Source organism: Streptomyces sp. NPDC102259, from assembly GCF_044766465.1.
Taxonomy (GTDB): domain Bacteria; phylum Actinomycetota; class Actinomycetes; order Streptomycetales; family Streptomycetaceae; genus Streptomyces.
The window spans coordinates 57,413-115,083 of the sequence record NZ_JBIWMA010000025.1 but is presented as its reverse complement, the minus strand read 5'-3'; the positions used below and the strand labels follow the sequence as shown (position 1 = coordinate 115,083).

General features: G+C 71.5%; 41 protein-coding genes and 1 other RNA gene (2 of these 42 running past the window's edge). 22 read left to right on the top strand and 20 right to left on the bottom strand.

Translation table 11 applies throughout. From position 1 onward, the window contains the following. Nucleotides 1-1,368, top strand: the end of a protein-coding gene (secA, locus tag ACIRPU_RS36955; RefSeq protein WP_403875257.1) for a preprotein translocase subunit SecA. The gene continues 1,479 nt to the left of window position 1, outside the view; only the last 1,368 of its 2,847 coding nucleotides appear in the window; its start codon lies off the left edge, out of view; the stop codon is at nucleotides 1,366-1,368. 253 nt (nucleotides 1,369-1,621) lie between these two features. Here the strand turns inward: secA and ACIRPU_RS36950 are convergent, their stop codons facing one another. Further along, on the bottom strand, nucleotides 1,622-2,323 hold the full coding sequence (locus ACIRPU_RS36950) for an Rv3235 family protein (protein WP_403875256.1): 702 nt from the start codon (nucleotides 2,321-2,323) through the stop codon (nucleotides 1,622-1,624). A 334-nt stretch (nucleotides 2,324-2,657) separates the two neighbouring features. On the opposite strand from ACIRPU_RS36950, the gene ACIRPU_RS36945 reads away from it, so the two are divergent. Together ACIRPU_RS36945 and ACIRPU_RS36940 are read left to right on the top strand one after the other, a co-directional pair. After that, nucleotides 2,658-3,173, top strand: a complete 516-nt coding sequence (locus ACIRPU_RS36945) for a DUF6912 family protein (protein ID WP_403875254.1) — start codon at nucleotides 2,658-2,660, stop codon at nucleotides 3,171-3,173. Nucleotides 3,174-3,370: 197 nt separating this feature from the next. Continuing rightward, nucleotides 3,371-4,042 (top strand): HAD family hydrolase, encoded by a 672-nt coding sequence (locus ACIRPU_RS36940; protein WP_403875252.1) that lies wholly within the window; start codon nucleotides 3,371-3,373, stop codon nucleotides 4,040-4,042. A gap of 147 nt (nucleotides 4,043-4,189) precedes the next feature. Here the strand turns inward: ACIRPU_RS36940 and ACIRPU_RS36935 are convergent, their stop codons facing one another. After that, nucleotides 4,190-4,756 carry a DJ-1/PfpI family protein gene (locus ACIRPU_RS36935; RefSeq protein ID WP_403875250.1) on the bottom strand — a complete coding sequence of 189 codons (567 nt, stop codon included), beginning with the start codon at nucleotides 4,754-4,756 and terminating at the stop codon, nucleotides 4,190-4,192. An 838-nt stretch (nucleotides 4,757-5,594) separates the two neighbouring features. On the opposite strand from ACIRPU_RS36935, the gene ACIRPU_RS36930 reads away from it, so the two are divergent. Continuing rightward, nucleotides 5,595-10,544 carry an NAD-glutamate dehydrogenase gene (locus ACIRPU_RS36930; RefSeq protein ID WP_403875248.1) on the top strand — a complete coding sequence of 1,650 codons (4,950 nt, stop codon included), beginning with the start codon at nucleotides 5,595-5,597 and terminating at the stop codon, nucleotides 10,542-10,544. Between the two features lie 71 nt (nucleotides 10,545-10,615). On the opposite strand, the gene ACIRPU_RS36925 is transcribed toward ACIRPU_RS36930, so the two are convergent. Both ACIRPU_RS36925 and ACIRPU_RS36920 read right to left on the bottom strand, forming a co-directional pair. Continuing rightward, nucleotides 10,616-11,467, bottom strand: coding sequence for an ABC transporter ATP-binding protein (locus ACIRPU_RS36925; protein ID WP_403875246.1), 852 nt, complete (start codon nucleotides 11,465-11,467; stop codon nucleotides 10,616-10,618). Continuing rightward, nucleotides 11,460-12,377 carry an ABC transporter permease gene (locus tag ACIRPU_RS36920; RefSeq protein WP_351764278.1) on the bottom strand — a complete coding sequence of 306 codons (918 nt, stop codon included), beginning with the start codon at nucleotides 12,375-12,377 and terminating at the stop codon, nucleotides 11,460-11,462. Before ACIRPU_RS36920 ends, ACIRPU_RS36925 begins: the two co-directional genes overlap by 8 nt. A 172-nt stretch (nucleotides 12,378-12,549) precedes the next feature. On the opposite strand from ACIRPU_RS36920, the gene ACIRPU_RS36915 reads away from it, so the two are divergent. After that, on the top strand, nucleotides 12,550-13,197 hold the full coding sequence (locus ACIRPU_RS36915) for a TetR/AcrR family transcriptional regulator (protein ID WP_384121748.1): 648 nt from the start codon (nucleotides 12,550-12,552) through the stop codon (nucleotides 13,195-13,197). Between the two features lie 34 nt (nucleotides 13,198-13,231). Further along, the gene (locus ACIRPU_RS36910; protein WP_385567736.1) at nucleotides 13,232-13,876 is read left to right on the top strand and encodes a LuxR C-terminal-related transcriptional regulator; all 645 of its coding nucleotides are present in this window, start codon (nucleotides 13,232-13,234) and stop codon (nucleotides 13,874-13,876) included. 72 nt (nucleotides 13,877-13,948) lie between these two features. Here ACIRPU_RS36910 and ACIRPU_RS36905 read toward each other — a convergent pair whose 3' ends face one another. After that, nucleotides 13,949-14,446 (bottom strand): MarR family winged helix-turn-helix transcriptional regulator, encoded by a 498-nt coding sequence (locus ACIRPU_RS36905; RefSeq protein ID WP_384121752.1) that lies wholly within the window; start codon nucleotides 14,444-14,446, stop codon nucleotides 13,949-13,951. A 142-nt stretch (nucleotides 14,447-14,588) separates the two neighbouring features. On the opposite strand from ACIRPU_RS36905, the gene ACIRPU_RS36900 reads away from it, so the two are divergent. Further along, nucleotides 14,589-15,002, top strand: a complete 414-nt coding sequence (locus tag ACIRPU_RS36900) for an organic hydroperoxide resistance protein (protein ID WP_351764282.1) — start codon at nucleotides 14,589-14,591, stop codon at nucleotides 15,000-15,002. Between the two features lie 55 nt (nucleotides 15,003-15,057). On the opposite strand, the gene ACIRPU_RS36895 is transcribed toward ACIRPU_RS36900, so the two are convergent. The 9 genes from ACIRPU_RS36895 to ACIRPU_RS36855 all read right to left on the bottom strand — a co-directional run bounded on the left by ACIRPU_RS36895 (nucleotide 15,058) and on the right by ACIRPU_RS36855 (nucleotide 32,740). After that, nucleotides 15,058-16,617, bottom strand: coding sequence for a hypothetical protein (locus ACIRPU_RS36895; RefSeq protein WP_403875242.1), 1,560 nt, complete (start codon nucleotides 16,615-16,617; stop codon nucleotides 15,058-15,060). 222 nt (nucleotides 16,618-16,839) lie between these two features. Continuing rightward, nucleotides 16,840-18,099, bottom strand: coding sequence for a hypothetical protein (locus tag ACIRPU_RS36890; protein WP_403875284.1), 1,260 nt, complete (start codon nucleotides 18,097-18,099; stop codon nucleotides 16,840-16,842). A 26-nt stretch (nucleotides 18,100-18,125) separates the two neighbouring features. After that, the gene (locus tag ACIRPU_RS36885; protein ID WP_403875240.1) at nucleotides 18,126-20,345 is read right to left on the bottom strand and encodes a CDP-glycerol glycerophosphotransferase family protein; all 2,220 of its coding nucleotides are present in this window, start codon (nucleotides 20,343-20,345) and stop codon (nucleotides 18,126-18,128) included. 8 nt (nucleotides 20,346-20,353) lie between these two features. Continuing rightward, nucleotides 20,354-22,558, bottom strand: a complete 2,205-nt coding sequence (locus ACIRPU_RS36880) for a CDP-glycerol glycerophosphotransferase family protein (protein ID WP_403875238.1) — start codon at nucleotides 22,556-22,558, stop codon at nucleotides 20,354-20,356. Nucleotides 22,559-22,757: 199 nt separating this feature from the next. Then, a complete protein-coding gene (locus ACIRPU_RS36875) occupies nucleotides 22,758-25,034 on the bottom strand; it encodes a CDP-glycerol glycerophosphotransferase family protein (RefSeq protein WP_403875236.1) in 2,277 nt (758 codons plus the stop codon). A 163-nt stretch (nucleotides 25,035-25,197) separates the two neighbouring features. Beyond that, nucleotides 25,198-26,049 (bottom strand): carbohydrate ABC transporter permease, encoded by an 852-nt coding sequence (locus ACIRPU_RS36870; protein WP_355701685.1) that lies wholly within the window; start codon nucleotides 26,047-26,049, stop codon nucleotides 25,198-25,200. Then, on the bottom strand, nucleotides 26,046-27,326 hold the full coding sequence (locus ACIRPU_RS36865; RefSeq protein WP_403875234.1) for a carbohydrate ABC transporter permease: 1,281 nt from the start codon (nucleotides 27,324-27,326) through the stop codon (nucleotides 26,046-26,048). Before ACIRPU_RS36865 ends, ACIRPU_RS36870 begins: the two co-directional genes overlap by 4 nt. A 70-nt stretch (nucleotides 27,327-27,396) precedes the next feature. Then, nucleotides 27,397-28,779 carry an ABC transporter substrate-binding protein gene (locus ACIRPU_RS36860; protein WP_403875232.1) on the bottom strand — a complete coding sequence of 461 codons (1,383 nt, stop codon included), beginning with the start codon at nucleotides 28,777-28,779 and terminating at the stop codon, nucleotides 27,397-27,399. A 286-nt stretch (nucleotides 28,780-29,065) separates the two neighbouring features. After that, nucleotides 29,066-32,740, bottom strand: a complete 3,675-nt coding sequence (locus ACIRPU_RS36855; RefSeq protein ID WP_403875282.1) for an FHA domain-containing protein — start codon at nucleotides 32,738-32,740, stop codon at nucleotides 29,066-29,068. Nucleotides 32,741-33,076: 336 nt separating this feature from the next. On the opposite strand from ACIRPU_RS36855, the gene ACIRPU_RS36850 reads away from it, so the two are divergent. The 4 genes from ACIRPU_RS36850 to ACIRPU_RS36835 all read left to right on the top strand — a co-directional run bounded on the left by ACIRPU_RS36850 (nucleotide 33,077) and on the right by ACIRPU_RS36835 (nucleotide 38,666). Continuing rightward, nucleotides 33,077-34,780 (top strand): protein kinase, encoded by a 1,704-nt coding sequence (locus tag ACIRPU_RS36850; protein ID WP_403875230.1) that lies wholly within the window; start codon nucleotides 33,077-33,079, stop codon nucleotides 34,778-34,780. A 174-nt stretch (nucleotides 34,781-34,954) separates the two neighbouring features. Further along, nucleotides 34,955-36,202 (top strand): serine/threonine-protein kinase, encoded by a 1,248-nt coding sequence (locus tag ACIRPU_RS36845; protein WP_403875228.1) that lies wholly within the window; start codon nucleotides 34,955-34,957, stop codon nucleotides 36,200-36,202. Nucleotides 36,203-36,446: 244 nt separating this feature from the next. Beyond that, nucleotides 36,447-37,553, top strand: coding sequence for a peptide chain release factor 2 (prfB, locus tag ACIRPU_RS36840; RefSeq protein WP_355701679.1), 1,107 nt, complete (start codon nucleotides 36,447-36,449; stop codon nucleotides 37,551-37,553). Between the two features lie 270 nt (nucleotides 37,554-37,823). Next, nucleotides 37,824-38,666, top strand: a complete 843-nt coding sequence (locus ACIRPU_RS36835; RefSeq protein WP_403875226.1) for a hypothetical protein — start codon at nucleotides 37,824-37,826, stop codon at nucleotides 38,664-38,666. Between the two features lie 86 nt (nucleotides 38,667-38,752). On the opposite strand, the gene ACIRPU_RS36830 is transcribed toward ACIRPU_RS36835, so the two are convergent. Next, the gene (locus tag ACIRPU_RS36830; RefSeq protein WP_020132389.1) at nucleotides 38,753-38,947 is read right to left on the bottom strand and encodes a hypothetical protein; all 195 of its coding nucleotides are present in this window, start codon (nucleotides 38,945-38,947) and stop codon (nucleotides 38,753-38,755) included. 236 nt (nucleotides 38,948-39,183) lie between these two features. On the opposite strand from ACIRPU_RS36830, the gene ftsE reads away from it, so the two are divergent. From ftsE to ACIRPU_RS36800, 6 genes are all read left to right on the top strand, one after another. Beyond that, nucleotides 39,184-39,873 (top strand): cell division ATP-binding protein FtsE, encoded by a 690-nt coding sequence (ftsE, locus tag ACIRPU_RS36825; RefSeq protein ID WP_020132390.1) that lies wholly within the window; start codon nucleotides 39,184-39,186, stop codon nucleotides 39,871-39,873. A gap of 60 nt (nucleotides 39,874-39,933) precedes the next feature. Next, nucleotides 39,934-40,851 (top strand): permease-like cell division protein FtsX, encoded by a 918-nt coding sequence (ftsX, locus tag ACIRPU_RS36820; protein ID WP_355701677.1) that lies wholly within the window; start codon nucleotides 39,934-39,936, stop codon nucleotides 40,849-40,851. Between the two features lie 67 nt (nucleotides 40,852-40,918). Continuing rightward, the gene (locus ACIRPU_RS36815; RefSeq protein ID WP_403875223.1) at nucleotides 40,919-42,091 is read left to right on the top strand and encodes a S41 family peptidase; all 1,173 of its coding nucleotides are present in this window, start codon (nucleotides 40,919-40,921) and stop codon (nucleotides 42,089-42,091) included. A 60-nt stretch (nucleotides 42,092-42,151) separates the two neighbouring features. Continuing rightward, nucleotides 42,152-42,700, top strand: coding sequence for an SsrA-binding protein SmpB (smpB, locus tag ACIRPU_RS36810; protein WP_403875221.1), 549 nt, complete (start codon nucleotides 42,152-42,154; stop codon nucleotides 42,698-42,700). Between the two features lie 118 nt (nucleotides 42,701-42,818). Continuing rightward, nucleotides 42,819-43,204, top strand: a transfer-messenger RNA (tmRNA) gene (gene ssrA, locus ACIRPU_RS36805). 86 nt (nucleotides 43,205-43,290) lie between these two features. Next, on the top strand, nucleotides 43,291-43,653 hold the full coding sequence (locus ACIRPU_RS36800) for a hypothetical protein (protein ID WP_403875219.1): 363 nt from the start codon (nucleotides 43,291-43,293) through the stop codon (nucleotides 43,651-43,653). Here the strand turns inward: ACIRPU_RS36800 and ACIRPU_RS36795 are convergent. The 5 genes from ACIRPU_RS36795 to ACIRPU_RS36775 all read right to left on the bottom strand — a co-directional run bounded on the left by ACIRPU_RS36795 (nucleotide 43,640) and on the right by ACIRPU_RS36775 (nucleotide 50,038). Then, nucleotides 43,640-44,656: a LacI family DNA-binding transcriptional regulator gene (locus ACIRPU_RS36795; protein WP_403875217.1), complete on the bottom strand. Its 1,017-nt coding sequence runs from the start codon at nucleotides 44,654-44,656 to the stop codon at nucleotides 43,640-43,642. The genes ACIRPU_RS36800 and ACIRPU_RS36795 overlap by 14 nt on opposite strands. Then, the gene (gene yicI, locus ACIRPU_RS36790; RefSeq protein ID WP_403875215.1) at nucleotides 44,656-46,926 is read right to left on the bottom strand and encodes an alpha-xylosidase; all 2,271 of its coding nucleotides are present in this window, start codon (nucleotides 46,924-46,926) and stop codon (nucleotides 44,656-44,658) included. Before yicI ends, ACIRPU_RS36795 begins: the two co-directional genes overlap by 1 nt. Nucleotides 46,927-46,956: 30 nt before the next feature. Then, on the bottom strand, nucleotides 46,957-47,721 hold the full coding sequence (locus tag ACIRPU_RS36785) for a carbohydrate ABC transporter permease (RefSeq protein ID WP_403875280.1): 765 nt from the start codon (nucleotides 47,719-47,721) through the stop codon (nucleotides 46,957-46,959). 62 nt (nucleotides 47,722-47,783) lie between these two features. Continuing rightward, complete coding sequence (locus tag ACIRPU_RS36780; protein WP_403875213.1) at nucleotides 47,784-48,749, bottom strand: carbohydrate ABC transporter permease; 966 nt, start codon at nucleotides 48,747-48,749, stop codon at nucleotides 47,784-47,786. Continuing rightward, nucleotides 48,746-50,038 (bottom strand): ABC transporter substrate-binding protein, encoded by a 1,293-nt coding sequence (locus ACIRPU_RS36775; protein ID WP_403875211.1) that lies wholly within the window; start codon nucleotides 50,036-50,038, stop codon nucleotides 48,746-48,748. The genes ACIRPU_RS36780 and ACIRPU_RS36775 overlap by 4 nt, the downstream gene beginning before the upstream one ends. A 762-nt stretch (nucleotides 50,039-50,800) precedes the next feature. Here ACIRPU_RS36775 and ACIRPU_RS36770 point away from each other — a divergent pair. From ACIRPU_RS36770 to ACIRPU_RS36750, 5 genes are all read left to right on the top strand, one after another. Next, nucleotides 50,801-51,583, top strand: coding sequence for a hypothetical protein (locus tag ACIRPU_RS36770; protein ID WP_403875209.1), 783 nt, complete (start codon nucleotides 50,801-50,803; stop codon nucleotides 51,581-51,583). A gap of 638 nt (nucleotides 51,584-52,221) precedes the next feature. Then, on the top strand, nucleotides 52,222-54,300 hold the full coding sequence (locus ACIRPU_RS36765; RefSeq protein ID WP_403875278.1) for a bifunctional polysaccharide deacetylase/glycosyltransferase family 2 protein: 2,079 nt from the start codon (nucleotides 52,222-52,224) through the stop codon (nucleotides 54,298-54,300). Beyond that, on the top strand, nucleotides 54,300-55,634 hold the full coding sequence (locus tag ACIRPU_RS36760) for an acyltransferase (RefSeq protein WP_403875207.1): 1,335 nt from the start codon (nucleotides 54,300-54,302) through the stop codon (nucleotides 55,632-55,634). The genes ACIRPU_RS36765 and ACIRPU_RS36760 overlap by 1 nt, the downstream gene beginning before the upstream one ends. 489 nt (nucleotides 55,635-56,123) lie before the next feature. Continuing rightward, entirely contained in the window at nucleotides 56,124-57,398 is a 1,275-nt protein-coding gene (locus tag ACIRPU_RS36755) for a metallophosphoesterase family protein (RefSeq protein WP_403875205.1), read from the top strand. Nucleotides 57,399-57,649: 251 nt separating this feature from the next. After that, nucleotides 57,650-57,671: the start of a nitrate/nitrite transporter gene (locus tag ACIRPU_RS36750; protein WP_403875203.1), read on the top strand. 1,373 nt of this gene lie beyond the right edge of the window; only the first 22 of its 1,395 coding nucleotides appear in the window; it begins with the start codon at nucleotides 57,650-57,652; its stop codon lies off the right edge, out of view.

Genomic DNA, 57,671 nt, shown 5'->3' with positions numbered 1-57,671 from the left:
GCCCAGGCCGGCCGCAAGGGTGCCGTGACGGTCGCGACCAACATGGCCGGCCGTGGTACCGACATCAAGCTCGGCGGCAACCCCGACGACCTCGCGGAGGCGGAGCTGCGCCAGCGCGGCCTCGACCCCGAGGAGCACATCGAGGAGTGGGCCGCCGCGCTGCCCGCCGCCCTGGAGAAGGCCGAGCAGGCGGTCAAGGCCGAGTTCAACGAGGTCAAGGAGCTGGGCGGCCTCTACGTGCTGGGTACCGAGCGGCACGAGTCGCGTCGTATCGACAACCAGCTGCGCGGTCGTTCCGGCCGTCAGGGCGACCCGGGCGAGTCCCGTTTCTACCTGTCGCTGGGCGACGACCTGATGCGGCTGTTCAAGGCGCAGATGGTCGAGCGCGTGATGTCGATGGCGAACGTGCCGGACGACGTGCCGATCGAGAACAAGATGGTCACGCGCGCGATCGCGTCCGCGCAGTCGCAGGTGGAGCAGCAGAACTTCGAGACGCGTAAGAACGTCCTGAAGTACGACGAGGTGCTCAACCGTCAGCGTGAGGTCATCTACGGTGAGCGGCGCCGCGTTCTGGAGGGCGAGGACCTCCAGGAGCAGATCCACCACTTCATGGACGACACGATCGACGCGTACGTCGGCGCGGAGACCGCCGAGGGCTTCCCGGAGGACTGGGACCTGGACCGGCTGTGGGGCGCCTTCAAGCAGCTCTACCCGGTGAAGGTCACCGTCGAGGAGCTGGAGGAGGCGGCCGGTGACCGGGCGGGTCTGACCGCCGAGTTCATCTCCGAGTCCATCAAGGACGACATCCGTGAGCAGTACGAGTCGCGGGAGTCGCAGCTCGGTTCCGAGATCATGCGTGAGCTGGAGCGGCGGGTCGTGCTGTCGGTCCTGGACCGCAAGTGGCGCGAGCACCTCTACGAGATGGACTACCTCCAGGAGGGCATCGGTCTGCGCGCGATGGCGCAGAAGGACCCGCTGGTCGAGTACCAGCGCGAGGGCTTCGACATGTTCTCCGCGATGATGGACGGCATCAAGGAGGAGTCCGTCGGCTACCTGTTCAACCTGGAGGTCCAGGTCGAGCAGCAGGTCGAGGAGGTCCCGGTGGAGGACGCCGCGCCGGTCGACATGGAGAAGCAGGACGTGGTGCCGGCGCAGGCGGGTTCGCGTCCGGAGATCCGGGCGAAGGGGCTGGACGCTCCGCAGCGTCGTCAGCTGCACTTCTCGGCTCCGACGGTGGACGGCGAGGGCGGCACGATCGAGGGCGACTTCGACAATGACGAGGACGAGCCGGTGCGCTCCGAGGCCGATGGCCTCACGCGCGCGGAGCGCCGTAAGCAGGCGAAGGCCGGGCGGCGCCGTAAGAAGTAGGGCGCGTCTGCCTGCGGCGCCGTCTGCCGGGCGCGACGCGTGATGCGTGGCGTGCGACGTGTGATGCGTGGTGCGACGTGTGGTGCGTGGCTGTGGCGTATGCGACGTGGGTCGTGACGGCGCTGTGGGCTTCGTAGCGGCTGAGGGCCGGGTCACCTTCGGGTGGCCCGGCCCTTTGCTGTTCGGCGCTTTCAGGGCGGCTCAGTCGTCCTGGGGTTCAGGGCGGCTCAGTCGTCCTGGGGTTCAGGGCGGCTCAGTCGTCCTGGGGGTGGGGCCTGCGGGTGCCGTCGAGTTCCACCGCTGTGCAGCGCCAGCGGTGGTCGGTGCCGAGTTCCAGGCGGAAGGCCATGGCCCGTAGGCGGTCGCCGGCGCCGATGCGGGCGAAGGCCTCGATGGCGCCGGGGCGGGGGACGTAGTAGCCGATGTCCCGGACGACGGGAAGGGCGCCGTGGGTGGTGCGCAGGGGGCCGCGTTCGGCGAGGTGGGCCAGGTCGTCGTAGGCGTGGCCGAGGGTGTGCCGGAGCATGAAGTGCACGGGGCGTCGGCCGGTCAGGACCGCGAGGAGGCGGTCGGCGAAGAGGTCTGTGGGGCGCGGCTGGGAGATGGGGCGGCGGAGGGTCTGGGCGGGGACGGACGGGGAGCCGGTGGGGGCGTCGGTGCCCGTTCCCCTACCGGTGCCCCTACCGGTGCCCCTGCTGGTGCTGGTGCTGGTGCTGGGTCGCGGTGTCGGGTGGCGGGTGAGGGACTGGGGGGTGGTGGGGCGGCCGTCGGCGGGGCGGGTGCGGGTGGGGGAGCCGGTGCCGGGGGGACCGGGTGGGCGGCCGCCGGCGGGTGCCGTGCGGGGGGCGCCGCCGTTCGGGGTGCGGGGTGGGGCGGCTGCGGGGCGGCGGGTGTCGCGGCGGCCGGGAGGGCGGGTGCCGGGATGGTGCTGCGTCCGCGTCATGACCTTGTTCATGGGTGTCCCCGTTCGGTGGGCTCGGCTATACCGGTCGGTAACTTGCCGTTGCGGATCTTGTACGGGGTCGCGGTCCGTGACGGCAAGGACGCGGGACGTCCGTGGCGGGGGCCGGAAAAGTTCACCTATCAGGGGCGGTGAGGGGTGGTGGGAGACCGGCGTTGCGGGGGTGGGCCGGGTGAAGCGGGTGGTCTGGGGTTGACGCCGGTGAGGGTGCGGACAGGGGCCCGAAAGGGGACGGCCGCACGTATCCTGAAGGCCCTCGGGGAGACGCGGAACCGTCCCTCCCCGGGGCGCCGAGTCCGAGCCTGCGACCACGAAAGAGCGGCCAGCCATGCGCGTCTACGTCCCCCTGACCCTCCCCGGCCTCGCCGAGGCGCACAAGACGGGTGAGCTGGGGTCCGGGCCGCTCGTCGCGTACGCCGTCACGCCCGCGTTGCGCGAGTGGTATCTCTCCGACGACATCGAGGAGCTGGAGTACGCGGCGCTCAGCAGGGCCGCGCTCGCCTCGCTGCGGTTGCTCGCGGCGGATCAGGGCGCCCCGCGGCGCCGGGTCGTGGTCGCCGTCGACGTGCCCGACCGCGCGGCCGCCGCGGACCCCGACCGGGGGCTCGATCCGGCGGCGCTGGGTGAGGTACGGGTGACGGGTGCCGTGCCGCTGGCCAAGGCGGCCGCGGTGCACGTCGACGCCCGGGAGGCGGAGGCGGACGTGACCGCCGCGGCGGAGGCGCTCGCGGCGGCGGACGGCGGGGACGACGACGCGCAGTTCGTCGTGGACGGGGCCGAGGACCATGAGCTGTTGTGGTTCGCCAGGCAGGAGATCCCGAGCCTGGTGGGGTCGGGAGACTGAGTTCGCCCGGACGGCTGCCGGTCGGCTGCCGGTTGCTGTGCCGGCTGCTTGCCGTCGGCTGTCGGCTGTCTGGTGCGGGCCGCTGACTGTCGGTCTGCCTGGGCCGGTGCGTTCGGTGCGTTCGGTGCGCTCGGTGCGTTCGGTCGTCGCTTCGGGCGGTCACTTGATTGTCGGTGGTGGCGGGTACGTTTGCAGGTATGGGGAAGCAGGAAGCGGCGCACATCGTCTGGGACTGGAACGGGACGCTGTTCCACGACAACGACGCGATCATCGGGGCGACGAACGCGGCATTCGTCGAGCTGGGGCTGGAGCCGATCACACTGGAGCAGTACCGGGCGCTGTACTGCGTTCCGGTGCCGAAGTTCTACGAGCGGCTGATGGGAAGGCTGCCCACCGATGCCGAGTGGGAGGTCATGGACGACGTCTTCCACCGGTACTACGCCGAGCACCGGGTGCGGTGCGCGCTCACCGAGGGTGCGGTGGAACTGCTCGCGGGGTGGCGGTCGGCGGGGCACAGCCAGTCCCTGCTGAGCATGTATGTGCACGACGAACTCGTGCCGCTGGTCCGGGGGTTCGGGATCGAGCCACACTTCGTACGGGTCGACGGGCGGACCGGTCCCTCCGGGGGCAGCAAGGCCGAGCACATGGTGCGGCACCTCCAGGCGCTGACCGGGGTGCAGGCGGAGCGCACGGTGGTGATCGGGGATGCCGCCGATGACGCGGTGGCCGCGTTGCATGTGGGCGCGCGGGCCGTCCTGTACACCGGCGGGTCACACAGTCGGGCCAGCCTGGAGGGGGTGGGGGTGCCAGTGGTGGACACGCTGGGGGAGGCGGTGGAGGTCGCGGGGCGGTTGGCCGCGGCTGCGTAATCGGCTGCGTAGTCGGCTGTGGCTGGGTAGGGGTTTCGGGGGGTTGTGGCGGCAGCTGCCTTGAGCGTCGGGTGGGTGCGGCGTCCTGAGGGCGCCGCACCTGTGGGGGCTTGGATGGATGGGCCGGGGCGGGCGGGGTGGGTCAGGTCACGTCGCTGGCGCCTTGGTGCGTAGCACCTTCAGGAACTCGCGCATCCAGGCCGGGTGGTCCGGCCAGGCGCGAGCGGAGACCAGGGTGCCGTCGACCACCGCCTCGGCGTCCTGGAAGGTGGCGCCCGCCGACTGCATGTCGAGCTCCAGGGCCGGGTACGCCGTGACGCGTCGGCCGTGGAGGGCGTCGGCGGCCGCGGTGAGCAGGGGGCCGTGGCAGATCTGGGCGACCGGTTTGTCGGCGTCGAAGAACGACTTGAGGATCTTGCGGAGCTCGGGGTCGTTGCGGAGGTACTCGGGGGCCCGGCCGCCGGGGATGACGATGGCGGCGTACTGGCCGGGGTCGACCTCGGAGAAGGCGAGGTCGGCGGGCCAGGTGTAGCCGGGCTTCTCGGTGTAGGTGTCGAAGCCGGGTTCGAAGTCGTGGACGACGAACTGGAGCTTTTTGCGGGTGGGGGCGGCGATGTGGACCTCGTAGCCTTCCTCGCGTAGGCGTTGGTAGGGGTAGAGGACTTCCAGGGATTCCGCTGCGTCGCCGGTGACGATGAGGATTTTCGCGGTCATGGTGGGCGGCTCCTCTCGGGCGGGTGTTGCCATGGGCAACGTGCCTCTTGGGGGGTGGGCTTGCCAAGAGGGCGCTTTCAGCGTCCCGCGGGGTGGGGTCGGCGTCGACTTTTCTCGCCCCCGCCGCCCCTACCCGTCCCATCCCAGGGGCTCCGCCCCTTCCACCCCACCAGGGGCTCCGCCCCTGCACCCCGGCGGGGACCAGGGGCTCCGCCCCTGCACCCGGCGGGGACTGCGTCCCCTGCACCCCGCCAGGGACTGGCCCCTGTACCCACCAGGGGCCGCGCCCCTGTACCCCACCAGGGGCTCCGCCCCTGTACCCCGGCGGGGACTGCGTCCCCTGCACCCCGCCAGGGGCGCAGCCCCTCCCCTCCCCCTTCGCACGTCACCCCCCGGTTTGGCTCTGTGCAGAACGGCAAAGTTGTGGGCTCTGTTTTGTACACATACGGCTCATGACGGGAGGCCCGGGAGGGGCGATAGCCTGGTGGCGTGATCAGCGCGATAGTTCGCGGGGGCGTTGTTGCCCCTGCCCTGCGCCCGGTGTGTGCGGACCATCTCCGCAGCCGGGCGGCGGACGCTGGTCGGCGCGGGCGGGACGGGGCCGAATGGGCCCCCAGGACGCCGAGCACTCCCCGGATGCACCTGGCGCGGAGAGCAGCGTCACACCCGGGAGTGGTGTCGAGAATGGCCGATAACCCCCCGCTCATCTCACCTTGCGGCATAGCGTCGGAACGGACCGGAGAACCCGGGCCGTGGCGTCGAGCCGCAGGGGAAGAGACCGTACTTCACGTACTTCCTTCTACGTCACGCAACGGCGCGCGACAGGAGCCAGAGGACAATGCAGACCAAGCTGGACGAAGCCAAGGCCGAGCTGCTCGAGAGGGCGGCGCGGGTCGCTGAGAACAGCCCGGTCGGGGGGCATCTACCGACTGGGACGACGGGCGAGGGCGGCGGTACTCCGGGGACCCCGGACCACGACTCCCTCCTCGCGTTCCTGCAGCGCTACTACCTGCACACCGCCCCGGAGGACCTGAGCGGCCGTGACCCGGTCGATGTCTTCGGAGCCGCGCTCTCGCACTACCGGCTGGCCGAGAACCGGCCGCAGGGGACGGCCAATGTAAGGGTTCACACCCCTACCGTCGAGGAGAACGGGTGGACGTGCAGCCACTCGGTCGTCGAGGTCGTGACCGACGACATGCCGTTCCTCGTCGACTCCGTCACCAATGAGCTGACCCGGCAGGGTCGGGGGATCCACCTCGTCATCCACCCGCAGGTCGTCGTGCGGCGCGATGTGGCCGGCAAGCTCATCGAGGTGCTCAACGCCCCGCCCGTCGCGGGGGACCTGCCGCACGACGGGCATGTCGAGTCGTGGATCCACGTCGAGATCGACCGTGAGAGCGACCGTGCCGATCTGAAGCAGATCACCGCCGACCTGGTGCGCGTCCTGTCCGACGTCCGGGAGGCCGTCGAGGACTGGGAGAAGATGCGGGACACCGCGATGCGGGTCGCCGATCAGCTCCAGGAGGAGCCCGTCCCCGGTGATCTGGCGCGGCCCGAGGTCGACGAGGCCCGTGAGCTGCTGCGCTGGCTGGCCGCCGACCACTTCACGTTCCTCGGCTACCGGGAGTACCAGCTGCGCGGGGACGACTCCCTCGCCGCCGTCCCCGGGACCGGGCTCGGCATTCTGCGTTCCGACCCGCATCACGCCGACACCGACAGTCACCCCGTCAGTCCCTCCTTCGAGCGGCTGCCCGCCGATGCCCGTGCCAAGGCGCGTGAGCACAAGCTGCTGGTGCTGACCAAGGCGAACAGCCGGGCCACCGTGCACCGGCCCTCCTACCTCGACTACGTCGGTGTGAAGAAGTTCGACAAGGACGGGAACGTCGTCGGGGAGCGTCGGTTCCTCGGGCTGTTCTCCTCCGCCGCCTACACCGAGTCCGTGGTGCGGGTGCCGGTCGTGCGGCGCAAGGTCGAGGCGGTGCTGAAGGGCGCCGGGTTCTCGCCCAACAGCCACGACGGGCGCGACCTGCTCCAGATCATGGAGACCTACCCGCGCGACGAGCTCTTCCAGACGCCGGTGGACGAACTCCGGTCCATCGTCACGTCCGTGCTCTATCTCCAGGAGCGGCGCCGGCTGCGGCTGTACCTGCGGCAGGACGAGTACGGGCGTTACTACTCGGCGATCGTCTACCTGCCCCGCGACCGCTACACCACGGGTGTGCGGCTGCGGATCATCGACATCCTCAAGGAGGAGCTGGGCGGGACGAACGTCGACTTCACCGCCTGGAACACCGAGTCGATCCTGTCCCGGCTGCACTTCGTCGTGCGTGTCCCGCAGGGCACCGAGCTGCCGGAGCTGTCCGACGCAGACAAGGAGCGCATCGAGGCGCGGCTCGTCGAGGCGGCCCGTTCCTGGGCCGACGCGTTCCAGGAGGCGCTCAACGCCGAACTCGGCGAGGAGCGGGCCGCGGAGCTGCTGCGGCGCTACAGCGGCGCCTTCGCCGAGGGGTACAAGGCCGACCACAGTCCGCGTTCCGCCGTCGCCGACCTCTGCCATCTGGAGCGGCTCACGGAGGAGCGGAACTTCTCGCTCAGCCTGTACGAGCCGGTGGGCGCCGGGCCCGGCGAGCGCCGTTTCAAGATCTACCGCAAGGGTGACGCGATCTCCCTGTCGGCCGTGCTGCCGGTCCTGAACCGGCTCGGCGTCGAGGTGATCGACGAGCGGCCGTACGAGCTGCGCTGCTCGGACCGCAGCAACGCCTGGATCTACGACTTCGGTCTGCGTATCCCCAAGTCGCTGGCGGGTCCCGGTGGGGACCTCGGTGACGACGGGCGTGAGCGGTTCCAGGAGGCGTTCTCGGCGACCTGGACGGGCAAGGCGGAGAACGACGGGTTCAACGCGCTGGTGCTGGGCGCGGGGCTGCACTGGCGGCAGGCGATGGTGCTGCGCGCGTACGCCAAGTACCTGCGGCAGGCCGGGTCCACCTTCAGCCAGGACTACATGGAGGACACCCTCCGGACCAACGTCCACACCACCCGGCTGCTCGTGTCGTTGTTCGAGGCGCGGATGTCGCCCGACCGGCAGCGTGCCGGGCACGAGATCGTCGACGCGCTGCTCGAGGAGCTGGACGCCGCCCTCGACGAGGTGGCCTCGCTCGACGAGGACCGGATCCTGCGGTCCTTCCTCACGGTCATCAAGGCGACCCTGCGGACGAACTTCTTCCAGGAGCGCGCGGGCGGCGAGCCGCACGACTACGTGTCCATGAAGTTCGACCCGCAGGCGATCCCGGATCTGCCGGCGCCCCGGCCGGCGTTCGAGATCTGGGTGTACTCGCCGCAGGTGGAGGGCGTGCACCTGCGGTTCGGGAAGGTCGCGCGCGGTGGTCTGCGCTGGTCCGACCGGCGGGAGGACTTCCGTACCGAGGTGCTCGGGCTGGTGAAGGCGCAGATGGTGAAGAACACCGTCATCGTGCCGGTCGGCGCCAAGGGCGGCTTCGTCGCCAAGCAGCTGCCCGACCCGGGCGTGGACCGTGACGCGTGGCTGGCCGAGGGCATCTCCAGCTACAAGACGTTCATCTCGGCGCTGCTCGACATCACCGACAACCTGGTCGGCGGGGAGGTCGTGCCGCCGGCCGACGTCGTGCGGCACGACGAGGACGACACCTACCTGGTGGTCGCCGCCGACAAGGGCACGGCGACGTTCTCCGACATCGCCAACGAGGTCGCGCAGTCGTACAACTTCTGGCTCGGCGACGCCTTCGCGTCCGGCGGCTCGGCGGGCTACGACCACAAGGGCATGGGCATCACGGCCCGCGGTGCCTGGGAGTCCGTGAAGCGGCACTTCCGGGAGCTGGGCGTGGACACGCAGTCCGAGGACTTCACGGTCGTCGGCGTCGGTGACATGTCCGGTGACGTGTTCGGCAACGGCATGCTGCTCAGCGAGCACATCCGGCTGGTCGCCGCCTTCGACCACCGGCACATCTTCATCGACCCGAAGCCGGACGCGGCGACCTCCTACGCCGAGCGCCGTCGGCTGTTCGAGCTGCCCCGCTCCAGCTGGGCCGACTACAATGGTGACCTGATCTCCGCCGGCGGCGGCGTCTTCCCGCGGACGGCGAAGGCGATCCCGGTCAACGCCCACATCCGCGAGGCGCTGGGCATCGAGGCGGCCGTCACCAAGCTGACCCCGGCCGACCTGATGAAGGCGATCCTGCGGGCGCAGGTGGACCTGCTGTGGAACGGCGGCATCGGCACGTACGTGAAGTCCGGTGCGGAGTCGAACGCCGACGTCGGCGACAAGGCCAACGACCCGATCCGGGTGGACGGCGCCGATCTGCGCGTCAGGGTCGTCGGCGAGGGCGGCAACCTGGGCCTGACCCAGCTCGGCCGGATCGAGTTCGCGCTGCACGGCGGCAAGATCAACACGGATGCCATCGACAACAGCGCGGGCGTGGATACCTCCGACCACGAGGTGAACATCAAGATCCTGCTCAACGGTCTGGTCGGCGAGGGCGACATGACCGTCAAGCAGCGCAACAAGGTGCTCGCGGAGATGACCGACGAGGTCGGCACTCTGGTCCTGCGCAACAACTACGCGCAGAACACGGCGATCGCCAACGCCCTCGCCCAGTCCAAGGACATGCTCCACGCCCAGCAGCGCTTCATGCGCCACCTGGTCAGGGAGAAGCACCTGGACCGGGCCCTGGAGTTCCTGCCCACCGACCGGCAGATCCGTGAGCGTCTCGGCGCCGGCCAGGGCCTCACCAGCCCGGAGACGGCCGTCCTGATGGCCTACACCAAGATCACGGTGTCGGACGAGCTGCTGCACACCTCGCTGCCCGACGACCCGTACCTGCGCGGTCTGCTGCACGCGTACTTCCCGACGGCGTTGCGCGAGCGGTTCCCCGAGGGCATCGACAGTCACCCGCTGCGCCGCGAGATCACCACGACCGTCCTGGTCAACGACACGGTCAACACGGGCGGTACGACGTATCTGCACCGGCTGCGGGAGGAGACCGGCGCCTCGCTGGAGGAGATCGTGCGGGCCCAGACCGCGGCCCGGGCGATCTTCCGCTCGGCGCCGGTGTGGGACGCGGTGGAGGATCTCGACAACCGGGTCGAGGCCGACGTCCAGACCCGTATCCGGCTGCACTCGCGACGACTCGTCGAGCGCGGTACGCGCTGGCTGCTGAACAACCGGCCGCAGCCGCTGCAGCTCGCCGAGACCGTCGACTTCTTCGCCGAGCGCGTCGAGCAGGTGTGGTCGCAGCTGACGAAGCTGCTGCGGGGCGCGGACCTGGAGTGGTGGCAGCGGATCCACGACGAGCTGACCGACGCCGGCGTCCCGGACGAGCTGGCCACCCGGGTGGCCGGGTTCTCCTCCGCCTTCCCGGCGCTGGACATCGTCTCGGTGGCCGACCGCATGGGGCGGGACCCGCTGGACGTCGCCGACGTCTACTACGACCTCGCCGACCGTCTGCGCATCACCCAGCTCATGGACCGCATCATCGAGCTGCCGCGTGCCGATCGGTGGCAGTCCATGGCGCGCGCCTCCATCCGTGAGGACCTGTACGCGGCCCACGCGGCGCTGACGGCGGACGTGCTGGCCGTCGGCAACGGCACCTCGACGCCCGAGCAGCGCTTCAAGGCGTGGGAGGAGAAGAACGCGGCGATCCTGGGCCGGGCGCGTACCACGCTGGAGGAGATCCAGAGCTCGGAGACCTTCGACCTGGCCAATCTGTCGGTGGCCATGCGGACGATGCGCACGATGTTGCGGGCGCACTCGTAAGCACACGGGAAACAGGGGTGCCCCCCGGGCCGTCGAGGCTCGGGGGGCACCCCTGTCTGTCCGTTGTTCCGTCAGGCGGGCTTCGGCTTGGGCTTCTTCTTCTTGTCCCCGGTGAACGCCTCGTACGCCTCGAGGACCTCCTCCGTCGGGCCGTCCATGCGCAGTTCGCCGCGCTCCAGCCACAGCACCCGGTCGCAGGTGTCGCGGATCGCGGCGTTGCTGTGGCTGACCAGGAAGACCGTGCCGGCGTGCGCGCGCATCTCCTGGATGCGCTCCGCCGACCGCGCCTGGAACCGCGCGTCGCCGGTCGACAGTGCCTCGTCGATGAGCAGGACGTCGTGGTCCTTGGCGGCGGCGATGGAGAAGCGCAGCCGGGAGCCCATGCCGGAGGAGTAGGTGCGCATCGGCAGGGAGATGAAGTCGCCCTTCTCGTTGATGCCGGAGAAGTCGACGATCTCCTGGTAGCGCTCCTTGATCTGCTCGCGCGTCATACCCATGGCGAGTCCGCCGAGGTAGACGTTGCGTTCGCCCGTCAGATCGCCCATCAGGGCCGCGTTGACGCCGAGGAGGGAGGGCTGGCCGTCGGTGTAGATCTTGCCGTTCTCCACCGGCTGGAGGCCCGCGATCCCCTTGAGCAGGGTCGACTTGCCGGAACCGTTGGTGCCGATGAGGCCGATCGCCTCGCCCTTGTACGCGACGAAGGTGACGTTCTTGACGGCGTGCACCACGCGCATGCCGGCGGCCTTCTGGGCCTGCCCGGGGCGGATGATGCGGTTGAGGGCGGCCGTCGCGCTGCCCCGGCCGCTGCCGGTGCCGTTGATCCGGTAGACGATGTCGACGCCGTCGGCGATGACGGTGGGGGCCCGCTCGTCGATGGGCTCGGTGGGCGCGGTGGGCGCGGTGCGCGTTGCGTTCTCAGCCACGGCCGTACGTCTCCTCAGCCTTCCAGAAGTAGATGAAGCCGCCGACGCCGGCGAGCAGCGCCCAGCCGGTCGCGACCAGCCACACGTGGGGCGGCAGCTGGCTCGCGTGGAAGCTGTCGATCAGCGCGAAGCGCATCAGGTCGATGTAGACGGCGGCGGGGTTGGCCCGCAGCAGGTCGGCGACCCAGGCCGGCATGCCCTGGTGCTTCTCGAGCAGGTTGTCGATGCTCCACATCACGCCCGAGATGTACATCCAGGTGCGCAGGATGAACGGCATCAGCTGGGAGATGTCCGGGGTGTTCGCGCCGAGCCGGGCCAGGATCATCGAGACGCCGGCGTTGAAGACGAACTGGAGCGTCAGGGCCGGGATGACGAGGACCCAGGACAGGGCCGGCGGCACGCCCACGGCGAACAGGATGATCAGCAGGGCGGCCATCGAGAACAGCAGCTGCTGGAGCTGCTGGAGACAGAACGAGATCGGCAGGGCGGCCCGGGGGAAGTGCAGGGCCCGCACCAGACCGATGCTGCCGCCGATGGCCCGGGTGCCCGCCATGATCGAGCTCTGTGTGAACGTCCAGACGAACACGCCCGTGACCAGGAACGGGATGAAGTCCGCCACGCCCTTCTTGGTCTCCAGCAGGACACCGAAGATGAAGTAGTAGACCGCCGCGTTCAGCAGCGGGGTCATCACCTGCCAGACCTGGCCCAGCTTCGCCTGGCTGTACTGGGCGGTGAGCTTGGCGGTGGCGAACGCGGTGATGAAGTGGCGGCGCGCCCAGAGCTGGCGGATGTACTCGGGCAGGGACGGGCGGGCGCCGCTGACCGTGAGGCCGTGACGGGCGGCCAGAGCCGCGAGGTCGCCGTGGGGGGCGGCCTGTGTCTGGGGCGGTGTGTGGAGGACCTGACTCACATCCGCTGCTTTCGCTCGGGGGAAGGGGTGCGGGCGGCGGTGTTTCCGTGGCCGCTCGCCGTTTCCTTACGCTTTTCTTTACATATTCTTACGTCGGAACGGGACCGTATCGTCGCAACGTGAGAGTAGGCCGATTCATCGTCGGAACGCAACCGTTTCGTCGTAACGCCCTATGCTGGTCCGCATGACGACGAACGCGACGAACGCCGATGGACCCCAGGTGCGCCCGCGCCGCCGGGCCCCCGCGGGCGCGGCCGTGCTCCGCGAGGATGTGACGGAGGCCATCCGGGCCGCCGTGTTCGAGGAGCTCGCGACCGTCGGCTACGCGCGGATGTCCATCGAGGGCATCGCCCGGCGCGCCGGGGTGGGCAAGACCGCGGTGTACCGGCGCTGGCGCTCCAAGCTGCACCTGGTCCTCGACATCGTCTCGGTGATAGCCGTGCAGGGGCTGCCGGCCCCGGAGACGGGCAGCCTGGAGGGCGACCTGCGCATGCTCTACGAGGTGAGCTCCCGGGCCCTGCGGCATCCGGTGGCCTCGCAGATCATTCCCGACCTCCAGGCCGAGGCGGCCCGCAACCCGGAGATCGCCGAGGCTCTGCAGAAGGCGCTGAAGCAGGGGCAGGAGGAGGTCGCCCTGAAGATCGTGGCGGCGGCGGTGCGGCGCGGCGAGGTCCGCGAGGGGCTGAACGAGGAGCTGGCGCTCGATCTGATCTCGGGTCCGCTTTACTGGCGTTCGGTGGTGATCCGCAGTCCGAAGCTGCCCAAGGGCTACCTGGGCGCGCTGGCTCGTGCGACCACCGAGGCGATCAAGGCGCTGTAAGCGGCGCGGACGCCGTGACGGGAGTCGAGGTGGCATGAGAGTCGTGATGGCCGAGGACAACGCCCTGCTCAGGGAGGGTCTGGTCCTGCTGCTGACATCGGCCGGGCACGAGGTGGTGGCCGTCGTCGGCTCCGGCCCCGAGGTCCTTCCGGCGCTCCTGCGGCACCGTCCGGACGTGGCGGTGCTCGACGTACGGATGCCGCCGGGCTTCCGCGACGAGGGACTGCGGGCCGCGCTGGAGGCCCGCGAGAAGATTCCCGGCCTGCCGGTGCTGGTGCTCTCCCAGTACGTCGAGGAGTCCTACGCGGCCGAGCTGCTGGGCGGGGGCGCGAGCGGGGTCGGCTATCTGCTGAAGGACCGCGTGGGCCGGGTGGACGAGTTCCTCGACGCGCTGGAACGGGTCGCCTCCGGCGGTACGGCGCTCGACCCCGAGGTCGTCACGGAGCTGATGTCCCGCCGCCGCGACTCGCCGCTGGACTCGCTCACACCGCGTGAGCGCGAGGTGCTGAAGCTCATGGCCGAGGGCCGCGACAACACGACCATCGCCGGCGCCCTCGTCATCACCGAACGGTCCGTCAGCAAACACATCGGCAACGTGTTCCTGAAACTGAGCCTCCCCCCGAGCGACAGCGGCCACCGACGCGTCCTGGCCGTACTGGCGTATCTGAACAACGCCTGACCCGGCCGGATCCCGGCACGCGCCTCAAACCGCCGCCAACCGTTGCGCCGGGGCGCCGTGCGGCCCGGGTCGTCATCCGTGTTCCGGTTCCTGCTCCAGGGCCGCCGTGTCGAGGGCCGAGGTGAGTTGGTCGAGTTGGTCGCGCAGGTCGCGGATCTCGTCGAGGTCGAACCCGGTCGCCGAGACGATCCGGCGCGGCACCCGCAGCGCCCGCTCGCGCAGGGCGACGCCCTCCTCGGTGAGCCGGATCTCCACCGAGCGCTCGTCGCGGGAGCTGCGCTCCCTGCGCACCAGGCCGGCCGACTCCAGTCGCTTGAGCAGCGGGGAGAGCGTGCCGGAGTCGAGGCGGAGGTGCTCGCCGAGCTTCTTGACGGGCAGTTCGCCGTGCTCCCACAGGACCAGCAGCACCAGGTACTGGGGGTAGGTGAGCCCGAGTTCCTTGAGGATCACGCGGTAGACGCCGTTGAAGGCGCGCGAGGCGGCGTGCAGGGAGAAGCAGATCTGGCTGTCCAGGCGGAGCCAGTTCTCCTCGGCGTTCTCCTGCGCTGCGGGTGGGGGCGTCGGGGTCATGCCTCCAGGGTAGCTCCAGCGAGCCATTTAGTTGTGCACAACTCAATTGTGTGCTCTACTTATCTCCGTGAGGCGGTCCGGACGCGAACGGCGCGAGGGCCGGCCACCCCCCGACACGACTTCCGAGAGGGATGGTTCATCCATGGACGCGCTCTACACCGCAGTCGCCACCGCCACCCACGGCCGCGACGGTCGCGCCGTCTCCTCCGACGGCAAGATCGACCTCCAGCTGGCCCCGCCGGTGGAGCTGGGCGGCAACGGTCAGGGCACCAACCCCGAGCAGCTCTTCGCCGCCGGTTACGCGGCCTGCTTCGGCAGCGCCCTCGGTCTCGTCGGCCGCCAGGCGAAGGTCGACGTCACCGACGCCGCCGTGACCGCCGAGGTCGGCATAGGCAAGCAGGGCGAGGGCTTCGGCCTCAAGGTGACGCTGCGCGTCGAGCTGCCCGAGGGTCTGGACGAGGCGACCGGCCGCAAGCTGGTCGAGACCGCCCACCAGGTCTGCCCCTACTCCAACGCCACCCGCGGCAACATCGAGGTCGACCTCGTCATCGAGTAGTCGCCGGCCGCCTCCGGGCGGTTCAGCGGTTCCTCAACGGTTCCTCAGTGGTTGTTCAGTGGTTTCCGACCCGCGCCAGCACCTCCCCCGTCCGCCGGCTCCACGCCACCACCACGGCCTCCTCGGGCACCGGGTGCCAGCGCGTCAGGAGCAGCCAGCGGATGCGGTAGCGGTGGGCGATCCCCACCCGCTCGGCGCGGGTCGACCCGCGGGAGAGGTAGGCCCGCACGTCGTCGAGCCGCCGTAGCCGCTCCCGTTCGTCCAGGGCCGCGTCCGGCCAGGCCGGCGCGGCCAGGTTCGGCCCGTACCCGGCGATGGCGTGCACCGCGTAGTACCCGTCGGTGACCACCACCTCGCCGGGTCCGATGTGCCGTGCGGCCCAGTCGTACGAGGGCCAGCGCGGCGGCGCTTCGAAGCCGACCGGGTCCAGCGCGCGCGGCACGACCGCCCCCGCCTGCACGGTGAGGAAGCCGAGGCAGGCGGCACCCGCCGCGACCGCGCCCAGCACCCGCCGCCCCGCCCGCCAGGGTCGGGGCGCCGTCAGTTCCACGGCCAGCGCGAACTGGAGCGGCACCAGGGTGAGCCCCAGGATCCGCCCGTAGGTGTAGTGGCCGCTGACGAAGCCGTACGCCACCACCAGGCACTCCAGGGCGAACATCAGCACCAGCGGGTCGCGCGCCGAGCGGCGGCCCCGCGCCCACAGCGCGGGCAGTCCCACCAGCGCCAGCCAGAAGTGGCCCACCAGCCCGTCGTACAGCCGCCGGTGCATCGCGTCCACGCTGCCGTCCCCGGCCAGCTCGAACACGTCGAAGTACGGCCAGAGGGCGGCCACGAGCAGCGCCACCGCCGCCACCACCGCCCACCGGGCGGCCACCGCGGCCCGCCACCCCCGCTGCCATCCCACGACGAAGGCCACGCCCCCGGCCCCCGCCGCGACCGCCGTGATCGGATGCACCAGCAGGATCACCCCGTACAGCACGCCCAGCGCCACGTACCCGGTGTAGCCGCGCAGCCCGCTCGGACCCACGTACCGCACCCGGCGCTGGTCCCGCGCGCGAGTGCCCGCCAGGGCCCACGCCCAGAAGGTTAGCCCGATGGCGAAGGTGGACGGGTAGCCGAGGTTGCCGGTCATCGACATCAGGCCCAGGTAGCCGCTCCACCAGGCCCGCTCGGTGCCCCACAGCAGCGTCATCGCCGCCAGTGCGAGCACCGGCGCCCACGGCCTCGGCGTCAGCACGCGCGTGAAGCGGCCGATGCCGCTGAGCAGCACCAGCAGGTTCACCGGGCCGGCGACCCGCAGCACCGCCCAGCCCGTCAGCCCGGTCACCCGGGCGAACGCGCCCTCCGCCACCGTGTACGGCGAGAAGTACGGGCTGCCCGCACCCGGCAGATCGCCCATCGGGTGCCGCGGATCGAGCAGGCGGTCCTTCAGGCGTTCGACGACCGCCGCGTGCTGGCCGGCGTCGCAGCACTGCGGGACCCGCCAGTACGCCAGCGACATCACCAGCCAGAACAGGAAGCCGAGGGCCTGGTACGGGGTCGGCCGCCACCCCCGCCCGCCGCGCAGCGCCGTCGCACCGAGCGTGGGCCGCCGGGTCAGGACACCGGCGCTCAACGGACCGCACCGGACCGGACCGCACCGGACCGGACCGCACCGGACCGGACGGTGCCGGGCCGGACCGGGCCGCATCCGGCCGTACCGGACCGGGCCGCGCCGGGGAGGGAGTCGAACGGGGAACCGGGCCGGGAACGCGACAGCGCACCGCACCGGGGTCCGAGCTGGGCAAAGAGGGGCATTGGCCGTATCTTCCCGTCCGGTCAACGGCCTTGCCGAAAGTCACCTCAAGGAGTGAGCCCGATCGGACCCTTCCTGGGCCGGCAGGGCCACCCGCCCCCGCAGCACGGGCTCGAGCAGCAGCGGCACCCCGAGCGCCGGCAGCAGCCACGCCAGCACGATCAGCCGGTCGCCCCAGATGGTGATGTCCGGGTGTCCGGCCTGGGTGAGGACCCCGGTGCAGGCGGCGCCGAGCACGAAGACGCCGAACGCCCGCCGCGGCCCCCGCGCCACACCCCGGGCCCCGGCCGCCAGCGCGGCCACGAACAGCGGTTCCCACAGCTGCCGGCGCAGCCACTCCACCCAGAAGTTTCCCTGGAGGCTCAGGAACTCCGGCCACACGCGCGTGCGGTCGGGCCGGTCGAAGTGGCGGGTCAGCAGATCCTGGAGGCTCTCCGACTCGGACGGATAGTGCAGCAGCCTCGCCAGTACCAGCGTCCCCAGCACCCCGAAACCACCCGCGACGGCCACCATGACCACCCCGGGCCCCGGCGGCCGGCCGCGCCGCGCACGCCGGACGGCGATCAGCGCGCCCGCCCCCGCCAGACACAGCCCGAGGAACAGCGCCTGCGAGTGCTTGACGGTGAACAGGGCGGCCAGCGAACCGCCGACCAGCCACGCCCCCGCCCGCACCGCACCGTCCAGGGCCAGCGCGCACCCCCACACCGCCGCCAGCGTCAGCGCCAGCAGCAGACCCTCGGTCATCGGGCGCATGGCGGTCGTACCGCACGGCAGCACGTAGTACAGGGCCTGCCCGGTCAGACAGACAGAGGCCGGCGCGCGCTGCGTGCGCAGGATCAGGAACACCAGCACACCGCCCGCCGCCGCCACGGCGACACCCGCCAGCCACACGCCCCAGGTCACGCCGAACAGCGTGATGAACGGCAGCAGGAACACCGGGTAGCCGGGGCGCGCCTCGAAGATCCGCATGAAGCGCTCCGGCATGAACGGCACGGTGTGCCCGCCGGTCTGCCCCGCCCTCAGCCGCGCGTCGACCTCGCGCCACTCCCGCTTCCGGCACTCGGCGGCGACCCGGCGGCCGGGGTCGGGGGCGTCGAAGCGGAGCACGTCCACGCTCTGCCGGCGGGCCGCGTTCGAGGCCTCACCCTCGCAGGCGTAGGCGATGGTCACGGCCGCCGCCTCGCGCTTGTCCTCCCCGCGCAGGCTCAGCGCGTACGACAGGTAGTTCTTGCTGTCCGGGGTGTCCCGGCCGGTCACGTTCGCGAGCTGGAGCAGCGCGAACACGGCGACCAGGACCAGCACCCGGGTGCGCGGTCGCGGGGCAGTCCTCACGTCGACGCGAGCAGATCGCGGGCCCCGGCCGGGCCGGGCACCTTCGCGAGGGCGGCCCTCTCGGGGAACTCCTCGCCCAGCAGCAGCCGCCGGACGACGCGCTCGGCGGCCCGCCCGTCGTCGTAGGCGCAGTACCGCTCCCGGAAGCCCGCCCGCAGCCGCGCCGACTCCTCGTCGCGCCAGCTGCCGGAGGTCAGCAGCCACGCCAGTTCCCGGTGGGTGCGCGAGACATGGCCGGGCGCGTCGGCGGTGACGTCGAAGTAGGCGCCCCGGCTGGCCGTGTACGCGGGCCAGTCGTCGGCGTGGACGACGATCGGCCGGTCCAGGTTGGCGTAGTCGAACATCAGGGCCGAGTAGTCGGTGACCAGGACGTCGGAGGCGAGCATGACGTCCTCGACGCGCGGCTCGTCCGTCGCGTCCACCAGCACTTTGCGCCGGTGCAGGTCGGCCAGGCCCATCCCGCGCGCCGGACCGGTCGCCAGCGACGGGTGCAGCCGTACGACGAGGGTGTGCCCCGCGCCGAGGTCGGCGGCGAACCGGGCCAGGTCGAGCCGTTCGACGTGCCCGCCGCGCACGTACTCGCGGCGGGTCGGCGCGTACAGCACGACCGTGTGGCCGGCCGGGATCCCGAGCCGCGCGCGGACCGCGAGACCCGCCTCGGCACCGGCGTTCACCAGCACGTCGTTGCGTGGGCTGCCGGTCCGCACCGACGTGAAGTGGCAGGGGTACGCCCGTTCCCACACCAGTTCGGAGTGCTGGTTGGCGACCAGGCTGTAGTCCCAGCGGTCGGCGCGGCGCAGCATCTGCGGCACGTCCACGCCGTGCCGGGCGCCGGGCCGCTGGAGCAGGTCGGCCGCCATGTACTTCAGCGGGGTGCCCTGGTGGGTGTGGATGTGGACGCTGCCGGGCCGTTTGGCCAGGGAGCCGGGCCAGTTGACGTTGTTGACGAAGAAGGCGGCCCGCGCGGCGACCCGGCGGTAGGCGGGGGAGTCGAGCAGTACGTGCTCCACGCCCGCCGGGAGCCGCTCGGCGCACTCCTCGTCGCGCACCACCCACACCCCGCGCAGCTGGGGTGCGATCTCCCGCGCCTTCTCGTACACGGCTCCCGGATCGCCGAGCACGCCCCGGTGCGAGAACGCCGAGTACAGGACGAGGTGCGGATCCAGCGGGCGGCGTCCGCGCACGGCGCCCGGACCCCGGCGCAGCCGCCCGCCCGCCGCCCGGCCCGCCTGCCCGCCGCGCCGGACGAGCTCCCGGCCCGCCTGCCCGGCCTTCCGTTTGATCCGGTAGGCCGCGTAACCGCCCTCCAGGACCCGGAGTTCGGCGGGCACCGGCTCACCGGCCGGCTTGTGGCGGGCGAACAGCTCGGCCGTACGGCGGAAGAACTCGCCCTTGTCCGACGGCGGCAGCCGGTCCGGCTTGGCGAGGATGTCGAGACAGTGCTCGCCCATCTTGCGGTGCAGGTAAGGTCGCCAACTCGCCAGTCCGGGGCGGGAGTCGACGAAGGCGAAGACCCGCTCGTACTGGTCGTGGACGTCGAAGTGCTTACGGCTGGTGGTGGACAGGATGTTGCCCTGCCGCCGCTGGCGGTAGTTCAGGCAGATCCGGTCCAGTGCGGCGATCCGCTCCGCGCTGAGCATGACCGGGAACGTCCAGGGGGTGTCCTCGTAGTAGCCGGGTGGGAAGGAGAAGTCGTTCGTCCCGACGAACTCCCGCCGGTAGACCTTGTTCCACACGACCATCAACAGGTCGAGGATCTCCGGGCGTTCGGCGGCCGTGAAGGCGCCGTCGCCGGCCTCCGCGAGGACGTGGGCGAGGGCGTTCCTGCGGGTGCCGCCCCACCAGTGGGTGCGCGCGTAGTCGAAGACCAGCACGTCGGGGTCGCCGGCCTCGTCGAGCCGGTCGGCCATCGCGCGCAGCGCGCCCGGGGTGAGGGTGTCGTCGCTGTCGAGGAAGAACAGGTAGTCGCCGCCCGCGAGCGGCATACCGGCGTTGCGGGCGCGGCCGAGGCCGACGTTCTCCGGCAGGTGCAGGACCCGGACGCGGTCGTCGCGGTCCGCGTACTCGTCGAGGATCGCGCCGCAGCCGTCGGGCGAGCGGTCGTCGACGGCGATCACCTCGATGTCCCGGTACGACTGCTCCAGGACCGAGTCGAGACACTCGCGCAGGAAGCCCTGCACCTTGAAACAGGGGACGATGATGCTGAAGCGGGGCACTGCGGAGGTCAGCTCCTTACGAGGGGGGAGGCGGCGGGGGCCGGGACGCGCTCGGCGAGCGGCCGCACGGGCTGGATCGCCTCGGGGGGCTCGCCGAGCAGCACCCGGCGCACCACGCGCTCGGCGGCCCGGCCGTCGTCGAACTGGCAGAAACGGGACCGGAATCCGGCCCGGCGGGCAGCGGATCCGGCGTCCGCGTACGAGCCGTCGCGGAACACCCGCGCCAGCTCCTGCGGCGTGCGGGCGACCGGTCCCGGCGGGTCCGCCATCAGGTCGAAGTAGACGCCCCGGGTCTCCCGGTAGACGTCCCAGTCGTCGGCGTACACGACGATCGGGCGGTCCAGGTTGGCGTAGTCGAACATGATCGACGAGTAGTCGGTGACCAGCGCGTCGGCGGCCAGGCAGACCTCCTCGGAGGAGCGGTGCCCGGTGACGTCGATGATCCGGCCGGTGCCGCGCCGGCCGCCCCCGTCGTAGAAGTAGTGCGCCCGCAGCAGCACGACGACGTCCTCGCCGGCCGCCTCGCAGAAGGCCTCCAGGTCCAGGCCCGGCTCGAAACCGGTGTGGTAGTCGCGGTGGGTGGGCGCGTACAGGACGGCCGTGCTGCCCTCCGGCACGCCCAGCTCCCGCCGGACCCGGGCCACGTCGGCCGCGGTCGCCGTGTAGAAGACGTCGTTGCGCGGATAGCCGTACTCCAGTTGCTCGTACGAGCCGGGGAAGGCGCGCTCCCACATCTGGGTGGAGTGGGTGTTGGAGGAGAGGTTGTAGTCCCAGCGGTCCACGCGGCCCAGCAGCTTGGTGAAGGAGCCGGTCGCGGCGGCGACGACCGGGTACGTCGACTGGTCGACGCCCATCTTCTTGAGCGGGGTGCCGTGCTGGGTCTGCACATGCACACTGCCCTCGCGTTTGACGACGCCCTCCGCGAAGTTGGCGTTGTTGACCAGGTACTTGGCGCGGGCCAGGACCTGCCAGTAGCGGCGGCTGCCGATCACGGCGTGGTCCACGCCCTCCGGCATCGCGTGCGTCTGGTCGGCCTCGACGAGGAACATCGAACGGATGTGCGGGGCGAGTTCGGCGGCCTTGGCGTGGATCGCGGCCGGGCTGCACGCGTAGCCGCGCCCCCAGTAGGCGCAGTACACCGCCAGGTCGGGGTCGATGGGGCGACGCAGCTCACGCCGGTAGAGCAGGCGGGTGCGCAGCCCCTGGGGGCGCGGGAGGCGCTCGACGGCGCCCGCGGCCTTCCGGTTGGCGCCGCGCAGCGCGCGGAACGCCGTGTAGGCACCGGCCGCCAGCAGCCGGTGCTGCACCCCCAGGCTGCCGCCCGGCCCGCGGTATCCGGCCGGGCGGTGGCGCCGGTACAGCCGGCCCGCGCGGCGGAAGAAGGCCCGCCTGCGGCGCCCGGTCAGCCGGGCCGGATGCGCGGCCGTCTTCAGGACGGCCGCGAAGAGCTGCTCGAAGAGCGCAGCCGACCGGTCCCCGGACAGCCCTGCTTCGGCCGCCCGGGTCAGCACCGCGTCGGTCCGGTCCAGGAGCTCCGGGTGGTGTGCGCCCGGCAGGTTCAGCCGGTTGCCCTGTCGCCGCAGCAGATGCCGTACGACGACCGCGCGCAGCACCGCGATCCGCTGGGCGTGCACGGTGACCAGACCGCCGAAGCCGACGTCCGTGAAGTGCCCGTCGGGGAAGACGAGCCGGTGCTCGGCGACGAAGGAGCGCCGGTAGGCCGTGCCCCAGGCGGGCAGCCGCACACCGGTGACGTGCGGGGCCTCGGCGGGGGAGAAGGCGCCCTTCGGCGTCCTCGCCAGCAGCGGGGCGGCCGGGTTGGTCGGCTCGCCGTCCCACCAGGGGGTGCGCTCGTGCTCGGTGTACAGGACGTCGACGTCGCCGGTCTCGGTCAGCCGGGCGTCGAGCGCCGCGAGGGCGCCCGGGGCGAGGACGTCGTCACCGTCGAGGAACAGCAGATACGCGCCGGTCGCCGCCCGGATCCCGGTGTTGCGCGCCCCGCTCAGCCCGGCGGACGGCGGCGAGTGCACCGGGGCCACCCGGGAGTCCCGCCGCGCGTGTTCGGCGGCGAGGACCGCGGCCGGGGCGCCGGGCGCGTCGCTGACCGGGATCAGCTCGAAGTCGCCGAAGGACTGGGCAAGGACGGAGTCCAGCGCCAGGGACAACCGGCCCGCGACCCCATGGGACGGGACGATGATGCTGAAGCGGGGCATTCTGCTCTTTCTCTGTCGGTCCGGGCGGTTGGTCCGCGGCGGTCGGTCTGCGGCGGTCGGTCTGCGGGGGGTTCGTCCGGGGCGGTGTTCTTCAGGCGGTACGGCCGGGCCGCCCGGCCGGCCGCCAGGTGGACGGCCGGGTCGGCGTGGGCCGCGACGAGCCGAAGGGCATGGCAACTCCCGGAAGGGCGAACGGGGTTCAGCGTCGGTCGGTGACGGGGAGGGCCGGGCCGGCGGGTGGCGGCACATGGTCGAGCGCCGGGCGCCCCGCGGGCATCGCCGCCGAGGCGGCGGCCGACGGCACCGGACGGCGCTCGGCGAGCGGCACCACCGGAGGCAGCAGCGTCTCGCCCAGCACGACCCGCCGTACGACGCGCTCGGCGGCGCGGCCGTCGTCGTGCGGGCAGAACCGCTCGCGGAACGCGGCCCGCAGCTGGGCCGAGCGGGAGCCGCGCCAGTGGCCGGTCGTGAAGATGTCGATCAGTTCGTCCTCGCTGCGCGCGACCGCGCCCGGCGGGCAGGCGCGCAGGTCGAAGTAGGTGCCGCGGGCCGCCTCGTAGGCTTCCCAGTCGTCGGCGTGGATCACGATCGGGCGGTCCAGGCCGGCGTAGTCGAACATCAGGGACGAGTAGTCGGTGACCAGGGCGTCCGAGGCCAGGCAGAGGGACTCCACGCTCGGATGGTCGGTGACGTCGATGACGCCGGGCACCGGCCGGCCGATCGGCGCCTCCTGCCAGTAGTGGGCGCGGGCCAGGATCACGAAGCGGGGCCCCAGGCGGCGCAGGACCCTCTCCAGGTCGACGTGGGAGCGCTGGACGCGGCGGTAGTCGCGGTGCGTGGGCGCGTAGAGCAGGGCGACCGTGTCGCGGGGGATGCCGAGGGACTCGCGCAGCCGGGCCACGTCCGCCGACGTCGCCCGCTGGAAGACGTCGTTGCGGGGGTAGCCGTACTCGAGGGTCTCGTAGCGCCCGGGGTAGACGCGCTCCCAGGTGAGGGTGGTGTGGCGGTTGGCCGACAGGACGTAGTCCCAGGTGTCGACGCCCCTCAGCAGTTCGGCGAAGTCCATGTCGCGGGCGGCCGCCGGGCGCTCCTGGAGGTCGAGGCCCATGTGCTTGAGAGGCGTGCCGTGCTGGGTCTGCACGAAGACCTGACCGGGTCGCTTGACCAGCCGCCGGTCGAAGTTGACGTTGTTCACCAGGTACTTGGAGCGGGCCAGCGCCGTCCAGTAGGCGGCCGTACCGGGGCGCACGTGGCGGGGGCCCGGCGGGACGGCCGACCGGTGCTCGGGGCGGGCGATCCACGCCGTGCGCACCTGCGGCGCGAACGTACGGAACGCGGCCTCCAGCGCGCCCGGGTTGCAGCTGTGCCCGCGGCCCCAGTACGCGGCGAACACGGCCCGGTCGGCGCGCAGCGGCAGCCGCAACTGGACGCGGTAGTGGGCCTGGAGGACGGCCGCCCGCAGCGCGCGGGCGAGTTTCGAGGCCGCCTTGTGCGTGCGCCGGCGCACGGTCATGGACGCCTGGAGCAGCCGGTAGGTGCGGTGCACGCCGAAGTGGACCAGCGTGTGGCGCAGCCGGGAGCGCAGCGGGACCGGGACGCCCGGGGTGCGGTAACGGCGGTAGTGGGCGCGGGCCCTGCGCAGGAACTCGGCGCGCGAACCGCGCGGGAGCCGGTCGCGCTTGGTGAAGACCGTCGTGAGGTGGTCGACCATGCGGCGGAACAACACCGGCCGCCAGTCGGCGAGTTCGGGTCGCTGCTCGACGAACGCGAAGACCCGGTCGTACTGCTCGAAGACGTCGAAGTGGCCCCGGCTGACGGTGGACAGGATGTTGCCCCGGCGGCGCTGCCGGTAGTGCACACAGACCCGGTCCAGCGTCGCGAGGGACTCCGCCGCCATCAGCGCCGGGTACGTCCACGGGGTGTCCTCGTAGTAGCCGGGCGGGAACGTCAGGCCCACGCCCTCGACGAACTCCCGCCGGTAGGCCTTGTTCCAGGCCACCATCAGCACCCTGAGCAGCCCCGGACGGTCCTGGAGCCGGAAGGGCGCAGGGCCCTCCTCGGTGAGTTGCTCCGCGAACTGGTTGCGTACGGTCTCGCCCGACCAGTAGGTGCTCGCGTAGTCGTAGACCAGGACGTCCGGCTCGCCCGTCTCCCTCACCCGGTCGGCGATGGCGCGCAGCGCGTCCGGGGTGAGGGTGTCGTCGGAGTCCAGGAACAGCAGGTAGTCGCCCGTCGCCCGCTCCAGACCCGCGTTGCGGGCCCGCCCCAGGCCTACGTTCTCCGGGAGGTGCACGGCGCGCACCCGCGCGTCGCGGCCCGCGAACTCGTCGATGATCTCGCCACAGGCGTCCGGCGAACGGTCGTCGACGACGATGAGTTCGAGATCGGCGAACGACTGGGACAGCACCGATTCGAGGCACTCGTGCAGGTACGCCTGAACCTTGTACGCGGGGACGATGACACTGAACCTGGGCAAGGGACATCCATGGGTCGGCGCGGGCGGAAGACAGGGCCTTGCCCGGGAACGGCCGATGGAGTGAATTGGTTACGGGTTCGTACGGCATACGGGGGATTGCGGGTGAACGGGAAGGGGCGGGCCGGTGACCCGGCCCGCCCCTGGTCCACCGGCCTCCGACCGGCTACTTGACCGCGCCTGCCATCACGCCGGACACGAACTGCCGCTGGAACGCGAAGAACACGGCCAGCGGGATCACCATCGAGATGAACGCGCCGGGCGCGAGCACGTCGATGTTGTTGCCGAACTGCCGTACCTGCGTTTGGAGCGCGACCGTGATCGGCTGGCTGTCGGCGTTGGTGAACACCAGCGCGACGAGCATGTCGTTCCACACCCACAGGAACTGGAAGATGCCCAGGGACGCGATGGCGGGGCCGCCCAGGGGCATCACGACCCGTGCGAACAGGCGCAGTTCACCCGCTCCGTCCAGGCGGGCCGCCTCCAGCAGCTCGCGGGGGATCTCCGCGAAGAAGTTCCGCAGCAGGAACACCGCGAAGGGCAGCCCGAACCCGACGTGGAACAGGATCACGCCCATGATGTTCCCGAACAGGCCGATCTTGCCGAACAGTTCGGCGATCGGGATGAGCGCCACCTGCACCGGCACGACCAACAGCCCCACGACGCCCAGGAACCACCAGTCCCGGCCCGGGAACTCCATCCACGCGAACGCGTAGCCCGCGAGCGAGCCGATGACGACGACCAGGACCGTCGCCGGCACCGTGATCAGCACGGTGTTGACGAGGGAGCTGGTGATGTCGCCGTTCTCCAGTAGCTTCCGGTAGCTGTCGAAGGTGAGTTGGGAGGGCTCGCTGAACACGTTCCACCAGCCGCTGGCGCTCATGTCCTCGGGGGCGCGGAGCGAGGAGATGAGCAGACCGATGGTCGGCACCAGCCAGAACAGGCCGACGACGATCAGGAAGGCGCGGACCAGGCCGCCGTTGAGTTTCTCCATGACCCATTCGAGCCGCTTGGTCATCGCCGCACCTCCCGCCTGAGTCGACGCACGTTGAACCACATCACCGGGATCACCAGCAGCAGCAGGAACACCGCGATGGCGCTGGCGATGCCGGGCTGGTCCTCGGAGAAGCCCTTGCGGTACAGCTCCAGGGCGAGCACGTTCGCGTCGTCCTGCGAGGAGCCGGGGGCGATGATGAAGACCAGGTCGAAGACCTTCAGCACGTTGATCATCAGGGTGACGGCGACCACCGCGAGGACCGGCGCCAGGAGCGGGACGGTGACTCTGCGGAACACCTGCCACTCGTTGGCGCCGTCCACCCGGGCCGCTTCGAGCAGTTCCCGCGGAATCCCCGCGAGGCCGGCCGCGATCAGCACCATCGCGAAGCCCGCCCACATCCAGATGTACGAGCCGATGATCGCCGGTGTGACCAGCGACGGGCCGAGCCAGTCCAGACCGTTGTACGCCTCCTTGAAGTTGCTCGCGGGCAGCCGGAGCAGGGCGCCGTCCGCCTCGGCCGCGAGCGTGAAGGTGCCGTCGGCGGCCGCCTTCGTCGAGGCCACCACCTTGCCGTCCTTCACCGCCTCGATCCTCATTCCGGCGTAGCCCAGCTCGGACGGATCGGGCGCGCCGAGCGTGCCGACGCCCTTGCCGCGGGTGAAGTCCTGCCAGGCGGTCCCCGTGACCTTCCCCTGTTCGGGTCGCGCGGCCACCGCCTTCTCCGCGCTGCCGGGCATCTGGTCGGGGGCGACGCCGACCAGCGGAAGGGCGACCGGGACGCCGGCGCGGACCGGGGCGCCGGTGATGAAGCCGCCGTTCTCCGGTCGCAGCGGCGAGTCACGGCCCGGGTGGGCCTTCGGGAACGCCGACGACTCGGCGAACGTGTCGTGGACGCCCACCCACACCGCGTTGGCGACGCCCTTGTCCGGGTCCTGGTCGTAGACCAGCCGGAAGATGATGCCGGCGGCGAGCATCGAGATCGCCATCGGCATGAAGACGACCAGCTTGAACGCGGTGCCCCAGCGGATCCGTTCGGTCAGCACCGCGAAGATCAGACCGAGCGCGGTAGCGATCGTCGGCGCGAACACCACCCAGATCACGTTGTTCTTCAGGGCGGTACGGATGCCGTCGTCCGTGAAGAGGGCCTTGTAGTTGTCGACGCCGGCGAAGCCGTCGCCGGACTGGTCGTAGAAACTGCGCACGACCGAGTACCCGATCGGGTAGACCACGAGTGCGCCCAGCAGCACCAGGGCGGGCAGCAGGAACAGCGCGGCCACGGTCCTTCGGGTGCCGGTCACACTCTTGCGCGAGCGAGGAGGTGCGGGGGCCCCGGGAGCCCCCGCCGCCGCGGGCGTCGCCATCGCCGCGTCAGTTCCCGTACGCCGCTGCCGCGTCCGACTCCAGTTTCGCCTGGGTGCCGGCCACGTCCGTCGGGTTCTTCAGGAAGTCCTGCAGGTCCTTCCACTCGCCCTTGCCGGGGGTGCCGCCGAAGGCCTGGGGAGCCTGGTCGGACATGTCGAAGCGGAAGTCGTCGCCGGCCGCGACCAGCGCCTTGGCGATCGTCTGCTGGACCTCGTTCGGGTACACGGAGACGTCGACGTTCTTGTTCGGCGAGAGATAGCCGCCGAGCTTCGCCTGGATCTCCGCCGCGTCCGGCGAGGCCAGGAAGATCGCCAGCGCCTGCGCGCCCTTGGAGTCCTTCAGGATGACGGCCGCGTCACCGCCGGAGACCACCGGCGCGGTGTCGCCGACCTTCGGGAACGGGAACACCTTGGCGTCCGTGCCGACCTTCGACTTGGTGTCGGCGATGTTGACCTGCACGAAGTCGCCCTCGTAGACCATGGCCGCCTTCGGCTGCTCGCCGCCGGTGAAGGTCTGCGTCACCGAGGCGGGGAACTCGGTCTGGAGCGCGCCGCTCGCGCCGCCCGCCACCCAGTCCTTCTTGCCCCAGACCTGGGCCAGGGTGGTCAGGGCCTCCTTCACGGAGGGGTCCGTCCACTTCATCTTGTGCTGGGCGAGCTGGTCGTACTTCTCCGGGCCGGCCTGGGAGAGGTAGACGTTCTCGAACCAGTCGGTGAGGGTCCAGCCGTCGGCGCCGCCGATCGAGAACGGGGTGACGCCGGAGTCGTACACCGTCTGCGCGGTGGTCAGCAGGTCCTTCCACGTCGCGGGGTCGGTGGCGCCCGCGTTCTCGAAGACCTTGGCGTTGTACCAGATCAGCGACTTGTTGGCGGCCTTGTAGTAGACGCCGTACTGCTTGTCGCCCACCTTCCCGATGTCCTGCCAGCCCTGCGAGTAGTTCTTCGTCAGCTCCGCCTGGGCCTCGGCGCCCAGCGGTGTGGCCCAGCCCTTGTCGGCGGCCTGCTTGATGGCGCCGGGCTGCGGCAGCATCGCCACGTCCGGCGGTGAGCCGCCCGCGATCTTCGAGCCCAGGAAGTTGATGATCGGGTCCTGCGCGGGCACGAAGGTGATCTTCGCGCCGGTGCGCTTCTCGAACTCGGCGAGGACCTTCTTGAAGTTCGCCTGTTCGGTGCCGGTCCATACGGCGGCCACTTCGAGAGTGGTGCCGTCGAGCTTGGGGAGGGTGAGGGTGCCGCCGGATTCCTTGCTTCCGGTGCTGCTGGCGCTTCCGCCGCTCTTGTCGTCGTCGCTGCCGCACGCCGTGAGCGAGAGCGCGAGGGCTCCCGCGACGAGCGTGGCGGCCGCCTTCACGGCCCTGTGTGTCCGCATGGTGTTGCTCGTGCTGCGCATCACTGCCCCGTTCTTCGTCCTCGTCGACTGGTGAACGTTCGAGCGCTGTCCCGTGAGCACTGGTCTACGCCGGGTGCCTGGGCTCGGCAAGAGCGCCTGTGCTGTCAAGCGGGGGATCGTGACCGCGTCGTGATCGCGACGTACGTGATTCCCGACGCGGGACCGGTGCGCGACGCCCGACGCGGGCGGCGGCCGGGGACCACCGCCCCCGGCCGCCCGCTCCGGACTCGCTCGGGCCGGCCTGGGCCCCGAAGGACCGCCGGCCTCGGCCCCGAAGGGCCTCGGCTCAGGCTCCCCCGGCGGGCGCGCCCCCGGACGGGCTGAGCTGCCGCGCGGCCCGCTCCAGGGCGCTGGCCAGCAGGGCCAGGTCCGTCGGGCCGTTGCCCAGTTCCCGTACCGGACGGCGGGCCGGGGGGTCGCCCATGCGATGCCACTCCAGGGGGACCACCGTGGGCCGCAGGGTCGCCGTACGGGGGATGCGGCCCGTGACGCGACCGCCCTGGAAGGGGGTGAGACGGCCGTCCGCGCCCTTGAGGCGACCGCGGCCCGGCGCCGGTTCGTCCGTGCCGGAACCCGGCGGGTCCAGACTGATCCGGACGGTGGACAGCCGGGCCGGTTCCGACTCCGCCGTACGACCCCCGGGGCCCGCCGCGACCACCAGGTGCACGCCGAGCCGCTCGCCCTCGCGGGCCACCGCCTCCAGCGCGCGCATGACCGAGCCGGCGGCCGGCCGGCCCGGGGAGCCGAGGGCGGGGGAGACGAGAGCGTCCAGGTCGTCGACGACCACCACCAGACGGGGCAGCGGCGACACCGTCTCGGCCCGCTGCCGGGCGGCCGCTCCCGGGCGCAGCCGCAGGGTGGTGCTGGGCGGGGCCTCGATGTCGGCGGCGCCACCGGTGGAACCGCCGCCGAGCCCGGCTCCGGGGGGCGGGGTGTTCGGGGTGCGTTGCGGGACGATACGGCCGGACACCGCGCGCTGGGTGTGCCACTCGGCGAAGCCGGAACGGCCCAGCAGTTCGGACCGCCGCTTCAGCTCGGCGCTCAGCGACTGCGCGAACTCCCGCATGCGGACCGGGTCGTTGGCGGTGAGGTGGGTGGTGACATGCGGTACGTCCGTACAGATCCGCAGGCCGTCGCCGTGCCCGCCGCTCTTGCCGACGGTGTCGCGGCCGTCCAGCAGGATGATGCCCAGCCGGTCCGGCCGCTCGGCGGCGGCCAGCGAGGCGACGACCGCCCGCAGCAGCTCCGTACGCCCGCTGCCGGTCGGGCCCTCGATCAGCAGGTGCGGGCCCTCGGCGACCAGGTCCACGCCGACCGGGCCGCGCGGCCCCGCGCCGAGCACGGCCCACGCCCGTCCGCCGAGCGCCTCGGCGTCGTCCGCCGCGTCCGCCCAGCGGGCCATCAGTGAGGCGGGCGTGGCCCGGGCGAGCCCGAGCTTGTCCAGCAGACGGGCCGACTGGGGCAGCGGCGCCGAGACCCGCGTGTGCCGCTCACCGCCGCCGCCCGCGCCGTCCGGGCGCAGCGGCGCGAGGGCCCGTGCGAAGCGTTCGGCCCAGGCGAGGGAGACCGCGTCCACCGCGCCGACCGTGCCGGGCCCCACCGGGCCGGGCCGCTCCGTCTCCGCCCCGGCCGGCGCGACCCGCAGCAGCCGCAGCGCCGTCGCCACGTCCCCGCTGAGCAGCGCGACGGCTCCGCACGCGCGGAAGGTGGGCGCCGCCACGCAGGCCGCCTCGTATGTCTCGGTCACCGGAGAGGAGGGGGAGGCGGCGGGCGTCTCGGCCAGACAGACGAGGTGTATCCCGGCGCGCGGTCCGGCCACCGCCAGCCGGGCCACCGCCTCGCGCAGGTCGGCGCCGCCGGGATCGCCGTCCACGACGACCACCGTGTACGGGCCGGGGAAACCGCCGTCGCCCGTCTCGTCCGGCACGGCCCAGGAGGGACGGCGGGCGGCGCTGCGGGGCGCGGGCACCTGGACCGTTCCCGCACCGCTCGCACTGGTCGGGCCGCCCGCGCTGTCGGCCAGGTGGTCCTCCAGTCGGCGCAGCAGCTCGTCGGCGCGGGCCGTGGCCTGGTCGCGGTCGTAGGCGAGCAGGAGACGGCAGTCCTGGCCGTGGCCCGGACGCAGTTGCGGCAGCCAGCCCAGCCAGGACCACTCGGCGACGCGCTCCTCCTCGGAACGCGCGCGGTCCGTGCTGATCAGGACGATTTCCAGGGTGTCGGGCGAGTGCAGCGCGGCGAGCTGGGCCAGCACCGCGCGCGCCAGCCCGGACAGCCGCGGGCGGGGCCCGGCCAGACCGAGCGCGCCGACCTCGCGCAGCCCCGTCGTCACCGGTACGGCGGGCAGCAGACCCGAGCCGTCGGGGGCGGGCCGGTCGGCGGTGCCGAGCCGCACGGTGAGCGCCTCCGGGTGGCCCGGGCCGCGCTCCCACAGCCGGGGGCCGGGGCCCAGCGCCGTCAGGAGCAGCGCCGCCGGGTCCGGCCAGGTCTCGGGCGCGGGCGGCACGGCGGCCGACGGGTACGTCCGCGCTCCGGCCGTCTCCTCGTCGAGGGTCCCGGGGACGTCCGTGTCCTGCCCGTCCCCGCGACCGCCGGCCAGCCGGCGCGCCCACGCGGAGAGACCTCCGCGTCTGCGGACGCCCGGGGGCACGTCGGTGCCGCGCAGTGGGGTGCCTTTACGGCGGGCCGCCGCGCGCGGATCGGCTTCGGGGGCCTCGTCGTAGGGGGACGCGGCCGGGGGCGTGGACGCACGGCCGGACGCGGGGCCGGACGGGGTGGCGGAGTGGGGGGCGGAGGCGGCGGGGCGGTGCGATGCGCCCGTGTCCCCGGGTGTGCCGTGCGGTCCACGGACGTCGTCGTACGCCCCCGTGAACGAGCCGAGGCCCGAGTGGCCCGCGTGGGTGGTCGTGGAGCCCTCACCCGCTCCGGACACCTCACCGGAGGCAACCGTTCCGGGCGGGGTCCGGCGCTCCGGGTCCGCGGGGCGGGCCTCGCCGACGCGCCGGCTCTCGATGCGCGGCGCCGTGCCCTGGCCGGGCACCACCGGAGGCGCCGAGTGATCCTCCGTGCCGCGCGTCCGACCGCTCCGGCCCTCCGACGCGCCGTTCCAGTCCACCGTGCCGTAGGCGTGGCCGGTCGGGCCCGCGGGGCCTTCCCGGCCGCCCGCGTCGCCGCCCGCACGCGCGGGTGCCGCGCCCGCGACCGGGCCGCCGGGACGGTCGCCGGCCGCGCCGCCGCCCGCCGCGGGGTCCGTGCCCGCGCAGGGCACCCGGACGTGCCCCTCGCCGTCCGGAGTGGTCGCCGCCCGTGGACCCGGGCCGCCGGGCGGGGCCAGGCGCAGAGCCGACTCGCCGACCCGCAGCAGGGCGCCGGGGACGAGGCGGACGGGACGGGCCTGTACCGGAGAGCCGTCCAGGGTGGTGCCGTTGGTGGAGCCGAGGTCGGCGACGGTCACCCGGCCCTCGGGGGACAGCGTCACCGCGCAGTGCAGGCGGGAGACGTCCGGGTCGTCGAGCGGCACGTCGGCGTCGGCGGAGCGGCCCACGCGGACCTGGCCGCCGTGCAGCAGATGGACCCCGCCCGCGTCGGGCCCGGCCACCACGTGCAACCGGGCGGGGGCTTCGTCGACCTCGGGATGGGGCTCGGGGTCGGCCGGTGCGCCCAGGGACAGCACGGCGCCGTCGATCAGCGGCGGTTCGCCGAGCGTGCAGCGCTGGGTGTCGAGCCGCTCCACGCCCGCGTAGAGCACGACCGCGGCCGCGGAGGAGGCCGACGGGGCGCCTTCCCCGGAGACCGCCGCGGCCAGCGCGGACGCCACCGCGGCCAGGGCCGTGCCGGCGGGCGCCGTGACCAGCACGTCGCAGCTCGCGGAGCGGGCCCGCGCCTGAGGTCCTCCCGCGCGAGCGGAGCCCGGCGCGGGGAAGGGCGGGCCCGTCGGGTCTACGACGGTCAGCCGGATCTGCATCGCCGTCAGCGGTCCCTTCTGCACGGGCGCGGACTTCCCCCCACCCCACACGAGCACAGCGGCCAGTACTGAAGGCATCCTCGCACCTGTCACTGACAACGCGCCCCACACCCGGGGACAAGTGATCTTGATTGGTCGGCTCTGCCCGCAAAAGTGCCGGACAAGTGCGTCACCGACGATCAGTTGAGATCGGTCACGTCCGGCCCCGGCAACCAGAAAGACCGGGCCGAGCGTCTTTCCTTCGGACGAAGACGACAGCCCGGTGTCCGCACCTCGGCACTACAGTGGGTCGGAACACGGACAGGACAGGCAAGCAAGCAGCAGGGAGCGCGTGACGTGCGGCCAGTCGGCAGCAAGTACCTGCTCGAGGAGCCGCTCGGACGCGGCGCCACGGGCACCGTCTGGCGAGCCCGCCAGCGCGAGACCGCGGGCGCCGAGGCGGCCGTGGCCGGCCAGCCCGGGGAGACCGTCGCGATCAAGGTCCTCAAGGAGGAGCTCGCGAACGACCCCGACGTCGTGATGCGCTTCCTGCGCGAGCGGTCCGTGCTGCTGCGCCTGACCCACCCGAACATCGTCCGGGTCCGCGACCTGGTCGTCGAGGGTGATCTGCTGGCGCTGGTCATGGACCTCGTCGAGGGCCCCGACCTGCACCGCTACCTGCGCGAGAACGGCCCCTTCACGCCCGTCGCCGCCGCCCTGCTCACCGCCCAGGTCGCCGACGCGCTCGCCGCCAGCCACGCCGACGGCGTCGTGCACCGCGACCTGAAGCCGGCCAACGTCCTGCTGATGCAGAACGGCGGCCAGATGCACCCGCTGCTCACCGACTTCGGCATCGCGCGCCTCGCCGACTCCCCGGGCCTGACCCGGACCAGCGAGTTCGTCGGCACGCCCGCGTACGTCGCCCCGGAGTCCGCCGAGGGCCGTCCGCAGACCTCGGCCGTGGACATCTACGGCGCCGGCATCCTGCTGTACGAGCTGGTCACCGGGCGTCCGCCGTTCTCCGGCGGCTCCGCCCTCGAGGTTCTCCACCAGCACCTGAACGCCGAGCCGCGCCGCCCGTCCACGGTCCCCGACCCGCTCTGGACGGTCATCGAGCGCTGCCTGCGCAAGAACCCCGACGACCGGCCGAGCGCCGAGAACCTCGCGCGCGGGCTGCGCATCGTCGCCGAGGGCATCGGGGTGCACGCGAACTCGATGCAGATCGCCGCCGCCGACGGCGTCGCCCACCTGCTCGCGCCCGACCCGACGCCCGCGGCCGTGCCGGGCGGCGCCTACGACCCGAACGCCGCGACCAGCGTCCTGCCGCACACCTCCGGTCCCGCGGGCGCCGCCGACGCCACCGCCGTGCTGCCGCACACGAGCGGTCCCGCGGGCGCCGCCGATCCGACGGCCGTCCTGCCGCCGGTGCCGCCGCACCAGCAGGGACAGCAGGGCCAGCAGGGCCAGGAGCCGCATCCCTGGCAGTCCCAGATGCGGGCCGCCCGCGACCGCAACGAGCCCACGCAGGTCCAGCAGTACCTCGACCCCGGCGAGGACCCGCTGCGCCGCCGCCCCCAGCGGCAGGTCTCCCGCCAGCAGCCGCAGCAGCCGTATCCGCAGCAGAATCAGCAGCAACAGCGGCCTCAGCAGCGTCCGCAGCAGCAGCAGCCCGGCTACGGCTACCAGGGGCAGCCGCAGCAGCAGTACGCGCCGCCGCAGCACCAGCAGGCCCAGCAGCAGCCCCAGCGGTACGCGCCGCCGCCCCAGCAGCAGCCGAGGCAGCGGCCCGAGCCGGAGCCCCGGCAGCCGCGGGAGCCGAGGCAGCGCAGCTCCAACCCGATGAAGATCCCCGGGCTGGGCTGCCTGAAGGGCTGCCTGTTCACGATCGTCATCCTGTTCGTGGCCGGCTGGCTGATCTGGGAGCTGAGCCCGCTCCAGGGCTGGATCGGCACCGGCAAGAACTACTGGCAGCTGATCAGCGGCTGGTTCAACGACGTCACCGGCTGGATCGGCGACCTGGCCGACTCGGGCGGCAGCGGCTCGACCGGCACGGGCAACTGAGCCGTCGGCAACTGAGCCACCGGCGACCGAGCCGTCGGCGACCGCACGGGCTTCCGGTCCTGACCGCGAGTTTGTGTACTTGTCGACATCCGGCGGGTGATTTCCGTCTCCGCGGTGAAGGTTGGCTCCTCGGACGCGTACTTTGATGGGCAACACGCGTCTGTAGGAGCAGCCTTGGCACGGAAGATCGGCAGCCGGTACACCGCCCACCAGATCCTGGGACGGGGCAGCGCCGGCACGGTGTGGCTGGGCGAGGGACCGGACGGCCCCGTCGCCGTCAAGCTGCTGCGCGAGGACCTCGCCTCCGACGAGGAGCTCGTGGGCCGCTTCGTGCAGGAGCGCACGGCACTGCTCGGCCTGGAGCACCCGCACGTGGTGTCCGTACGGGACCTGGTGGTCGACGGCAACGACCTGGCCCTGGTCATGGACCTCGTCCGCGGCACGGACCTGCGCACCCGCCTCGAACGGGACCGGCGGCTCGCGCCCGAGGCCGCCGTGGCGATCGTCGCCGACATCGCCGAGGGACTGGCCGCCGCGCACGCGGCCGGGATCGTGCACCGCGACGTGAAGCCCGAGAACATCCTGTTGGACATGCAGGGCCCGCTCGGCCCCGGCGGCTCGCACCGCGCGCTGCTGACCGACTTCGGCGTCGCGAAACTCATCGACACCCCCAAACGGACCCGCGCCACGAAGATCATCGGCACCCCGGACTACCTGGCGCCGGAGATCGTGGAAGGCCTGCCGCCGCGCGCTTCGGTGGACATCTACGCCCTGGCGACCGTGCTGTACGAGCTCCTCGCGGGCTTCACGCCGTTCGGCGGCGGCCACCCGGGTGCGGTGCTGCGCCGGCACGTCACCGAGTCCGTCGCCCCGCTGCCCGGCATCACGGACGAGCTGTGGCAGCTCATCGTGCAGTGCCTGGCGAAGGCGCCGGCGTCCCGGCTGCGGGCGTCCGAGCTGGCGGCACGGCTGCGGGAGCAGCTGCCGTCGCTGGCCGGGATGCCGCCGCTGGACGTCGACGAGCCGGACCCGGAGCAGGAGGAGGGCGAGCCGGACGACACCGTGCCCTCCGCGTCCTCTTCCGCGGCTCCCTCCGGGAAGGCGCGGCGCGGGTCGGTCCCGCTGGTGCCCGGCGCGAAGCCGGACTCCAACCGGGACACCCATACGTCGATGCGGGTGCCCGCGCCGGACGAGCTGGCGGGCGGGGCGCACGGCACGGCACGGGTGCCGAGGGCGGCCGGCGCGCCGCGGCCCGGCTCGGCACGGAACCGTTCCGCCACGCGACGGCGGCGGATCACGCTGGGCGTGGCGGCGGTGGCCCTGGTCGCCGCGGCGGGGTTCGGCACGTGGGCGGCCACCTCGGGCGACGACGCGGGGGCGACTCCGCAGGACACGGAGAACTCGGCGCCGGCGTCTCCCTGACCCCGGCGTCTCCCTGGCCCCGGTGTCTCCCTGACCCCGGGGGCTGCCGCCCCCGGACCCCCGCTTCGGCCCTGAACGGGCCTCGTCCTCAATCGCCGGACGGGCTGGATGTGCTGACCGGGCTCGGCAGTCGACGCCGGGAGTCGAGGTCGGATGGGCCGGGATGCCCTGACCGGGGCGGGGCAGTCGGGCTCGGCAGTCGAGGCCGGGCGGGCTCGGATGCCGGGTCCGTTAGGCTGGAGGCGTGGCAGTCGTCGATGTATCCGAAGAGCTCAAGTCCCTCTCCTCGACCATGGAGTCGATCGAGGCCGTTCTGGACCTCGACAAGCTGAGGGCAGATATCGCCGTGCTCGAGGAGCAGGCGGCCGCGCCGTCCCTGTGGGACAACCCGGACGAGGCGCAGAAGATCACCAGCAAGCTGTCCCACCTCCAGGCCGAGGTCAGGAAGGCCGACGCGCTGCGCAGCCGGATCGACGATCTCTCCGTGCTGTTCGAGATGGCCCAGGAGGAGGACGACCCGGACACCCTCGCCGAGGCCGAGTCCGAGCTCACCTCCGTCAAGAAGGCGCTGGACGAGATGGAGGTCCGTACGCTCCTCAGCGGTGAGTACGACTCCCGCGAGGCGCTCGTGAACATCCGCGCCGAGGCCGGTGGCGTCGACGCCGCCGACTTCGCGGAGAAGCTCCAGCGGATGTACCTGCGGTGGGCGGAGCAGAAGGGCTACAAGACCGAGATCTACGAGACGTCGTACGCCGAAGAGGCCGGCATCAAGTCGACCACCTTCGCCGTGCAGGTCCCGTACGCCTACGGCACCCTCTCCGTGGAGCAGGGCACGCACCGGCTCGTGCGGATCTCCCCCTTCGACAACCAGGGGCGTCGGCAGACCTCCTTCGCGGGTGTCGAGATCCTCCCCGTGGTGGAGACCACCGACCACATCGAGATCGACGAGTCCGAGCTGCGGGTGGACGTCTACCGGTCCTCCGGTCCCGGCGGCCAGGGCGTGAACACCACGGACTCCGCGGTGCGCCTCACCCACCTCCCCACCGGCATCGTCGTCTCCTGCCAGAACGAGCGGTCGCAGATCCAGAACAAGGCGTCCGCGATGAACGTCCTCCAGGCCAAGCTGCTCGACCGGCGCCGGCAGGAGGAGCAGGCCAAGATGGACGCGCTCAAGGGCGACGGCGGCAACTCCTGGGGCAACCAGATGCGTTCGTACGTCCTGCACCCGTACCAGATGGTCAAGGACCTGCGCACCGAGTTCGAGGTCGGTAATCCCGAGGCCGTGTTCAACGGTGAGATCGAGGGATTCCTGGAAGCCGGGATTCGCTGGCGCAAGCAGCAAGAGAAGTAACTTTGTCGACAAGGCAACCGCCCCTGAAACAGGGGCGGTTGCTTTTTACGTCACATTCACAGCACTAACTTCGCGCAAAGCGCCCCGACTTGGACATTGCGTACGCAACGACCTTGACGATGCTTTGAAAAGTGGGGAAGGTGCAGTGTGGCATGCGTATCTCTGGGGCGCATGTGAACCGGGGGCTTCAGCTGCTTCTCAGCTACCCCCGTCGATCACGGCCCCGGGCGCGGCCTCATCGACGATTCAGCTACTGGGGGTAGCAGCTATATGACCAAGAAGACGCGGATCCGGTTCGCGCGCATAGCCGCCGGCGCCGTGATCGCCGCGGGCGCCTCGCTGACGGTCGCCGGCGTCGCCTCGGCCGACGATGACGCTCTTGTCGACACGAGCACGATCGTCGCCATGGACGGCGAAGACGACTGCACCATCATCATCACCCCGGATTGCGAGCCCGGCGGCACGACGGGTACGACGGGTACCACCGGCACGACCGGTACCACGGGCACCACCGGTACGACGGGCACCACCGGCACCACGGGCACCACCGGTACGACGGGCACGACCGGTACCACGGGCACCACCGGCACGACGGGGACCACCGGCACCACGGGTACGACCGGCACGACGGGGACCACCGGTACGACGGGCACGACGGGTACCACCGGCACCACCGGCACGACGGGTACCACGGGCACGACGGGTACGACCGGCACCACGGGTACGACTGGTACCACGGGCACGACCGGCACGACCGGCACCACGGGCACGACCGGTACCACCGGCGGTTCCAGCACCACCGGCGGTTCCAGCACCACCGGTGGTGACGACTCCACCGGCGGCTCCGCCACCACCACCGGCGGTTCGAGCTCCACCAGCGGTGGCACCGACACCGACGGCACCTCCACCCAGGAGGAGGGCAGCTCCGCGCTGACCGACACCTCGGACGCCGCCGCCGACACCAGCGCGCAGGGTGGTGGCAAGGAGCTCGCCGAGACCGGTGCGGGCCAGACCACGTTCCTGATCCTCGGTGCCGCCACGATGATCGCCGGCGGCATCGGCTTCCGCGTGCTGCCGCGCCTCGCGGCCGGCCGTGGCGGAGCCGCTGCCTGACGTCAGGTAGTCGCCTCCGTACGTGATGTACACGTGAAGGGGCCCGGAGCGTCAGCTCCGGGCCCCTTCACGTATGCGTCCGGGGGTTACGCGGTCTGGTGGGCCAGCAGCGCCAGCGCCGCCACCAGCACCGCGAGCAGCGCGATCAGCGCCATCGGGTTCAGCCCCGCGAAGAAGTTGTCCTGTTGCTGCAGCCGCTCGCGGTTCGCGCGGCACACCGGGCACCGGCCCTCGCTCACGGGCGCGGCGCAGTTAGCGCACACCAGCCGGTCGTACGTCATGCGCTCGCCCTCCTTGCACCGGTTCCATGTACACAACGCCTCGGGGAACGGGAACGTTCCCCCTCCACTGTGCCAGGTTCCTCCGGGGGCCGCGCGGCCCACCCGGAGAGCGGGGGGCGTACAAAGTCCCGTACAAAAACGCACAAGCCCCACTCAACCCCTCGCGACGCCTGCGCCGCCCTCCCCGGTTCGCGTATGGTCACGCTCATCTACCCCCGGCGACCCGTGGTGCACCCGTGATCCGATTCGACAACGTCTCCAAGGTCTACCCCAAGCAGACCCGCCCCGCACTCAGGGATGTCTCCCTCGAGGTGGAGAAGGGCGAGTTCGTGTTCCTCGTGGGGTCCTCCGGCTCCGGCAAGTCCACCTTCCTGCGGCTGGTCCTCCGCGAGGAGCGCACCAGCCACGGTCAGGTGCACGTCCTGGGCAAGGATCTCGCGCGCCTCTCCAACTGGAAGGTGCCGCAGATGCGCCGCCAGCTGGGGACGGTCTTCCAGGACTTCCGGCTGCTGCCGAACAAGACGGTGGCGGAGAACGTCGCCTTCGCCCAGGAGGTCATCGGCAAGTCGAAGGGCGAGATCCGCAAGTCCGTGCCGCAGGTGCTCGACCTCGTCGGGCTCGGCGGCAAGGAGGACCGGATGCCCGGTGAGCTGTCCGGTGGTGAGCAGCAGCGCGTCGCCATCGCGCGGGCCTTCGTGAACCGGCCCAAGCTGCTGATCGCGGACGAGCCCACCGGCAACCTCGACCCGCAGACCTCCGTCGGCATCATGAAGCTGCTCGACCGGATCAACCGGACGGGCACGACCGTGCTGATGGCCACGCACGACCAGAACATCGTGGACCAGATGCGCAAGCGCGTCATCGAGCTGGAGCAGGGCCGCCTCGTCCGCGACCAGGCGCGCGGCGTCTACGGCTACCAGCACTGACCGCCCCCGCCATCGCCTCCGCCCCCGCGGACGTCCCCGGAAAGGCCTGAACAACTCGCCATGCGCGCCCAGTTCGTACTGTCGGAGATCGGTGTAGGTCTCCGCCGCAACCTGACGATGACCTTCGCCGTCGTCGTCTCCGTCGCCCTGTCCCTGGCGCTCTTCGGCGGGTCGCTCCTGATGAGCGACCAGGTCAGCACGATGAAGGGCTACTGGTACGACAAGGTCAACGTCTCGGTGTTCCTCTGCAACAAGAGCGACGCCGAGTCCGACCCGAACTGCGCCAAGGGCGCGGTCACCGCGGACCAGAAGAAGCAGATCAAGACCGACCTCGACAAGATGGGTGTCGTCGACCAGGTGACGTACGAGTCGCAGGACGACGCGTACAAGCACTACAAGGAGCAGTTCGGCGATTCCCCGCTGGCCAGCTCCCTCACCCCGGACCAGATGCAGGAGTCGTACCGCATCAAGCTGAAGGACCCGGAGAAGTACCAGGTCATCGCGACCGCCTTCGACGGGCGGGACGGCGTGCAGTCCGTGCAGGACCAGAAGGGCATCCTGGACAACCTCTTCGGGCTGCTCAACGGCATGAACTGGGCGGCGCGGGCGGTCATGGCGCTGATGCTCGTCGTGGCGCTGATGCTGATCGTCAACACCGTGCGCGTCTCGGCCTTCAGCCGTCGGCGTGAGACGGGGATCATGCGGCTCGTCGGCGCCTCCGGTTTCTACATCCAGGCGCCGTTCATCGCCGAGGCCGCGGTCGCCGGACTGATCGGCGGCACGGTCGCCTGCGGATTCCTGGTGATCGCCCGGTACTTCATCATCGACAACGGCCTGGCCCTGTCCGAGAAGCTGAATCTGATCAACTTCATCGGCTGGGACGCCGTGCTGACGAAGCTTCCGCTCATCCTCGCCACGAGCCTGCTGATGCCCGCGTTGGCCGCGTTCTTCGCGCTGCGCAAGTACCTCAAGGTGTGACGCACGCCCCGAGGGCCGTACGGTCAACCGACCGTGCGGCCCTTCGCGTTCCCCTAGACTCACCGCCATGTCAGGCCGTGACCTGTTCTGTCAGCCCCGCCGTTTCGGCCGCGGGGCCGCCCTGACATTGGTGTTCGCGAGCGTGCTCGTCGCCGGCGCCGCCACCGGATCCCTGCCGGGCGACCCCGGAGAGGGCGGGCGGAGCGCCTCGGGCGCCGCGCCCTCCCCGGCCGGTCACGCCGAGGACGTGACGCGGGCCGCCGAGGAGGCCGCCGCGGACGGCAAGTCCCCGATGGAGGCAGCCGAGCGCGCCGTCAGCCGCAGCGGGGACCGCTGGGCGGCCGTCTACTCCGAGGGCGAGTACGAGGAGTTCGAGGCGTCCCTCGACGGCCGGTACACCGGCGTGGGCCTCGAGGCGCGGGGCGACCGGGACGGCCGGATCGAGGTGACCAAGGTGCAGTCGGGGTCGCCCGCGGCCGCCGCCGGGGTCCGCGCGGGCGACCGGCTGCGCAGCGTCGACGGACGGTCCGTCGAAGGCCTCCCGGTCACCGACGTCGTCTCCTTACTGCGCGGTGACGCCACGGGCGCGACCGTCGGCAGCACCGTCCGTCTCGGCCTGGAGCGCGGCACGCGCGCGTGGACCGAGACCCTGCGCCGGGCGCTCCTGTCCACGGACTCCGTCACCGTCCGTCGGCTTTCCGACGACACCACCGTCATCACCGTCGCCGCGTTCACCAAGGGCGTCGGCGACAGCGTGCGCAGCGCCGTCCGCCGGACCCCGGCCGGCGCCGGGATCGTCCTCGATCTGCGCGGCAACTCCGGCGGCCTGGTCACCGAGGCCGTCTCCACCGCCTCCGCCTTCCTCGACGGCGGCCTCGTCGCCACCTACGACGTCGACGGCGACCAGCGCGCCCTGCACGCCCAAGGCGGCGGCGACACCACCAGCCCCCTGGTCGCACTCGTCGACGGCGGCACGATGAGCGCCGCCGAACTGCTCACCGGCGCCCTCCAGGACCGTGGCCGCGCGGTCGTCGTGGGCTCGCGCACCTTCGGCAAGGGCTCGGTCCAGATGCCGAGCCGGCTGCCCGACGGCTCGGTCGCCGAGCTGACCGTCGGGCACTACCGCACCCCTTCCGGGCATGGTGTCGACGGCCGGGGCATCACCCCCGACCTGGAGGCGGACGACGGGGCGCTGGAGCGGGCCGAGACCGTGCTGAGCGGACTCGGGGACGTGCCCTGAGCGACCGCCGCGTAATCGGCTTTCCCTCAGCGGGCCTCCGGGTGCGAAACTGGCTGCACTATGAGCAAGGGAATGTACGTACCGAAGGAGTCCCAGCCGAAGCAGGGCGGGGCGGCCGCGTCCGGCAAGGTCAAGGACGGCAAGCGCAAGATCGTCGCGCAGAACAAGAAGGCCCGGCACGACTACGCGATCATCGACGTGTACGAGGCCGGTCTCGTCCTCACCGGCACCGAGGTGAAGTCGCTGCGCGAGGGGCGCGCCTCGCTGACCGACGCCTTCGTCCAGATCGAGGGGAACGAGGCGTGGCTGCACGCCGCGCACATCCCCGAGTACTTCCAGGGCAGCTGGACCAACCACTCCGCGCGCCGCAAGCGCAAGCTGCTGCTGCACCGCGAGGAGATCGACAAGCTGGCGGTGAAGGCCGAGGAGACGGGCCACACGATCGTGACCCTCGCCGTCTACTTCAAGGACGGCCGGGCGAAGGCCGAGATCGCGCTGGCGCGCGGCAAGAAGGAGTACGACAAGCGGCAGACCCTGCGCGAGCAGCAGGACCGCCGGGAGACGGACCGGGTGATCGCGGCGGAGAAGCGCAGGCAGCGGCACGCGTAGCCGCCGTACACGGGCTGCGGGTCGGGAGCCGCGGGGAATATAGTGGCATCGACGTGCGTTGGTCACGTACGATGGCACACGTGCTCCACAGCGGGCACGCGGTTTGAAAAATCAACATGGGGATGATCGGTTTCGACAGCGACTGTTGAAGCAGGGGAAGCGTGTCGAGGAAGCGGCAATGATCTCGTAAACCATATGTCGCAAAAAATAATCGCCAATACCAAGAGCGATTCCCAGTCCTACGCTCTCGCTGCCTAATAAGCAGTGAGGTAGGACCCTAAAGGGTGTCAGCCCGGGAGTGTTCCCGGCCCGGATCCTGGCATAATCTAGGGAACTAAACCTTGATCCCGGTCACGGGGTGAAGAGGGAAATCAAACAGTGACTGGGCCCGTCGGCGACTTGTTCGCGGGATCGCCGGGGCCGAGAAAATCACAGCGAACTGCACACGGAGAAGCCCTGATTCTGCACCGTTGGACGCGGGTTCGATTCCCGCCATCTCCACTCATCCCATGTGAACAGGAACCCCGTCGCTCCCGAGCGGCGGGGTTCTTGTCGTGCAGGACGTACGAGGCAGCGAAGAGGGAGGCCCGGTGGAAGACCCGCCGCACATCACGCTCCTGGGCGAGTACCACGCGCGCCCGCTCCGCAGGGGTCTCTACGACGATTTCGCCCCGGACGACCCCCGGGCCGCCCTCGGCCTGTCCGCCGCTCTGGTCGCCGACCTGTCCGCCTGGGCGATCGGCATCGACGCCGCCATGAACACCTGGCTGGCCGACCGCGACGACATCCGCTGGGACGCCGCGTTCCTGCGCCTGCACGAGGAGGGCGAGACGCTGGCCGAACGCCTCGCCCGGGAACTCGCCCCCGGCCGGACCGTGGGCTACGAAGGCGTCCAGGGCGTGTCCTGCGCGCTCCTGGGGACCCGCCTCGGCAACCCGGTCAGCGTGGACTGACCGTCCGCGGCGCCGTGCTCGCCCGCCGGGTCATCGTCGGCGGCAACAGCGTCGCCTCGGGCACGGTCTCGCCGTCGAGCTTGCGCATCAGCAGCTCCACCGCCCGCTCGCCCACCTCCGCCGACGGCAGCGCGATGGAGGTGACCGGCACCCGGAGCCCGGCGGCGAGCTCGTCCGGGCAGATCGCGGTGACCGACAGGTCGCCCGGCACCCGCAGTCCCAGCTGCTCGAACGCGTCGACGAGGGGCTCCAGGACCGCCTCGTTGTGGACCACCACCCCGGTCAGCGCGGGCTGCTCGCGCAGGAGCCGCTCCGCCACCCGGCGGGCCGCGGCCGGGGTCGCCTCGCAGGGGTGGACGGCGGAGGCGAGCCCCGCCCGGTCGGCGGCCGCGGTGAACCCCTGGACCACGCGCTGCGCGAACGCCGTCCCGCGCACGTACACCTCCGGCGGCGACCCGACCAGAGCGACCACCCGGTGCCCGAGCTGCGCCAGATGCTCCACGCACCGCTCGCCCGCCGCTCGGAAGTCGAGGTCGATGCAGGTCAGCCCGTCGGCCTCGAGCGGGAAACCGATCATCACGGACGGCCGGTCCAAGGAGCGCAGCAACGGCAGCCGGGGGTCGTGGAGCTGGACGTCCATCAGGATCAGCGCGTCGACCAGGGCCGTGTCCGCGACCCGGCGCAGCCCCTCCTCGCCCTCCTCCTGGGTCAGCAGCAGCACATCGTGGTCGTGCCGCCGGGCCGCCGTCACCACCGACACCGCGAACTGCATGACGACCGGGACATGGATGCCGGCCCGCAGCGGCACCACGAGCGCCAGCACGTTCGAGCGGCTGCTGGCCAGCGCGCGGGCGCCGGCGTGCGGCCGGTAGCCCAGCGCGCGGGCGGCCTCCTCGACCCGCCGCCGGGTCTCCTCGGAGATCGGGCGCTTGCCGCTCAGCGCGTACGACACCGTGCTGGGGGAGACCCCGGCGTGCCGCGCCACATCGGTGATCTTCACCATCAGGCCCGCTCCCGGTCGTCCGGGGTCTCCAGGGTCAGGAACCCGGTGCCCGCCGCCGCCCGTGCGACCCGGTCGCCGGCCGCCAGCGCCCAGGGCGCCGAGGGGTCGCTCGCGGACGCCCGCAGGGTGTCCCCCTCCCGCACGACGGTGAAGGTCACGTCGCCGACCCGTACCGTCACCTGGGCGCCGCGTTCCAGGCCGTAGGTGCGCAGGGTGACCCCGTCGGCGTGCGGGTAGTCCGGCCGGTCGGCGTGGGCGCCCACCGGGAGCACCGCGCCCGGCCGCACCAGCAGCGGCGCGCTGAGGAACCCGTGGCGCTCGCGCACCCAGCGCGGCCCGGTCACCGTCCGCCCGGTCAGGTATTGGGTCCAGACGCCTTCGGGGACGTAGTACGTCACGTCCCCCGCGTCGTCGAACACCGGGGCGACCAGCAGGTCCGGGCCGAGCATGTACTGCCGGTCCAGGTGCGCGCACCCGGGATCCGCCGGGAACTCCAGCACCATCGCCCGCATCACCGGCGTGCCCTCCTGGTGGGCGACGCGGGCGGCCTCGTACAGGTAGGGCATGAGCCGTAGCTTCAGCCGGGTGAAGTGCCGGGCCACGTCCACCGACTCCTCGTCGAACAGCCAGGGCACCCGGTACGAGGAGCTGCCGTGCAGTCTGCTGTGCGAGGACAGCAGGCCGAAGGCCAGCCAGCGCTTGAACAGCGCGGGCGACGGGGTGCCCTCGAAGCCGCCGATGTCGTGGCTCCAGAAGCCGAACCCGGACAGGCCCAGGGACAGTCCGCCGCGCAGCGACTCCGCCATCGACGCGTACGTCGCCTCGCAGTCGCCGCCCCAGTGCACCGGGAACTGCTGGCTGCCGGTCGTCGCCGATCGTGCGAAGACGACCGCCTCCCCCTCGCCCCGGTGCCCCCGCAGCACGTCGAAGACGGTGCGGTTGTACAGGTACGTGTAGTGGTTGTGCATCCGCTCCGGGTCCGAGCCGTCGGACCAGGCCACGTCGACCGGGACGCGCTCGCCGAAGTCGGTCTTGAAGCAGTCGACGCCCTGGGCGAGGAGCGCCTCCAGCTTGGCCGCGTACCAGTCGCGGGCGGCGGGGCTGGTGAAGTCGACCAGGGCCATGCCGGGCTGCCACAGGTCCCACTGCCAGACGCTCCCGTCCGGCCGCTTCAGCAGGTGGCCGAGCGCCCGGCCCTCCGCGAAGAGCGGCGACCGCTGGGCGATGTACGGGTTGATCCACACGCTGACGTGCAGGCCCTTCGCCTTCAGCCGGGTCAGCATGCCCTCCGGGTCGGGGAACACCCGCGGGTCCCAGCGGAAGTCGCACCAGTGGAACTCGCGCATCCAGAAGCAGTCGAAGTGGAAGACGGAGAGCGGGAGTTCGCGCTCGCGCATGCCCTGGATGAACGAGGTCACCGTCTCCTCGTCGTAGGAGGTGGTGAACGATGTCGACAGCCACAGGCCGAACGACCAGGCGGGCGGGAGGGCGGGGCGGCCGGTGAGGGCGGTGTACTTGCGCAGGATGTCCTTCGGGGTGGGGCCGTGGATGACGTAGTACGTCAACTCCTGGGTCTCGGCGCTGAACTGAACCCTCGATACCGCCTCCGAGCCGACCTCGAAGGACACCTTGCCGGGGTGGTCGACGAAGACGCCGTAGCCCGCGTCCGTGAGGTAGAACGGCACGTTCTTGTAGGCCTGTTCGGTCGCGGTGCCGCCGTCGGCGTTCCAGATGTCGACGACCTGGCCGTTCCTGACCAGCGGTCCGAAGCGTTCGCCGAGGCCGTAGACGGAGGTCCCCACCCCCAGGTCGAGTTGCTCGCGCAGATAGTGGCCGCCGGTGGCCGCGTCCCGCATGATGCCCATGCCCTTGGGGCCGCTGGAGGTGAGGGTGCGGCCGTGGGCGAGGAACTCCACGTGCCAGGGACCGGAGCGCGCGACCCTCACGGAGAGCGCGCCGGAGGTCAGGGTCGCGCAGTCGTCATCGTAGGAGAGCTGGGGTGCGGGCTCCGCCTCGGTGAGGTCGAAGGCGGGCTCGCGGGGCCGCTCGCCCGTGAAGTGGGTGAGGGTGAGGCCGACGACGTCGGGCATCGGGGTGTGGGCGGTGATCGTCATGACCGGTCCCGTCATCAGGTCGCCGCGGCTGCGGATGGGCCGGGTCGGTGCGTGGATCTCCAGGACGCCGTGCGACTCGGTGACGTCGAGGACCTCGGCCGGATGGGCGGCCGTGACGCCCTCGCGCAGCAGCCAGTAACCGTCGGTGAACTTCATGGGTGGGGGGTCCTTACTGCTCGGTCCTCACTACTTCACGGCGCCCACGGCGATGCCACGGGTGAGGGTCCGCTGGAAGACGAGGAAGAAGACGAGGGCCGGGAGTACGCCGAGGAGGGCGGCCGCGTTGGTCATCGTGGCGTCCATCAGGCGCTGCCCCTGGAGGACGCCGAGGGCCACCGACACGGTCTGGTTGTCGTTGGAGATCAGCATGACCAGCGGGAGCAGGAACTCGTTCCAGGTCCAGATGAAGAAGAAGACGAGGAGCACGCCGAGGGTGGGGCGGCTGACCGGGACGACGATCCGCCACAGCACCTGCCACTTGTCGGCGCCGTCGATCCGGGCCGCCTCGATGATCTCGCGCGGGAACCGGCTCAGCACGGACGAGAGCAGATAGGTGCCGAAGGCCGCCTGGATCACCGTGAAGACGATGATCACGCTGAGCCGGGTGTCGTACAGGCCGGCCTGCTTGCTCAGGTAGTACACCGGGTAGACCAGCGCCTCCTGCGGAAGCATGTTGGCCAGCACGAAGAAGGCCAGGATCCAGGTGCGGCCCCTGATCCGCCCGATGCCGATCGCGTACGCGTTCAGCACCGACAGGACGACCGCGAGCACCGCCACCGAGCCGCTGATCAGGACCGAGTTCAGCAGCTTGCGGCTGTAGTCGACGCGTTCCCAGAAGTCCTTCAGACCGTCCAGGTACAGCCCGTCGGGCAGGCTCAGCGGGCCGTTGCGCGAGTACTCCGCCGGGGACTTGACCGCGTTCACGGCGACGACCAGAAAGGGCACGATCATGAAGAGGGCGGCCAGGCAGAGGGCCGCCAGGACGGGGTAGCGGCGCAGGGCTCGTACGGCCTTCACGTCCGGAGTCCTTCCTCCGCGTCCTCCGCCCGGGTCTGCAACCGCAGGCCGACCAGGGAGAGGGCGAGGATGATCACGGTGAGCACGGTGGAGATCGCGGCGCCGTAGCCGACCTGCGTCTTCTCGAAGAACGTGGTGAAGGAGAAGTAGGAGGGGACGTTCGTCGCGCCGCCGGGGCCGCCCTTCGTCAGGACGTACACCGCGCCGAACACCTTCAGCGCGGCGATCGTGCACCAGGTCAGCACGACGTAGATCTCCGGGCGGATCTGCGGCAGCGTGATGTGCAGGAAGCGACGCCACCAGCCGGCGCCGTCCAGCTCGGCCGCCTCGTACAGCTGCGGGTCGACGCGTTCCAGCCCCGCCATGAAGACGACCAGCGGGAAGCCGAGCTGCACCCACACCATCACGCCCATGACGCTGTAGAGCGCGAGGTCGGGGTCGCCCAGCCAGTCCTGCCGCCAGGAGCCGAGACCGACGGCCCGCAGGAGCTCGTTGAGCGAGCCGTCGTCGGGTGCGAGGATCCAGCTCCAGACGATGCCGGCGACCGCGATCGGCAGCACCTGCGGGAGATAGAAGCAGGCGCGCAGGACGGCCGCCGTCCGGCTGCCGAAGTGCTTGCCGACATGGTCGAAGAGGGCGGCGGCCAGGACCAGTCCGACGGCCGTGGGGAGCGCCGCCATCGCGACGACCATGAAGAGGCTGTGCCGGAAGCTCTCCCAGAACTCGGCGTCGTCCATCAGCTCGCGGTAGTTGGCGAGCCCGGACCACTCGGGGCTGCCCACCCCCTGCCAGTCGGTGAAGCCCACCCATGTGTTCATCAGGAACGGGACGACGATCACGGCGAGGAAGGCGAGAGCGCCGGGGAGCAGGAACAGGGCGTAGGAGTTCCGGGCCGGGCGCGGGTGAACGGCCCTGTGCTGCCTGCCGCTCACCCGCCCGCCGCGTTCGACGGTCACCGTCATGTCTTCGGTACGCCCTTGTCGTACGCCTCCTGCAACGCGTCCAGATAGCCGTCCGGCTTCTCGCTGCCGGTGATCAGCTTCTGGGTCTCGGAGACGAGGACGTCGTAGAAGCCGGGGACCGGCCAGTCCGGGTAGAAGGCCAGGCCGTCGCGGCCGGACAGGGTGTTGAAGTCGGTGATGAGGCTCTTGGACTTCGGGTCGGTGACGGCGGCCGGGTCCGCCGCGACCGGCACGCCGCCCTTGTTGCCGAGCAGGTTCTGGATCTTCTTCGACATGGTGATGTCGATGAAGTCGTAGGCCAGCTCCTTGTTGTGGGCGCTCTTGGGGACCACCCAGAGGTTGCCGCCGGAGCCCGCGGTGAGGTTCGAGCCGGGCCACAGGGTGGTGCCCCAGTCGAACTTCGCCTCGTCCTGGAAGCGGCCGTACCACCAGCTGCCGGAGAACAGGATCGGCGCCTTGCCCTGGATGAAGGAGACGCCCGCGTCCTCCGCCTTGGCGCTGGTGGAGCTCTTGCCGATGTACCCCTTCTTCACCCAGTCGGCGAAGGTGTCGGCCGCGTACGTCCAGGCCGCGTCGTGGAAGTCGGTCTTCTCGCCCCGGTACAGCTCGTAGGAGTCGACCCAGGAGCGGTCCGCCTTGGACAGGGCCAACTGGTAGACGTACTGCTGGGCCAGGTACTCGGCGCCGGAGTTGGCGAGCGGGGTGATCTCGTGCTCGGCGAAGGCGTCCATCGCCGCGACCAGGTCGTCGAACGTCTTCGGCTCGGCGAGCTCGTACTTCGCGAACAGGTCCTTGTTGAAGTAGACCATCGTGTACTCGGCGTAGTTGGGCACCCCGTACCACTTGCCGGAGCCCATCACGCCGTTCGCGTCGTACCGGCTGGTGGTGCGCACCCCCGGGCTGAGCAGCTTGTCCCAGCCGCGCTTCGTCACCTCGGCGGACAGGTCGGTGAGGAGCCCCTGCTGGGAGAGCAGGCCCGCCGTCGCGTTGCCCTTGTTGTACTCCATCAGGTCGGGCGCGTCGGAGGAGTTGAGGACCATCGGGGCGGTCTTCTGGATCTGGTCGAAGCTCTTCTCCTCGAACTCCACCTGCACGCCCGGGTGCTGGGCCTCGAACTCCTTGATCGCCGCTGTCCAGGCCGCGCCCATCGCGCTGTTCGGGGCCTCGTAGTGCCACAGCCGCAGGGTCTTGGCGTCGGAGGCGCCGCCGCCGTCCGAGCCGCCGCAGGAGGCCAGGAGCAGCGATGCGGCGAGGACCGCCGCCGCGCTCGCCGTTCCCCGTCGTGCCATCACACGCCTTCGTGCCGTCAACATCCTTTTCCTCCAGGGGAGTCGGATGGATCTGAGGGCGTCACGGTGCGTCCATCGAATCGATTCGATGGGTGACGTCGAAGCGCTTCGACGGGGGAAGTTATGTGGCTGCTGTGGTCACGTCAATGGGGCGGGTGGGAAAAACGGGCAATCCGGTGTCGACGCCGGTGAACTTTCCGGCCATGCCTGGAGCGGATCTCCGCCCGCTCCGCGGAGCTGCCTCTTTGTCGAGCTATGTCGCTGATGTGATGAAAGGGTCAGATCCCTTCGATCTTCGATGTGCATCGGGGGTCACTTTCGGGATCGGGGTGATCGGAGTGCGACCGTCGAGGCTCGGGGAGGGTCGGTTTCCAGCCATGGACAGAGGCGCGAATTCTGTCCATGTATGACACATCGCGAACGCAGGGCCCAAGCCTGCGCTAGATTCGTGGACCTGAGCGCAATGGGATAAATGGGGCGCTGGGACTGGGTGGGGGCCCGGTTTCGTCGACGTGCGCTCAGGGTCGTCGGCGCACCCGGAACGGTTCTGTGGGGGGAAGTACGCGCATGAAGAATTGGCGAGAAGACGCCCAACCGAAGTGGCCGGAGGCGGCATCACCGACCCGGGACGTGCCGGCCGTGGGGCCAGGGGTCCAGGGCTTCCCCGGAGTCGGAGGGCAGCCTCTGACGTCCATGGCGGGAGAGAGCACCAGATACCGGTCATTAATGGATGTACCGCGTGATAGCGGCCTGCTGTCGGCCTTGAACGCCTCGAACGGTCTTTCCGAAAACGAACGGTCGAGCGATCTCCGCGATCCCTGGGGAGAGCAGCCCGGCGGCGCGGACGGGAAGGAGAACGACCCGGGCGAGGTGACCGTCCAGCTCGACTCCCTGAAGAAGGGGCGGCCCGACGGTGCGGAGGCCGCCTCCGACGTCCCGGTGTTCGTCGACGAGTCGGGCCGGCGCGGTCGTACCTTCCGCCGTATCGGCATCGTCGTGGGCACCGCGTGCGGGGCGTACGCCGTCGTCATCGTGGCCGCGCTGCTCTCGGGCAACGCGGGCGCGCCCTGGCTGCCGGTTCCCGTGCCGGGCCAGGCCGACGACAAGCCGGCGGCCGGCAAGGTGGACAGCACGTCGTCGCCCGACAAGTCCGCGAGCCCGCGCAACGGCGTCCCCGGCGGCAAGGTTCCGGGCGGCTCGGGTGCCACCGCCACCGCGTCCGGCGCCGTGCCGGGCAAGGCCGGTGCGAGTACGGCGCCGGGCGCGTCGGGGAGCGTGGCTCCGTCGAGCGGGGCGTCCCCGGCGGCGCGGCCCTCGGCGACCGGGTCCACCCGCCCCAGCGCGGGCGCCACCGCCACGGCCTCCTCGACGTCCGGCCCGAGCAGTCCGGTGGTCGCGCCGACGCCGTCCACGCCACCGCCGGCCTCCTCACCCGCGGCCTCTCCTTCGACGCCCTCCTCGCCGTCCCCGGCCGGAGGAGCCTCCACCACGGTCGCCGACGGCCCGCCGGAACCGGTCCCGGCGGCATCGAGCCCGGCAGCCTGACCGGGACCCCGTGAGAGTCGCCGGCCGACGGGCCTCACGGATGTCACCGGCCTCGGTGCGCGGTGCACCCCGCCGACGGCGACCGGCTTCGGCGGCCACGGCTTCGGTGGCCACGGCTTCGGTGGCCACGGCTTCGCCGACCCTGCCGGCGGCCGCGCCTTCGGACACCCGGGTCGACGGGCCGCACCACGGGGTCCGGCACCACGGGGCCCGGCATATGAAGTCCCACCTCTGTCAGCGATGTCTTGGATGTCTTGCCACTCGCTCCTCGCCGCTTCAGCTCGCGGCGCGTACCTTCGCCCGACCTCGTCCCCGGAGAACCACCTCTCATGGCACCACGTACCAGCCGCCGCTCGACCCGACGGTCAGCTGTCGGGCAGCCCGCGCACTCGTCCGGCGGCCACGCCGCGTCCGCTTCACCGTCGACGGGGGACGCGCCAGGAGGTGAGTCGGCCGGCGGGTGGCGCGGCGGTGGGCGGCGCTCCTCCGGTCGGCGGCCCGGCCCGAGGCAGGGGCGGGGCCGGGCCCCGGGGCGGGCCGCCGGCGGCTCCGCGCACGCCGCGCCGCCGTCACCCGAACGCCGGCGCCTGGTGTCGCTCCGGCTGCGTCATCTGCTGCCGCTCGTCGTGCTCCTCGCGATGATGGCGATGCTGATGCTGCGCGGCTACGTGCACAGCGAGATCCTCGCCGACCACCGCATCCGTCCCGAGGCCGCCGCCGACAAGGTGCCGCAGAAGGTGCTCGACGGCGGGCCGGTCGTCGACACCCGGAACGGGCAGCAGGCCACCCTGGACGTCCCGGAGCACCGGATCGTGCTCACCTTCGACGACGGGCCCGACCCGAAGTGGACCCCCGAGGTCCTCGACGTCCTGAAGAAGCACCACGCGCACGCCGTCTTCTTCATCACCGGCACCATGGCCTCCCGCTACCCGGACCTGGTCCGGCGGATGGTGGACGAGGGCCACGAGATCGGGCTGCACACCTTCAACCACCCCGACCTCTCCTACCAGTCGAAGAGGCGCATCGACTGGGAGCTCACCCAGAACCAGCTGGCCCTGGCGGGAGCCGCGGGCATCCGGACGTCGCTCTTCCGGCCGCCCTACTCCTCCAGCACGGACGCCCTCGACAACGCCTCCTGGCCGGTCACCCAGTTCGTCGGCACCCGTGGCTACCTCACCGTCTTCACCACCGCCGACAGCGAGGACTGGCGCAGGCCCGGGGTCCGGGAGATCATCCGCAACGCCACGCCGCAGGGCGGCGAGGGCGCGATCGTCCTCATGCACGACTCCGGCGGCGACCGCCACCAGACGGTCCGGGCGCTCGACACCTACCTCCCCGAACTCCAGGGCAAGGGCTACCGGTTCGAGAACCTCACCGAGGCCCTGAAGGCCCCGAGCGCGCACACCCCGGTCACCGGGCTCGACCTGTGGAAGGGCAGGGCCTGGGTCTTCCTGGTCGAGGCCTCCGACGACATCACCGGCGTCCTGGTCGTGGGCCTCGCCGTCATCGGCGTCCTGGTCTTCGCCCGCTTCGGGCTGATGCTCCTGCTGTCCGCGATCCACACCCGCCGTACCCGCCGCAAGGGCTTCGTCTGGGGGCCCGACGCACCCGTCACCGAACCGGCGTCGGTGCTCGTCCCGGCCTACAACGAGGCCAAGTGCATCGAGAGCACGGTGCGTTCGCTGATGAAGAGCGAGCACCCGATCGAGATCCTCGTGATCGACGACGGCTCCAGCGACGGCACCGCCCGTATCGTCGAGGACCTGCACCTGCCCGGCGTCCGCGTCGTCCGTCAGCTCAACGCGGGCAAGCCCGCCGCCCTCAACCGGGGCATCGCCAACGCCCGGCACGACCTCATCGTGATGATGGACGGCGACACGGTCTTCGAGCCCTCCACGGTCCGTGAACTCCTCCAGCCCTTCGCCGATCCGAAGGTCGGCGCGGTCGCCGGCAACGCCAAGGTCGGCAACAAGGACACGCTGATCGGCGCCTGGCAGCACATCGAGTACGTGATGGGCTTCAACCTCGACCGCCGCATGTACGACGTCCTGCGCTGCATGCCCACCATCCCGGGGGCCGTCGGGGCGTTCCGCCGCACCGCGCTCGACCGGGTCGGCGGCATGAGCGACGACACCCTCGCCGAGGACACCGACATCACCATGGCCATCCACCGGGACGGCTGGGACGTCGTGTACGCGGAGAAGGCGCGCGCCTGGACGGAGGCGCCCGAGTCCGTCCAGCAGCTGTGGTCGCAGCGGTACCGCTGGTGCTACGGCACCATGCAGGCGATCTGGAAGCACCGCCGCGCCCTCGTCGAGAGCGGACCGTCGGGCCGTTTCGGCCGCGTCGGCCTGCCGCTCGTCTCCCTCTTCATGGTCGTCGCCCCGCTCCTCGCCCCGCTCATCGACCTCTTCCTCGTCTACGGTCTGCTCTTCGGCCCGACCGGCAGGACCATCGCCGCTTGGTTCGGCGTCCTCGCCGTGCAGGCGGGCTGCGCGGCGTACGCCTTCGTCCTGGACCGCGAGCGCCTCACCCCCCTGATCTCCCTCCCGCTCCAGCAGCTCCTCTACCGCCAGCTGATGTACATCGTCCTGCTCCAGTCCTGGATCACCGCCCTCACCGGCGGCCGGCTGCGCTGGCAGAAACTTCGCCGCAAGGGCCAGGTGGCGGCCCCGCCCGGTACGACGGCGGCGACCGCGGACGGAGGAGCGGCCTGATGAGCACCCACCCGACGGACACCACGGCCGAGTTGCCCGAACTGCCCCACCCGCCGACCCGGAACGCCGGGCCGGAGCAGCGGAGTCCGGAGCAGCGGAGTCCGGAGCGACAGGGTTCCGAACAGCAGGGTTCTGAGCAGAAGGGTTCCGAAGAGCAGGGATCTGAACAGCAGGGTTCCGAGAAGAAGGGTGCCGGGAAGCAGGGCGGTGGACGGGACCGCTACTTCGACCTGCTCCGGGCCATCGCCCTGTTCCGGGTCGTGTTCTACCACCTGATGGGCTGGGCCTGGCTGCCCGTCGTCTTCCCCTCCATGGGCGTGATGTTCGCGCTCGCCGGCAACCTCATGGCCCGCTCGCTGGCCAGACGCCCCGCGCTGGGAGTCGTGCGGGGCCGGCTGCGCAGGCTGCTGCCCCCGCTGTGGCTGCTGGGCGCGGTCGGGGTGACGGGCATGCTGGTGGCGGGCTGGAGGCCGGACGACGAGGGGCACCCCGGCTGGTGGTGGCTCCACCTCGCCTACTGGGTCCTGCCGTTGAGCGACCCGCCGTACGGCGAGGGCCTGCCCGGCGCGCACGGGCTGATCAGCGACGGCTGGGCCGTCGACCTGGGCGTACCCCTCTGGTACCTCCGCGCCTACCTCTGGTTCGTGCTGCTCTCCCCGCTCCTGCTGCGCGCGCTGCGTCGGCTGCCCTGGCCGACGATCGTCGCGCCCCTCGCGCTCTCCGCCGCCCTGGAGTTCGGCGCGCTGTCGGTGCCGGGCTGGCGGATGGAGGCCGAGCTCAGCGACTTCGGCACGTTCGGCGCGTGCTGGCTGCTGGGCATGGCGCACCAGGAGGGCATCCTGCGCCGCCTGCCCCGTTACGTGGTGCCGTCCCTGGCGCCCGCGGTGGCGGGAATCGGCCTCTGGTACACCCTGACCCACGATTTCAGGGAGGGCCACGACCTGGACGACATGCCCTTCGCCCAGTCCCTGTGGTCCTTCGCGGCGGTGCTGCTGCTCCTGCACATCAGCCCGTCGTGGTCCGAGTGGCCGGGCCGGCTGCGTCGCTGGGACCGGCTGATCACCCTGCTCAACTCCCGTGCCGTGACGATCTACCTGTGGCACAACGTGTGCATCGGAGTCGTGGAGGCCCTCTGGGACCGGCTGTGGGGCATCTCGTGGCTGGAGACGAACGCGACCTGGGTGCTGGAGAGCCCGTGGCCGCAGCTGCCGGCCATCTGGCTGCTCACCGCGGCCTGCGTGGTCTGCTTCGGCTGGATGGAGGATCTGGCGGCCCGCCGCAGGCCACGCGTGTGGCCGGACGGACGGGTCGGCGCCGGAACCCACCGGGCCTGAACGGCATTCCCGGCCTGAACGGCACTCCCGGCCTGAACGGCGTTCCCGGCCCCGCACCGCGCCCGGTGCGGGGCCGCTGTCCGCCGCTGTAGGCCGTTCGACCGGTTCGGGGTGCGTCCCTCGAAAGCCCTGGTGAGTATTGCCCGGTATGCCCGTCTACGGGACGGGCCGGAATCCAGGGTTCTGGGATGGAGGAATGTGAGCACGACGCGCAGGACAATCGTTCTCGCCATGACGGGAGTGCTGGCCGCGGCACTCTCGGCCGGGACGGCCCTCGCAGGGACCGTGCCCGGGGGAGGGCCGAAGCCGCCGGGGTCGAACCCTTCGCCAGGGACCGCGCCCTACGGGACCGCGCCCTACGGGACCGCGCCCTACGGCGAAGGGCCGAGACCGCCGGGTCCGACCCCTCCTCCGCCAGGGGCCGGGTCCCCCAACGGTGAGGCATGGGCATGGACCCAGCTGACCGGTCGGGGCACCCAGATCCGCTACGTGAGCACCGACACCTCCGGCACGTGCCCCTCCGTGCGGTACAGCGTGGGTGTCGTCAGGACGGCCTACCGGATGCGGCTGCTGAGCCGTCCCATGCTGCCGCAGTTCCCCACCACGGTGTGCGAGTTGGTCGTGCCCCTCGGGGCCCGTAACGCGGTGCTCGCGCAGTCGACGGTCGCGGCGGCCGTGCTGCACCCCGCGAACCGTGAGCTTCCCCTGCCGAACTGGACGCCGAGCACGCGCCCCGGCACCATCGCCGTCATCGGCGACACGGGCTGCCGCGTGACGACGGCGGGTCCCAACCAGAACTGCGCCAACACCCAGACGGGCTGGCCGTTTGCGCGGATCGCGAACAGCGCGGCCACGGTGACGCGTCCGGATCTCGTGATCCATGTCGGCGACTACCTCTACCGTGACGACCCGGCCCAGGCCAGCGACACGGCGACGAATCCGGGCTGCACGCTCTCGGCGGAGAGGTTCAGCTGGGCCTGTGTGGTCGCCGACTTCTTCAGACCGGCGGAGAGTCTGCTGGCCGTGGCGCCGGTCGTGCTGACGCGAGGCAACCACGAAGACTGCCGCACCCCACCCGCGACGGGCGGCGCGGGGGCCGCGTGGTTCCGCTATCTCGCCGACGAACTCCGGTCCAACGGGACGTGCTCCCTCTACCCCGATCCCGTGGAGATCAGTGCGGGCGTCCTGCACCTCCTCAACGTGGACTCCTCGTTCGCCGACCCGGCCGACAGCGGGAGCCTCACGCAGCAGGCGACGTACACCCGGCAGTTCGAAGCCGTGAACCGGGCCGCGGCGCAGCAACCCGGCCAGGACTACTTCGTCGTCACCCACAAGCCCGTGTGGATGGTGAGGTCGGTCGGCCCCCCGGTGGAGACGTTCACCCCCGTCCTCGACAGGGCCGTCGCCGGTACGACCCTCAAGCGGCTGGCGGACAACGTCCGCATGGTGCTGTCGGGCCATGCGCACCTCTACCAGATGATCGATTTCGACACCCCGCGGCCACCGCAGGTGACCGTGGGCTTCTCCGGTGGAGATCCACTGGAGCAGGGGCCGAACGACGCCGGCGTCATCGGGACGCCGGTCGGCACGCCGCCGCAGCCCGTGCGTCACTCGGTCACCCAGGGAGGGGTCTTCGGGTACGCGACCCTGAGCCGCAACGCCGGGACCTGGGACCTCACCGCTCACGACCCGGCCGGCGCGGTCCGCGGTCAGGTCTGCACGTTGAGCGGGAGCACCGCCAACAAGGAGTTCGCCTGCCACTGAAGGACGCCCCGGGACCCGGCGGAACGAGCCGGGTCCCGGGCGACCCGGTCCCGGGTCCGCACCCCCACGGCCGGGCGCCTCGGCGTCGGGCTCTGCCCACGACCTCTCACCGGCCCTCCACGCAAGGTGAGAGCAACGTTCCTTTCCGGTCACCCACAGCCACAGCGTGGAAACGCGCCCTCCCTACCTTCGGGACTCATCACCGCTCATCCCCCCGAACCACCCGAGCCCCGGAGCACCGTGGAGGCGTCATGACAGCCCCTAGTACAGCCC

Excerpts from the sequence above, each read along its gene's own strand:
- ACIRPU_RS36950 (WP_403875256.1), bottom strand. The coding sequence starts at position 2,323 with ATGAACAAGGTCATGACGCGGACGCAGCACCATCCCGGCACCCGCCCT.
- ACIRPU_RS36945 (WP_403875254.1), top strand. The coding sequence starts at position 2,658 with ATGCGCGTCTACGTCCCCCTGACCCTCCCCGGCCTCGCCGAGGCGCAC.
- ACIRPU_RS36940 (WP_403875252.1), top strand. The coding sequence starts at position 3,371 with ATGGGGAAGCAGGAAGCGGCGCACATCGTCTGGGACTGGAACGGGACG.
- ACIRPU_RS36935 (WP_403875250.1), bottom strand. The coding sequence starts at position 4,756 with ATGACCGCGAAAATCCTCATCGTCACCGGCGACGCAGCGGAATCCCTG.
- ACIRPU_RS36930 (WP_403875248.1), top strand. The coding sequence starts at position 5,595 with ATGCAGACCAAGCTGGACGAAGCCAAGGCCGAGCTGCTCGAGAGGGCG.
- ACIRPU_RS36915 (WP_384121748.1), top strand. The coding sequence starts at position 12,550 with ATGCTGGTCCGCATGACGACGAACGCGACGAACGCCGATGGACCCCAG.
- ACIRPU_RS36910 (WP_385567736.1), top strand. The coding sequence starts at position 13,232 with ATGAGAGTCGTGATGGCCGAGGACAACGCCCTGCTCAGGGAGGGTCTG.
- ACIRPU_RS36905 (WP_384121752.1), bottom strand. The coding sequence starts at position 14,446 with ATGACCCCGACGCCCCCACCCGCAGCGCAGGAGAACGCCGAGGAGAAC.
- ACIRPU_RS36900 (WP_351764282.1), top strand. The coding sequence starts at position 14,589 with ATGGACGCGCTCTACACCGCAGTCGCCACCGCCACCCACGGCCGCGAC.
- ACIRPU_RS36880 (WP_403875238.1), bottom strand. The coding sequence starts at position 22,558 with ATGCCCCGCTTCAGCATCATCGTCCCGTCCCATGGGGTCGCGGGCCGG.
- ACIRPU_RS36870 (WP_355701685.1), bottom strand. The coding sequence starts at position 26,049 with ATGACCAAGCGGCTCGAATGGGTCATGGAGAAACTCAACGGCGGCCTG.
- ACIRPU_RS36860 (WP_403875232.1), bottom strand. The coding sequence starts at position 28,779 with ATGCGCAGCACGAGCAACACCATGCGGACACACAGGGCCGTGAAGGCG.
- ACIRPU_RS36855 (WP_403875282.1), bottom strand. The coding sequence starts at position 32,740 with ATGCAGATCCGGCTGACCGTCGTAGACCCGACGGGCCCGCCCTTCCCC.
- ACIRPU_RS36835 (WP_403875226.1), top strand. The coding sequence starts at position 37,824 with ATGACCAAGAAGACGCGGATCCGGTTCGCGCGCATAGCCGCCGGCGCC.
- ACIRPU_RS36830 (WP_020132389.1), bottom strand. The coding sequence starts at position 38,947 with ATGACGTACGACCGGCTGGTGTGCGCTAACTGCGCCGCGCCCGTGAGC.
- ftsX (WP_355701677.1), top strand. The coding sequence starts at position 39,934 with ATGCGCGCCCAGTTCGTACTGTCGGAGATCGGTGTAGGTCTCCGCCGC.
- ACIRPU_RS36815 (WP_403875223.1), top strand. The coding sequence starts at position 40,919 with ATGTCAGGCCGTGACCTGTTCTGTCAGCCCCGCCGTTTCGGCCGCGGG.
- smpB (WP_403875221.1), top strand. The coding sequence starts at position 42,152 with ATGAGCAAGGGAATGTACGTACCGAAGGAGTCCCAGCCGAAGCAGGGC.
- ACIRPU_RS36795 (WP_403875217.1), bottom strand. The coding sequence starts at position 44,656 with ATGGTGAAGATCACCGATGTGGCGCGGCACGCCGGGGTCTCCCCCAGC.
- yicI (WP_403875215.1), bottom strand. The coding sequence starts at position 46,926 with ATGAAGTTCACCGACGGTTACTGGCTGCTGCGCGAGGGCGTCACGGCC.
- ACIRPU_RS36785 (WP_403875280.1), bottom strand. The coding sequence starts at position 47,721 with ATGATCGTGCCCTTTCTGGTCGTCGCCGTGAACGCGGTCAAGTCCCCG.
- ACIRPU_RS36780 (WP_403875213.1), bottom strand. The coding sequence starts at position 48,749 with ATGACGGTGACCGTCGAACGCGGCGGGCGGGTGAGCGGCAGGCAGCAC.
- ACIRPU_RS36775 (WP_403875211.1), bottom strand. The coding sequence starts at position 50,038 with ATGGCACGACGGGGAACGGCGAGCGCGGCGGCGGTCCTCGCCGCATCG.
- ACIRPU_RS36765 (WP_403875278.1), top strand. The coding sequence starts at position 52,222 with ATGATGGCGATGCTGATGCTGCGCGGCTACGTGCACAGCGAGATCCTC.
- ACIRPU_RS36760 (WP_403875207.1), top strand. The coding sequence starts at position 54,300 with ATGAGCACCCACCCGACGGACACCACGGCCGAGTTGCCCGAACTGCCC.